The sequence below is a fragment of the Streptomyces sp. CNZ301 genome (assembly GCF_004217425.1).
Window position 1 is genome coordinate 3707501 of the sequence record NZ_SHLG01000001.1, and the last position, 57296, is coordinate 3764796.

48 protein-coding genes (2 of these 48 running past the window's edge) are annotated in these 57296 nt (G+C 71.5%); 16 read left to right on the forward strand and 32 right to left on the reverse strand.

The window, feature by feature from the left end:
* The 3 genes from proC to EV375_RS16030 all read right to left on the reverse strand — a co-directional run.
* Positions 1–261 carry the beginning of a pyrroline-5-carboxylate reductase gene (gene proC, locus EV375_RS16020; protein WP_055488874.1) on the reverse strand. It extends 549 nt beyond the left edge of the window, so 261 of the gene's 810 nt are visible here — the first part of the coding sequence; it begins with the start codon at positions 259–261; its stop codon lies off the left edge, out of view.
* Positions 262–367: 106 nt separating this feature from the next.
* Positions 368–1105 (reverse strand): ABC transporter permease, encoded by a 738-nt coding sequence (locus EV375_RS16025; RefSeq protein ID WP_130300031.1) that lies wholly within the window; start codon positions 1103–1105, stop codon positions 368–370.
* A gap of 74 nt (positions 1106–1179) precedes the next feature.
* Positions 1180–1977: an ABC transporter ATP-binding protein gene (locus EV375_RS16030; protein ID WP_130300032.1), complete on the reverse strand. Its 798-nt coding sequence runs from the start codon at positions 1975–1977 to the stop codon at positions 1180–1182.
* Positions 1978–2194: 217 nt separating this feature from the next.
* Between EV375_RS16030 and EV375_RS16035 the strand changes: the two genes are divergently transcribed.
* Complete coding sequence (locus tag EV375_RS16035; protein WP_130300033.1) at positions 2195–2569, forward strand: hypothetical protein; 375 nt, start codon at positions 2195–2197, stop codon at positions 2567–2569.
* 204 nt (positions 2570–2773) lie between these two features.
* Positions 2774–4294 carry a SulP family inorganic anion transporter gene (locus EV375_RS16040; RefSeq protein ID WP_486588504.1) on the forward strand — a complete coding sequence of 507 codons (1521 nt, stop codon included), beginning with the start codon at positions 2774–2776 and terminating at the stop codon, positions 4292–4294.
* 86 nt (positions 4295–4380) lie between these two features.
* Here EV375_RS16040 and EV375_RS16045 read toward each other — a convergent pair whose 3' ends face one another.
* The 5 genes from EV375_RS16045 to EV375_RS16065 form a co-directional block, all read right to left on the reverse strand.
* The gene (locus EV375_RS16045) at positions 4381–4674 is read right to left on the reverse strand and encodes a hypothetical protein (protein ID WP_055488869.1); all 294 of its coding nucleotides are present in this window, start codon (positions 4672–4674) and stop codon (positions 4381–4383) included.
* Positions 4675–4960: 286 nt separating this feature from the next.
* Complete coding sequence (ilvD, locus tag EV375_RS16050; protein ID WP_130300035.1) at positions 4961–6802, reverse strand: dihydroxy-acid dehydratase; 1842 nt, start codon at positions 6800–6802, stop codon at positions 4961–4963.
* A 244-nt stretch (positions 6803–7046) separates the two neighbouring features.
* Positions 7047–7664, reverse strand: a complete 618-nt coding sequence (locus EV375_RS16055; protein ID WP_130300036.1) for a TetR/AcrR family transcriptional regulator — start codon at positions 7662–7664, stop codon at positions 7047–7049.
* The gene (locus EV375_RS16060) at positions 7661–8497 is read right to left on the reverse strand and encodes a sugar phosphate isomerase/epimerase family protein (protein ID WP_130300037.1); all 837 of its coding nucleotides are present in this window, start codon (positions 8495–8497) and stop codon (positions 7661–7663) included. The genes EV375_RS16055 and EV375_RS16060 overlap by 4 nt, the downstream gene beginning before the upstream one ends.
* Positions 8498–8655: 158 nt before the next feature.
* Positions 8656–9588, reverse strand: a complete 933-nt coding sequence (locus EV375_RS16065) for a Ppx/GppA phosphatase family protein (RefSeq protein ID WP_130300038.1) — start codon at positions 9586–9588, stop codon at positions 8656–8658.
* A 252-nt stretch (positions 9589–9840) separates the two neighbouring features.
* Here EV375_RS16065 and EV375_RS16070 point away from each other — a divergent pair, with 252 nt between their 5' ends.
* Complete coding sequence (locus tag EV375_RS16070; protein ID WP_130301886.1) at positions 9841–10641, forward strand: DUF3109 family protein; 801 nt, start codon at positions 9841–9843, stop codon at positions 10639–10641.
* Positions 10642–10739: 98 nt separating this feature from the next.
* Here the strand turns inward: EV375_RS16070 and EV375_RS29135 are convergent, their stop codons facing one another.
* On the reverse strand, positions 10740–12605 hold the full coding sequence (locus EV375_RS29135; RefSeq protein WP_165434743.1) for a sigma-70 family RNA polymerase sigma factor: 1866 nt from the start codon (positions 12603–12605) through the stop codon (positions 10740–10742).
* Positions 12606–12905: 300 nt separating this feature from the next.
* Between EV375_RS29135 and radA the strand changes: the two genes are divergently transcribed.
* Both radA and disA read left to right on the forward strand, forming a co-directional pair.
* On the forward strand, positions 12906–14327 hold the full coding sequence (radA, locus tag EV375_RS16080; RefSeq protein ID WP_130300040.1) for a DNA repair protein RadA: 1422 nt from the start codon (positions 12906–12908) through the stop codon (positions 14325–14327).
* Between the two features lie 70 nt (positions 14328–14397).
* The gene (disA, locus tag EV375_RS16085) at positions 14398–15525 is read left to right on the forward strand and encodes a DNA integrity scanning diadenylate cyclase DisA (RefSeq protein ID WP_130300041.1); all 1128 of its coding nucleotides are present in this window, start codon (positions 14398–14400) and stop codon (positions 15523–15525) included.
* A gap of 177 nt (positions 15526–15702) precedes the next feature.
* Here disA and EV375_RS16090 read toward each other — a convergent pair whose 3' ends face one another.
* A complete protein-coding gene (locus tag EV375_RS16090) occupies positions 15703–16560 on the reverse strand; it encodes a hypothetical protein (RefSeq protein WP_130300042.1) in 858 nt (285 codons plus the stop codon).
* 555 nt (positions 16561–17115) lie between these two features.
* Between EV375_RS16090 and EV375_RS16095 the strand changes: the two genes are divergently transcribed.
* Positions 17116–18072, forward strand: a complete 957-nt coding sequence (locus tag EV375_RS16095) for an HhH-GPD family protein (protein ID WP_055488860.1) — start codon at positions 17116–17118, stop codon at positions 18070–18072.
* Positions 18073–18171: 99 nt separating this feature from the next.
* Here EV375_RS16095 and EV375_RS16100 read toward each other — a convergent pair whose 3' ends face one another.
* The 3 genes from EV375_RS16100 to EV375_RS16110 all read right to left on the reverse strand — a co-directional run bounded on the left by EV375_RS16100 (position 18172) and on the right by EV375_RS16110 (position 20837).
* Positions 18172–18651, reverse strand: coding sequence for a VOC family protein (locus tag EV375_RS16100; RefSeq protein ID WP_130300043.1), 480 nt, complete (start codon positions 18649–18651; stop codon positions 18172–18174).
* Between the two features lie 77 nt (positions 18652–18728).
* Positions 18729–19229 carry a helix-turn-helix transcriptional regulator gene (locus tag EV375_RS16105; RefSeq protein ID WP_486588505.1) on the reverse strand — a complete coding sequence of 167 codons (501 nt, stop codon included), beginning with the start codon at positions 19227–19229 and terminating at the stop codon, positions 18729–18731.
* A gap of 12 nt (positions 19230–19241) precedes the next feature.
* The gene (locus EV375_RS16110; RefSeq protein ID WP_130300044.1) at positions 19242–20837 is read right to left on the reverse strand and encodes an MDR family MFS transporter; all 1596 of its coding nucleotides are present in this window, start codon (positions 20835–20837) and stop codon (positions 19242–19244) included.
* Between the two features lie 115 nt (positions 20838–20952).
* Here EV375_RS16110 and EV375_RS16115 point away from each other — a divergent pair, with 115 nt between their 5' ends.
* Positions 20953–21513, forward strand: a complete 561-nt coding sequence (locus EV375_RS16115) for a TetR/AcrR family transcriptional regulator (RefSeq protein WP_130300045.1) — start codon at positions 20953–20955, stop codon at positions 21511–21513.
* Between the two features lie 187 nt (positions 21514–21700).
* Here EV375_RS16115 and EV375_RS16120 read toward each other — a convergent pair whose 3' ends face one another.
* The gene (locus EV375_RS16120) at positions 21701–22453 is read right to left on the reverse strand and encodes a peptidoglycan DD-metalloendopeptidase family protein (protein ID WP_130300046.1); all 753 of its coding nucleotides are present in this window, start codon (positions 22451–22453) and stop codon (positions 21701–21703) included.
* Positions 22454–22906: 453 nt separating this feature from the next.
* On the opposite strand from EV375_RS16120, the gene EV375_RS16125 reads away from it, so the two are divergent.
* Positions 22907–25678: an NACHT N-terminal Helical domain 1-containing protein gene (locus tag EV375_RS16125; protein ID WP_130300047.1), complete on the forward strand. Its 2772-nt coding sequence runs from the start codon at positions 22907–22909 to the stop codon at positions 25676–25678.
* A gap of 162 nt (positions 25679–25840) precedes the next feature.
* Positions 25841–28525 carry an NACHT domain-containing protein gene (locus EV375_RS16130; protein ID WP_130300048.1) on the forward strand — a complete coding sequence of 895 codons (2685 nt, stop codon included), beginning with the start codon at positions 25841–25843 and terminating at the stop codon, positions 28523–28525.
* A 61-nt stretch (positions 28526–28586) separates the two neighbouring features.
* Here the strand turns inward: EV375_RS16130 and EV375_RS16135 are convergent, their stop codons facing one another.
* A complete protein-coding gene (locus EV375_RS16135; protein WP_055488853.1) occupies positions 28587–31115 on the reverse strand; it encodes an ATP-dependent Clp protease ATP-binding subunit in 2529 nt (842 codons plus the stop codon).
* A 568-nt stretch (positions 31116–31683) separates the two neighbouring features.
* Here EV375_RS16135 and EV375_RS16140 point away from each other — a divergent pair.
* Positions 31684–32145, forward strand: coding sequence for a hypothetical protein (locus EV375_RS16140; RefSeq protein WP_207228137.1), 462 nt, complete (start codon positions 31684–31686; stop codon positions 32143–32145).
* Here EV375_RS16140 and EV375_RS16145 read toward each other — a convergent pair.
* The 11 genes from EV375_RS16145 to EV375_RS16190 form a co-directional block, all read right to left on the reverse strand.
* Complete coding sequence (locus tag EV375_RS16145) at positions 32124–32456, reverse strand: histone-like nucleoid-structuring protein Lsr2 (protein WP_055488851.1); 333 nt, start codon at positions 32454–32456, stop codon at positions 32124–32126. The two genes, EV375_RS16140 and EV375_RS16145, sit on opposite strands and share 22 nt — an antisense overlap.
* 189 nt (positions 32457–32645) lie before the next feature.
* Positions 32646–33173 (reverse strand): amino-acid N-acetyltransferase, encoded by a 528-nt coding sequence (locus tag EV375_RS16150; RefSeq protein ID WP_074467039.1) that lies wholly within the window; start codon positions 33171–33173, stop codon positions 32646–32648.
* Between the two features lie 335 nt (positions 33174–33508).
* Complete coding sequence (locus EV375_RS16155) at positions 33509–33916, reverse strand: BlaI/MecI/CopY family transcriptional regulator (protein WP_130300049.1); 408 nt, start codon at positions 33914–33916, stop codon at positions 33509–33511.
* A gap of 51 nt (positions 33917–33967) precedes the next feature.
* Complete coding sequence (locus EV375_RS29140; protein WP_165434744.1) at positions 33968–34138, reverse strand: hypothetical protein; 171 nt, start codon at positions 34136–34138, stop codon at positions 33968–33970.
* A gap of 125 nt (positions 34139–34263) precedes the next feature.
* Positions 34264–35061 (reverse strand): type III pantothenate kinase, encoded by a 798-nt coding sequence (locus EV375_RS16160; RefSeq protein WP_055488848.1) that lies wholly within the window; start codon positions 35059–35061, stop codon positions 34264–34266.
* Positions 35061–36194, reverse strand: coding sequence for a carboxylating nicotinate-nucleotide diphosphorylase (gene nadC, locus EV375_RS16165; protein WP_130300050.1), 1134 nt, complete (start codon positions 36192–36194; stop codon positions 35061–35063). Before nadC ends, EV375_RS16160 begins: the two co-directional genes overlap by 1 nt.
* Positions 36191–38272, reverse strand: coding sequence for an L-aspartate oxidase (locus EV375_RS16170; protein ID WP_130300051.1), 2082 nt, complete (start codon positions 38270–38272; stop codon positions 36191–36193). The genes nadC and EV375_RS16170 overlap by 4 nt, the downstream gene beginning before the upstream one ends.
* Positions 38269–39366 carry a pantoate--beta-alanine ligase gene (panC, locus tag EV375_RS16175; protein ID WP_130300052.1) on the reverse strand — a complete coding sequence of 366 codons (1098 nt, stop codon included), beginning with the start codon at positions 39364–39366 and terminating at the stop codon, positions 38269–38271. The genes EV375_RS16170 and panC overlap by 4 nt, the downstream gene beginning before the upstream one ends.
* On the reverse strand, positions 39363–40319 hold the full coding sequence (locus EV375_RS16180; RefSeq protein ID WP_486588506.1) for a Rossmann-like and DUF2520 domain-containing protein: 957 nt from the start codon (positions 40317–40319) through the stop codon (positions 39363–39365). Before EV375_RS16180 ends, panC begins: the two co-directional genes overlap by 4 nt.
* A 379-nt stretch (positions 40320–40698) precedes the next feature.
* On the reverse strand, positions 40699–41376 hold the full coding sequence (locus EV375_RS16185; protein ID WP_130300054.1) for a response regulator transcription factor: 678 nt from the start codon (positions 41374–41376) through the stop codon (positions 40699–40701).
* A gap of 322 nt (positions 41377–41698) precedes the next feature.
* Positions 41699–42964, reverse strand: coding sequence for a sensor histidine kinase (locus EV375_RS16190; RefSeq protein ID WP_130300055.1), 1266 nt, complete (start codon positions 42962–42964; stop codon positions 41699–41701).
* Positions 42965–43387: 423 nt separating this feature from the next.
* On the opposite strand from EV375_RS16190, the gene EV375_RS16195 reads away from it, so the two are divergent.
* Positions 43388–44581 (forward strand): SAM-dependent methyltransferase, encoded by a 1194-nt coding sequence (locus EV375_RS16195; RefSeq protein ID WP_486588743.1) that lies wholly within the window; start codon positions 43388–43390, stop codon positions 44579–44581.
* A gap of 62 nt (positions 44582–44643) precedes the next feature.
* Here EV375_RS16195 and EV375_RS16200 read toward each other — a convergent pair whose 3' ends face one another.
* Together EV375_RS16200 and EV375_RS16205 are read right to left on the reverse strand one after the other, a co-directional pair.
* Positions 44644–46341 (reverse strand): PH domain-containing protein, encoded by a 1698-nt coding sequence (locus tag EV375_RS16200; protein WP_130300056.1) that lies wholly within the window; start codon positions 46339–46341, stop codon positions 44644–44646.
* Between the two features lie 58 nt (positions 46342–46399).
* Positions 46400–46822, reverse strand: a complete 423-nt coding sequence (locus EV375_RS16205; protein WP_130301890.1) for a PH domain-containing protein — start codon at positions 46820–46822, stop codon at positions 46400–46402.
* A gap of 438 nt (positions 46823–47260) precedes the next feature.
* Between EV375_RS16205 and EV375_RS16210 the strand changes: the two genes are divergently transcribed.
* Positions 47261–48454, forward strand: a complete 1194-nt coding sequence (locus EV375_RS16210) for an NADH-quinone oxidoreductase subunit D (RefSeq protein ID WP_486588507.1) — start codon at positions 47261–47263, stop codon at positions 48452–48454.
* Positions 48455–48606: 152 nt separating this feature from the next.
* Here the strand turns inward: EV375_RS16210 and EV375_RS29145 are convergent, their stop codons facing one another.
* From EV375_RS29145 to EV375_RS16235, 4 genes are all read right to left on the reverse strand, one after another.
* A complete protein-coding gene (locus EV375_RS29145; RefSeq protein WP_165434745.1) occupies positions 48607–51066 on the reverse strand; it encodes a hypothetical protein in 2460 nt (819 codons plus the stop codon).
* 351 nt (positions 51067–51417) lie between these two features.
* Complete coding sequence (locus tag EV375_RS16225) at positions 51418–52407, reverse strand: ABC transporter substrate-binding protein (RefSeq protein ID WP_130300059.1); 990 nt, start codon at positions 52405–52407, stop codon at positions 51418–51420.
* Positions 52408–52488: 81 nt separating this feature from the next.
* Complete coding sequence (locus EV375_RS16230) at positions 52489–53313, reverse strand: ABC transporter permease (protein WP_130300060.1); 825 nt, start codon at positions 53311–53313, stop codon at positions 52489–52491.
* Positions 53314–53315: 2 nt separating this feature from the next.
* On the reverse strand, positions 53316–54101 hold the full coding sequence (locus EV375_RS16235) for an ABC transporter permease (protein WP_130301892.1): 786 nt from the start codon (positions 54099–54101) through the stop codon (positions 53316–53318).
* A gap of 499 nt (positions 54102–54600) precedes the next feature.
* On the opposite strand from EV375_RS16235, the gene EV375_RS16240 reads away from it, so the two are divergent.
* From EV375_RS16240 to folP, 4 genes are all read left to right on the forward strand, one after another.
* Positions 54601–55851, forward strand: a complete 1251-nt coding sequence (locus EV375_RS16240) for a betaine/proline/choline family ABC transporter ATP-binding protein (RefSeq protein ID WP_130300061.1) — start codon at positions 54601–54603, stop codon at positions 55849–55851.
* Between the two features lie 276 nt (positions 55852–56127).
* Positions 56128–56685 carry a cupin domain-containing protein gene (locus EV375_RS16245; protein WP_130301893.1) on the forward strand — a complete coding sequence of 186 codons (558 nt, stop codon included), beginning with the start codon at positions 56128–56130 and terminating at the stop codon, positions 56683–56685.
* A gap of 97 nt (positions 56686–56782) precedes the next feature.
* A complete protein-coding gene (locus EV375_RS16250) occupies positions 56783–57259 on the forward strand; it encodes a rhodanese-like domain-containing protein (protein ID WP_130300062.1) in 477 nt (158 codons plus the stop codon).
* On the forward strand, positions 57256–57296 hold the 5' portion of the coding sequence (folP, locus tag EV375_RS16255) for a dihydropteroate synthase (protein WP_130300063.1). Its footprint extends 907 nt past the window's final position; only the first 41 of its 948 coding nucleotides appear in the window; its start codon is at positions 57256–57258; its stop codon lies off the right edge, out of view. Before EV375_RS16250 ends, folP begins: the two co-directional genes overlap by 4 nt.

Genomic DNA, 57296 nt, shown 5'->3' on the forward strand with positions numbered 1-57296 from the left:
GGCGGGGGTGTGCGGTGCCAGTTCGTCCAGCAGCGTGTTCATGTCCTGCGGCTTGACCGTGAGGATGAGGGTGTCCGCGCGCTTGGCGGCCTCGGTGTTGCTGACGGCCTCCACTCCGTGCCGCTCGCGCAGTTCCTGTGCCCGTTCGGGGCGGCGGGCGGTGACCAGGAGGTTGGACGGTGACCAGCCGCCCCTGAGCATCCCGGAGAGCAGGGCCTCACCGATCTTGCCGGTGCCGAGGACTGCGACTTTCTGGGTCATTGGCTGGTTCACCTCGTCCAGTGCGTACGCGTGCTCCTCTCATCCTCGCACCGGCGCGAGGGCCGCGGCGCAACCGTCCGGCTGGTGGATGCGCCGCGGCCGCGGGTCATGGCGTGCGGCGCCGCAGGGTGGCCGCACCCACGCAGAGGACGAGGAGGGCGGAGCCCGCGACGATGACCGCATCGCGTACGAAGTCGCCGGTGGGATCGGGGTGTTGGAGAACCTGGTTCATGCCGTCGACGGCGTACGACATGGGCAGGGCATTCGAGATGTATTCGAGGACCGGCTGCATGCTGTCGCGCGGCGCGAAAAGGCCGCACAGGAGGATCTGCGGGAAGATGATCGCCGGCATGAACTGCACGACCTGGAACTCGGATGCGGCGAAGGCGCTGACGAAGAGGCCGAGGGCGGTGCCCAGGATCGCGTCGAGCAGGGCGATCAGGAGCAGCATGGCCGGTGAGCCGGCGAAGTCGAGGTCGAGGAGCCACACGGCCACTGCCGTGGCGATGGACGCCTGGACGACGGCGAGTATGCCGAACGCGAGCGCGTAGCCGGCGATCAGATCGCCCTTCCCGAGCGGCATCGACAGCAGCCGCTCCAGGGTTCCCGAGGTGCGCTCCCGGAGGGTGGCGATGGACGTCACCAGGAACATCGTCACCAGCGGGAAGATGCCGAGCAGGGATGCGCCGATGGAGTCGAAGGCGCGCCGGTCGGCGTCGAAGACGTAGTACAGGAGTACGAGCAGCAGGACGGGCACGAACAGCAGCAGGCCGATCGTGCGGGGGTCGTGGCCGAGCTGGCGCAGTACGCGCCGAGCTGTGGCGAGGGTCCGGGCCGGCTTCATGGCTGTTCTCCGCGGTTCGGGGCGGGCGGGTTCGGGGCAGCGGCGGGCGCTGCGGTGGTGCGGCGTGCGTGGGGTCAGGAGGCGGTGGTCTCGTCCCTGCGGGCCTCGTCCACCAGGTGCAGGAAGGCGCCTTCGATTGAGTCGGTGTGCGTACGGGCGCGGAGGGCGGCGGGGGAGTCGGCGGCCAGGAGTCGGCCGGCGCGCATGAGCAGCAGGTTCTGGCAGCGGTCCGCCTCATCCATGACGTGGGAGGAGATGAGGAGCGTGGTGCCGCGCTCCGCGGCGAGGCGGTGGAAGAGGTTCCACAGGTCGCGGCGGAGCACGGGGTCGAGGCCGACCGTCGGCTCGTCGAGGACGAGCAGTTCGGGCGTGCCGAGCAGGGCGACGGCGAGCGAGACCCGGGAGTGCTGGCCGCCGGAGAGGTTCGAGGTGAGGGAGTCCGCGTGGGAGGACAGGTCCACGTCGCTCAGTGCGCGGTCGACCGCCCCGGAGCGTTCGCGGCGCGGGATCCCGAGCACCGCCGCGTAGTAGTCGAGGTTCTGGCGTGCGGTCAGGTCTCCGTACACGGAGGGGTCCTGGGTGACGTAGCCGACGCGGGCCCGCAGGGGCGGCGAGCCGGCCGGGCGGCCGAGGACTTCCAGGGTGCCGGTGACCTTGGCCTGGGTGCCGACGAGGGCGCGCATGAGCGTGGACTTGCCGCAGCCGGACGGGCCGAGCAGGCCGGTGACGCTGCCCGCGGGGACGTCGAAGGTGAGGTCGTCGACGACCGTGTGGCCGCCCCGGACGACGCAGAGGCCGGCCGCCTTGATCGCCGGGTGTGCCGTTCCCTGCGAATCGCGTGCAGGGGGCCCCGGAGGACGCTTATTCATCATGTGATGAATTGTGTGGCGCGTTCGTGGCGCGCGTCAAGAGCCGATGACGACGGCTCCCGCACGCACGTATGACTCCGCACGACGCGGCGGCGGGTTACAGCCATCCGCACATCGCTTTTCACGCAGAGTGGCTGTGCCGACTTGCAAACGCGCAGAGGCTGGTTGACACAATGAGGCCCTCTGTCAACGAGCGGCCGGGTGGATCGAGGGAGGCTTGATGGCGGCGAGCAGACGCAGCGGCGTGCGGGCCTTCGTCACCGCCGTGGTTCTGACGCTCGCGGCCCTCCTCGGCGCGGAATGCATGTCCGCGCAGGCCATGGGGCAGGGAATGCGGCCCACCACTGCTGCTGCCGCGCAGGCGGGAATTCCGTACGAGCACTCCGGGACGGCCGAGGACGACTGCAAGCCGAGGCACGGGCCGCGGCGATCCGCCGGATCCCAGGCGCTGACGGGGGCTCCCGGACGCGTGTGCGGCTGCGATGTCGGAGCGGTGCGGAAAGACGGCCGGGCACAATCCATCACTGAGCGTGATCTTGCTGCGCGTGGCCGGTCGGTCGACCGGACCGTGCTCCAACAGACCTTCCGCTGCTGATCGTTCCCGCGTCCCGCATCCCGCGTCCGCGTTCGCGTTCCCGCGCGCGTCCGCGGGTCAGTCCGCGCGGAACGGAGTCGACCGGCGGCCCAGTGCCCGCACGCACGCTCCCTCCGCTCCCCTCTCGTTCAGAGAATCCGTTCAGCGACCCGTCACGCCATGTCCCGCCGCGCATCGCGGCGCGGGCCAGGCTGGAGATGCCCCATGCCTTTGAGAATCAGGGCCCGCTCGACCCTCCGGGCCGATGTCACCGCGTCCCTCGTCGTCTTTCTCGTCGCCCTGCCGTTGTGCGTCGGCATCGCCGTCGCATCCGGCGTGCCCGCCGAACTCGGCCTGGTAACCGGAATCGTGGGCGGCCTCGTCGTCGGAGTGCTGCCGGGCAGCAGCCTCCAGGTGAGCGGGCCCGCGGCGGGCCTCACCGTGCTCGTCTACGAAGCCGTGCAGTCGTACGGCCTCGGTGTGCTCGGCGTGCTGGTGCTGTGCGCCGGACTGCTTCAGCTGCTCATGGGCGCGCTGCGCCTGGGCAGGTGGTTCCGGGCCATCTCCGTCGCCGTCGTGCAGGGCATGCTCGCCGGGATCGGCATGGTGCTCATCGCGGGTCAGGTGTACACGCTGGCCGACGCGAAGGCGCCCGCCGGCGGCCCCGCCAAGATCATGGGCCTGCCGGGACTCTGTGGTGACCTGCTCGGCGGCAGCACGGCACCGACCGCGGCCCTCATCGGAACGGGGACGATCGCGGTGCTGATCCTCTGGCCCCGGTGGAAGCGCGCCGCGAAGGTCCTGCCCGCGCCGCTGGCCGCTGTTGGGCTCGCCACTGCGGCGACCGCCGCCTTCGGGCTGCCGGTCGCGCGCGTACGGGTGCAGGGCGTGCTGGAGGCCGTACAGCCGCCCGGTGCACAGGACTTCGGGGAGCTGCTGTCCCTCGGCGTGGCCGGAACGGTGCTGGCGTTCACGCTCATCGCGTCGGCCGAGTCGCTCTTCAGCGCGGCGGCCGTGGACAGGCTGCACGACGGTCCCCGCACGGACTACGACAAGGAGCTGATGGCGCAGGGCGCCGGCAACACGGTGTGCGGGGCGCTGGGCGCGCTGCCGATGACGGCGGTCATCGTGCGCAGCTCCGCGAACGTCTCCGCCGGCGCGCGGACGAAGCTCTCACGGGTGCTGCACGGGGTGTGGCTGCTGCTTTTCGTGGCCGCGATGCCGGGGGTCCTCGGGATGATTCCGGTGTCCGCGCTGGCGGGAGTGCTGGTGCACGCGGGCTGGAAGCTCATTCCCGTACGGCAGTTCGTGCCGCTGTGGCGGGAGCACCGTGCGGAGGCCGTGGTGCTGGCGGTGACCGCATTGACGATCGTGGGGACCAACCTTTTCGAGGGCGTGGTGGCCGGACTGCTGCTTGCGGTGGTGAAGACGGCCTGGGAGATCTCCCACGTACAGGTCGAGACGGAGGACCCGGGCGCGGACGAGGCTCTGCGCGTACGCGTGCTGGGCAACGCGACCTTTCTGCGGCTGCCCAAGCTGCTGGACCAGTTGGAGGCTCTGCCCCGCGACCGCACCGTCGAACTCAACCTGGCAGGACTGCGGCACGTCGACCACGCGTGCGGCATGGCACTGGCTACGTGGCAGGAGGAGCACAACTCCCGTGCAGGTACCGCGTCTTCGCTCTCGGCTGCCGCTGCGGGCCCTTCGGGCCACGACGGCTCCGCGGGGGCGGGGCGGCACGGGTAGACGGCGGCACGGGGTGACCGCCGCCGCCTCGTCGCCGCGCGCGGCAGGCGGCGCGTGCCCCGTACCGGCAGGACGGCGGCCGGCGGTCATTCGACCTCGCGCATCATCTTCCGCTCCAGCGCGTCGACCGAACGCCTGGCCGCCGTCAGCTCCTCGATGCTGCGACGGTGCAACTCGACGTTGTCCTCGAGCAGTTCCGCGTACTTGCGGGCGAGTTCCTTGTACTGCTCCTCGCGCGCCGCGAGCATCCGGGCACGCCAGGTCGCGGCGATCTGCCACACGAGCACGATCAGCAGGACGAAGACGCCCCCGGTCCCGATGGCGGCTGCCCAGACTCCGGCTGGGTCGGTGGCCGCGAGGCCTGCCGTCTGCTCACTCACGTGGCTGCCCTTCTCCGACTCCTGCGGTTATGTACGCACTTGATGATGCGCACCGCGGACGGGCCGGGAAAGGCGCCACCGCGGAGATCAGGGGCGGTTCAGGGTTCTCCCCGAGGCTGCTCCGGGTGGGCCGGTCCGCAGCACCGCCGTGGCCGTACGGCGGACCCGTAGGGGTCCCGTACGGCCACGGCGAGCGGGCTTGTGGCGCCAGGGCGGGCGGACGGCCGTACGCCACGCGGAGGGGGCCGCCGTACGACCACGCGAGCGGACCGCCGTAACGCGGGTGTCAGCCTCCGAGCTGGGTCAGGTCGCGCACGGCGCCCTTGTCGGCGCTGGTGGCCATGGCCGCGTAGGCGCGCAGGGCCGTGGAGACCTTGCGGTCGCGGTCGCGGGGCGCGTAGCGGCCGTTCAACGCCTCGCGGCGCGCGGCGAGTTCCTCGTCCGGGACGTTCAGCCGGATGGTGCGGTTCGGGATGTCGATGACGATCTCGTCGTCGGTCTCGACGAGCGCGATCGTGCCGCCGCCCGCCGCCTCCGGCGAGACATGGCCGATGGACAGGCCCGAAGTGCCGCCCGAGAAGCGGCCGTCGGTGATGAGCGCGCACGCCTTGCCGAGTCCGCGTCCCTTCAGGAACGACGTCGGGTAGAGCATCTCCTGCATGCCGGGGCCGCCCTTGGGGCCCTCGTAACGGATGACGACGACGTCGCCCTCCTTGACCTGCTTGGCGAGGATGGCCTCGACGGCCTGCTCCTGCGACTCGCACACCACGGCCGGCCCGGTGAAGGTGAGGATCGACTCGTCGACGCCCGCCGTCTTCACGACACAGCCGTTCTCGGCGAGGTTGCCGTGGAGGACGGCGAGGCCGCCCTCCGTGGAGTAGGCGTGCTCGACGTCGCGGATGCAGCCGCCCGCGGCGTCGGTGTCGAGGGAGTCCCAGCGCTCGGACTGCGAGAACGCCGAGGCGGAGCGGACACAGCCGGGCGCGGCGTGGAAGAGCTCCGTCGCCTTCGCCGAGGGCGAGCCTCCGCGGATGTCCCAGCTCTTGAGCCAGCCGGCCAGGGACGGGGAGTGCACGCTGTGCACGTCCTCGTTCAGCAGGCCCGCGCGGTACAGCTCGCCGAGGATGGCCGGGATGCCTCCGGCACGGTGCACGTCCTCCATGTAGTACGTGCCGTTCGGCGCGACCTTGGTCAGGCAGGGCAGCGAGCGGGAGAGCGCGTCGATGTCCGCCATGGTGAAGTCGAGTTCCGCCTCCTGGGCGGCGGCGAGCAGGTGCAGGATCGTGTTGGTGGAGCCGCCCATGGCGATGTCGAGCGCCATCGCGTTCTCGAAGGCGGCGCGGGACCCGATGCTCCGGGGCAGCACGGTCTGGTCGTCCTGCTCGTAGTACCGCCGGGCCAGCTCGACCACCGTGGCACCGGCGTCCTCGTAGAGGGCCTTGCGGGCGGTGTGCGTGGCGAGGACGGAGCCGTTGCCGGGCAGGGAGAGGCCCATGGCCTCGGTGAGGCAGTTCATCGAGTTGGCGGTGAACATGCCGGAGCAGGAGCCGCAGGTGGGGCAGGCGCTGTCCTCGATGCGGCGCATGTCCTCGTCCGAGACGCTCTCGTTGGCGGACTCGGAGATGGCGCTGATCAGGTCGAGCTTGCGGACCGTGCCGTTGACGAGGGTCGCCGTGCCGGACTCCATGGGGCCGCCGGAGACGAAGACGGTCGGGATGTTGAGCCGCATCGCGGCGTTGAGCATCCCGGGTGTGATCTTGTCGCAGTTGGAGATGCAGATGAGGGCGTCGGCGCAGTGCGCCTCCGTCATGTACTCCACCGAGTCGGCGATCAGGTCGCGGGAGGGCAGCGAGTAGAGCATGCCGCCGTGGCCCATGGCGATGCCGTCGTCGACGGCGATCGTGTTGAACTCGCGCGGGATGCCGCCGGCGGCCTTGATCGCGTCGCTCACGATCCGGCCCACGGGCTGGAGGTGGGTGTGCCCGGGCACGAACTCCGTGAAGCTGTTGGAGACCGCGATGATCGGCTTGCCGAAGTCCTCGCGGGCTACGCCCGAGGCCTGCATGAGGGCTCGGGCACCCGCCATGTTGCGGCCGTGTGTGACGGTGCGGGACCTCAGCTCGGGCATCGTGCAACTCCCTCGTACGGCGCGTACGCCTTCCGGTGACGCGCGATGTCTCCGGTGCGCGCCGCCCGGCGCCTGCGTCGCCTCGCCTGCGGGGCGGCAGCTCGCACATTCGGTAGCGCCCGAGGATACGCCCACACGACCGGGATCCGGACCACGGGATCACATGCTGAGACCTTCCGTCCGCGGGGCCGCCCGGCCCGCCGACGCGGCCGCCCGGGGGCGGCACGCACAGCCCCGGCGGGCCTCAGCCGGTGAGATGCCGCTGCACGACGGGCGCGAGCCGGGGGATCAGCTCCTCCGGCGGGACCGACGCGATCGGCTCGACCTTGATCACGTACCGCAGCATGGCGGTGCCCACGAGCTGGGCCAGGGCCAGCTCTACGCGCAGTGCCGCGTCCGGCTTGTCGAGTCCCGAGGCGACGCGCTCCAGCAGGTTGCGGGAGACGAGCCCACGGAAGATGGACGCGGCCGTCTCGTTGTTGACGGCGGAACGCATGATCGCCATCAGGGGATCGCGGGTGACCGCGTCCTCCCAGATCCTGAACACGAATCCGACGAGCCGCTCGCCCCACTCGTCACGGCTGCCCGACAGCAGCAGATCGGGAATGCCCATGGCCGGGGCGAACGCCCCCTGGACGGCCGCCGTGAAGACCTGCTCCTTGGTGCCGAAGTAGTGGTGCACGAGGGCGGAGTCCACGCCCGCGCGGCGTGCGATCGCCCGGATCGACGCCTTGTCGTAGCCGCGCTCCGCGAACTCCGTACGGGCGGAGCCGAGGATTCGGTCCCGGGTCGCCGGCTCTCCGGCGGCCTTCTCCGCGGACGCGGGACGGCCGCGTCTGCGCACCGGCCCCTTCGCGCTCACCGCTGCCCTTGCGGGGACGGGCCCCCTACGGCCGCCGACGCCAGGTGGAGCCGCGTGTACGCGAGCGCCTCGGTCAGATCGCTCTCCCGCTCCTCCGCGGACATCGCGCGCCGTGTGTTGACCTCGACGACGACGTGGCCGTCGAAGCCGCTCGCGCCGAGCCGCTCCAGGAGCTCCGCGCACGGCTGGTTGCCGCGTCCGGGGACCAGGTGCTCGTCCTTGTTGGATCCGGTGCCGTCGGCGATGTGCACGTGACCGAGCCTGTCGCCCATGCGGTCGAGCATGGCGAGGGTCTCGGTGCGGGAGGTCGCCGTGTGTGAGAGGTCGATCGTGAAGTGCCGGTAGTCGTCCTGGGTGGGGTCCCAGTCGGGCGCGTAGGCCAGCATCTCGCGGTCGCGGTAGCGCCACGGGAACATGTTCTCGACGGCGAAGCGCACGTCGGTCTCGCCGGCCATCCGCCACACGCCGCTCACGAAGTCACGCGCGTAATTGCGCTGCCACCGGAAGGGCGGGTGCACGACGACCGTAGACGCGCCGAGCCGCTCCGCCGCGGAGCGCGCACGCTGGAGCTTCACCCAGGGGTCCGTGGACCATACGCGCTGGGTGATCAGCAGACAGGGGGCGTGCACGGCGAGCACAGGCACGCCGTGGAAGTCGGAGAGGCGTCGCAGTGCCTCGATGTCCTGGCTCACCGGGTCCGTCCACACCATGACCTCGACTCCGTCGTAGCCGAGGCGTGCGGCGATCTCGAAAGCCGTCGCCGTCGACTCCGGATAGACGGAGGCCGTTGACAGGGCGACCTTCACATCGGGGACGCGAGCAGGTTGAACCACAGCAGACAGCCTAAGGCTCCGCCCGGGTGATCAGTCCGGCAGCGGGAGGCCGCTCCACGGCGGGCCGTCCATTGATCGTTCCGCTGGTCACGCCGCTGCCGCGAGGCCTTCCGAAGGCCGCGGCAGCGCGCGTACGGCGGCGGATGCCGTGAGGGATCTCACGAGCCGCGCAGGTGGTCGAGGCGGCGCAGGATGACGCCCTCGCGCAGCGCCCAGGGGCAGATCTCGACCTCGTCGACGCGGAAGAGGTCCATAGCGGCCTCCGCGACCATGGCTGCGGCGAGGAGTTGATGAGCCCTGCCCGCCGAGACTCCGGGCAGCTCCGATCGTTCGGCTGCGGTCATGGTGGCGAGGCGCGGCACCCACGCCTCCAGCGCGGCACGGCTCAACCGCCGTTCGACGTACGGGCCTTCGGAGCTACGGGCCGCACCGGCGATGCGGGCGAGCTGCTTGAACGACTTGGAGGTGCCGACCGCGTGATCCGGAGAGCTGAAGCGGGTGAACTCGCCGACGACGCGCGCGATTTCGGTCCGTACGTGACGGCGCAGCGCCCGCTGGCCGTCCGTGTCGGGCGGATCGCCCGGCAGCCATGCGCTGGTGAGCCTGCCGGCGCCCAGCGGCAGCGAGACGGCGGCATCCGGCTCCTCGTCCTGCCCGAAGGCGATCTCCAGGGAACCCCCGCCGATGTCGAGGAGCAGCAACCGGCCCACGGACCAGCCGAACCAGCGGCGCGAGGCGAGGAAAGTGAGCCGGGCCTCGTCCTCACCGGTGAGGACCTCCAGCTTGACGCCGGTCTCCTCGGCGACGCGTGCGAGGACGTGCTCAGCGTTGGCCGCTTCGCGCACCGCGGAGGTGGCGAACGGGAGAAGATCCTCGACGCCCTGGTCCTCCGCGACCTGGAGCGCGTCGGCGACGGTGGCGGCGAGACGGTCGACGCCGTCGGAGTTGATCGCACCCTCCTCGTCGAGGAGTTCGGCGAGTCTGAGCTCTGCCTTGTGGGAATAGGCGGGAAGGGGCCGCGCGCCGGAGTGCGCGTCCACCACGAGCAGGTGGACCGTGTTCGAGCCCACGTCGAGGACACCGAGTCTCATACGGTCACGCTAGCCGTTTCGGGTGCCGCCGCGGCTACGCTGGGGCACGTGGGTAAGACGAAAGCGGCGAAGCGCCGGAAGCAGGGCGGACGGGCGAATCCGGGACAGCCGGGACAACAGGCCCAGGGAACTCAACAGGCGCAGGGCCCCCAGGAGGCACAGATCTCGCAGCAGCGGCACGGTGGCAGCGGCACGGCCGACGAGGAGCAGCAGGGCCACGACGGCGCCGACCCCAGGTCCGAGGAGACCGGCCTGGACTTCCCCCGGGCCTGGGTCGAGTTCCCCGACCCCGCAGACGACGAGCAGGTCTTCCGCTGCGACCTGACGTGGCTCACCTCGCGCTGGCACTGCGTCTTCGGGCAGGGATGCCAGGGCATCAGGCCCGGCCGGGCGGACGACGGCTGCTGCACGCTGGGCGCGCACTTCTCCGACGAGGAGGACGAGGAGCGCGTGGCCGCGCACGTGGAGCGACTGACGCCGGAGACATGGCAGTTCCACGACGTGGGCACCGGCTCCGGCTGGGTGGAGAAGGACGAGAACGACGGGGAGCGGCAGACGCGCCGCTTGGAGGGCGCCTGCATCTTCCACAACCGGCCGGGATTCTCCGGCGGTCAGGGCTGCGCCCTGCACATGCTCGCCCTTCGTGAGGGCCGTGAGCCGCTGGAGACGAAGCCGGATGTGTGCTGGCAGTTGCCCATCCGCAGGACCTTCGAATGGGTCGAGCAGGCCGACGGCGAGCAGGTGCTGGTCGTGTCCATCGGCGAGTACGACAGGCGGGGTTGGGGACCGGGAGGGCACGACCTTCACTGGTGGTGCACCTCGGCGCCCTCCGCGCATGGGGCGGGCGATCCCGTATACGTCTCGTACAAACCGGAGTTGACCGAGCTGATGGGCGAGGCGGGCTACGAAACCCTTGCCGGGCTGTGCGAGCAGCGCCTCGGCGCCCAGGGCGACGGCGGTGCGGCCTCCGGCCCGGGCTCGCGGTTCACGCCGCTGCCGCTGCTGGCTCCGCACCCGGCGGACCCGCAGCCGGCCGACACGTCGCGCAGCTGACGAGGATGCCGGGCGGCCGGCTCTGCCGCGCCGTCCGGCCGCCTGCCGGTGCCGATACCGGTATCGGTGCCGGCACTGGTGCCGGTACCGGTGCCGCGTCAGTCCGGGGACGAGCTCGGGTCCTCGGATGACGGGGGATCCTCCGGCGGCGGCGTCGTCGGGTCCTCGGAGGGCGGCGGCGTCGTGGGCTCCTCGGACGGCGGCGGACTCGGGTGGTTCTGCGGCGGCGTCGGTGAGGTCGACCCGGAGCCCCGTCCCTTGATCGTGACGAGAGCACCGGAGGGTGCGACCCGGATGTGCGCGGCCCAGGCGCCCGCGGGCTCGCGGCTGCGCAGGACGCCGACCCGTACGGTGACGGTCTCACCGGGGCGCAGCACGCCGCTCGTACGGCTGAAGACCAGCCATGACGCGTCACCGGACATCGACCAGCGCACGGGCGAACTCCCGCTCGCCGTCAGCGTGATGAGCGTCGCGCCCCCTGCGGGCCGGGCGTCGACCGACAGCCGTCCCGCACCCGCGGTGGCCGCGGACTTGTCCTTGCCGTGCTTGCCGTGGGCGTGCTTCTTGCCGGAGTCGTCGTCCTTGCCGTCCCGCTCGCGGCCGTCGTGCCCGCGCGCCCTGTCCTCCGCGGCGTTCTCGAACGGCTGCCCGCGCAGGGCCGATTCATCGTCTCGGTCGGAGGCCGAGACGGAGGAGCCGTCGGATTCGCCGGTCAACGGCGCACCCCGGTACGCGGCCCACAGCGCCAGCACCGGAGCGGCGATGACGGTGGCCACGACCGTGGTGGTCACGGCCCTGCTGCGCAGCTTGTCGCGGCGGGCCCCACGGTCCTTGATCTCCACCGGGAAGCCGGTTCTGTCGAAGCGGGGCATGTGCTTGTGACGCGCGCGCCGCACGGTGAGCACGGCAGCCTCCACAGCCGGACGCGGAGCCTCGAGCACGGCGAGCACCGCGGTGCCCGCGGGAGCCGTGCCCGGCCACGCGACGCCGGACATGGCGCGCTCGGCGGCGCGGCGGCAGTGCGGGCACTCGTCGACGTGCTTGACGAGCTCGCGCCGGAAGGCGGGGCCGAGCAGCAGCTGGTCCTCACCTGCGAGGCCCGAGACGGCGGGACAGCCACCGGACTTGACGACGGCGAGCGCGGCGCGGGTGCGCTCCACCTCGCAGGCCGCCTGTGAGAGCAGTGCGCTCGCGGCCTCGGCGCTGAGCGACAGCACGGCGGCGACCTCGTGCGCCGGCAGGCCGTGGCGCACGGCCAGCTCCAGTGCCTCACGCTGCTCGGGCGTGGTGCCGGCGGCCTCCGGCCAGGCGAGTGCCGCGAGGTCCCGGCGGCGCTGCGTGCGGGCGGCCTCGGTGAGATGCGCGGCCGTGGCCGGGGCCGTGTCGCGGCCGCCCTCGCGACTGTTCTGCTCGGCCAGCCGGCGCAGGCAGACCCAGCGGGCGAGCGCGTACAGCCACGGGCGGTGCAGGCTACGGCGGGACGGCGCGCGGTCGCGCTCGTGCTGCCGGTCGGCGATCACGAGCGCTTCGCCGACGGCGCTGATGGCGGCGTCGTGCTCGCACATCACCGACAGGCAGTACGTGAACAGGCCGTCCAGATACGGCTCGTAGCGGACCAGCCCGCGCTCCGCCGGCTCGCCGTCCGGCACGGCGCCGGCCGGGACCGTCGCAACCGACGGCACTGCGGCGCCTGTTGACTGCCCGGCCGACCCCTCGGCCTCGGGCCACGCGACCGTGCCGACGGGAGTGCCCGCCGTGCGCACGGCACCGGGCGGGGGCGCCGGGCCGTCGGCGACAGCCGAAGTGGCCGCACCGGCCGTACCGTTCGCGCCCGCCTTGGCGGACGCGCCGGCTCTGCTGAAGACCTTGGACGGACCGGAGCGCTGGTGCTGCTTCGTCCGCCGCACCGAATGCGCACGGTGTGCGCCGGTGGTGTGCGTGGGGTGGTCGCGCCTGCTGCTCATCACCCGGAGACGGTAGGCGGGCGACGCTTCCGCTGCGGACCCAGTCGTCCAGGTTTAATCCTTACGGGTGACCATCTCCCCCGAAAGGGGACGCGCGGCCTCACGAAGGGCTCAACTCCCCGTCCACGCACGGGTGACAAGTGGCGTCACGGGAAGCGGCCGAAGGCGCACACGCAGAGTGACGGGAGAGCGGAGGAGCCGGAACGCGCGCCGGGACGTCGTGGCACAGGGGCGGGCCGCGGAGCGCGCGTGACCCGGGCGGTTCCCGCGTTGTCAGCGCCCCCGTCTACGGTGACGAACATGGCTGCCCGCAAAACCTCCGCCAAGGACCGTCCCGCGTACCGCTGTTCGGAATGCGGCTGGCAGACGGCCAAGTGGCTCGGCCGCTGCCCCGAGTGTCACGCGTGGGGCACCGTCGACGAAGTGGGCGGCGCCCCCGCTGTGCGTACGACCGCCGCCGGCCGGGTGTCCGCCTCCGCGCTGCCCATCGGCCAGGTCGACAGCACGCAGGTCGCCGCGCGCGGCACCGGCGTCCCGGAGCTGGACCGGGTGCTCGGCGGAGGTCTGGTGCCCGGGGCGGTGGTCCTGGTCGCGGGCGAGCCCGGCGTCGGCAAGTCGACGCTGCTGCTCGACGTGGCGGCCAAGGCGTCCGACGAGACGCATCGCACGCTGTACGTCACGGGCGAGGAGTCGTCGGGCCAGGTGCGGCTGCGGGCCGACCGCATCGGGGCGATCGGCGACCATCTGTACCTCGCGGCGGAGACGGACCTCTCCGCCGTCCTCGCGCACCTGGACGAGGTGAAGCCCAGCCTGCTGATCATGGACTCGGTGCAGACCGTCGCGTCCCCCGAGATCGACGGCGCCGCGGGCGGAGTGGCCCAGGTGCGCGAGGTGGCCGCCGCCCTGATCCGCGCCTCGAAGGACCGCGGCATGTCCACGCTTCTCGTCGGCCACGTCACCAAGGACGGGTCCATCGCGGGGCCGCGCCTCCTTGAGCATCTCGTCGACGTAGTACTGCACTTCGAGGGCGACCGTCACGCGCGGCTGCGCCTGGTGCGCGGCGTGAAGAACCGGTACGGGACGACCGACGAAGTCGGCTGCTTCGAGCTGCACGACGAGGGCATCACCGGCCTCGCCGACCCGTCGGGGCTCTTCCTCACCCGGCGCGCCGAGCCGGTGCCGGGCACCTGCCTGACGGTGACCCTGGAAGGCCGCCGTCCCCTCGTCGCGGAGGTGCAGGCGCTCACGGTGGACAGCCAGATCCCCTCGCCCCGGCGCACGACGTCGGGCCTGGAGACCTCCCGCGTCTCGATGATGCTCGCGGTGCTGGAGCAGCGGGGAAGGATCAGCGCGCTCGGCAAGCGCGACATCTACAGCGCGACGGTCGGCGGCGTGAAGCTCTCCGAACCGGCCGCGGACCTGGCCGTCGCGCTCGCGCTGGCGAGCGCGGCCGGCGACACCCCGCTCCCGAAGAACCTCGTCGCCGTCGGCGAAGTCGGTCTCGCCGGTGAGGTGCGCAGGGTCACGGGCGTGCAGCGCAGGCTGGCCGAGGCCGCCCGTCTGGGCTTCACACACGCCCTCGTCCCGGTCGACCCCGGCAGGGTCCCCGACGGCATGCGGGTGCGCGAGGTCGCGGACATCGGTGAGGCGCTGGCCGTGCTGCCCGCCCGCTCCAGGGCGTCCGGCACGCTCCGGCCGGGTCCGGAGACGCCAGCGCAGTAGGGTGCGGCGCGCGCCGCCGGTAGACTTTGCCCCGGTCCCGCCCGTACGCACGAACGACCGAAGGAGTGCCGTGGCAGCCAATGACCGGGCAGCAGCTCCCGGCAGGACCGGTGGGGGAGGCTCCGGCGCCGAGGGCCTGATGCGCGCCACACTGAGCGCGGTGGCGCCCGGTACAGCCCTGCGCGACGGCCTTGAGCGGGTCCTGCGAGGCAACACCGGCGGACTCATCCTCCTCGGCATGGACAAGAACGTCGAGCCGCTGTGCACCGGCGGGTTCGTCCTCGATGTGGACTTCACCGCGACGCGCCTGCGCGAGCTGTGCAAGCTGGACGGCGCACTGATCATCGACCGGGACGTCACCAAGATCGTGCGGGCCGGCGTGCAGCTCGTGCCGGACGCCTCGATCCCGACGGAGGAGACGGGCACCCGGCACCGCACCGCGCAGCGGATCTCCATCCAGACGGGATACCCGGTGGTCTCGGTCAGCCAGTCGATGCGGCTGATCGCGCTGTACGTGGACGGGCAGCGGCGCGTGCTGGAGGACTCGGCGGCGATCCTCTCCCGCGCCAACCAGGCCCTCGCCACCCTGGAGCGCTACAAGCTGCGGCTCGACGAGGTCGCGGGCACGCTGTCCGCCCTCGAGATCGAGGACCTGGTGACGGTGCGCGACGTCTCCGCCGTCGCCCAGCGGCTGGAGATGGTGCGCCGCATCGCCACGGAAATCGCGGAGTACGTCGTGGAGTTGGGCACCGACGGGCGGCTTCTCTCCCTCCAGCTCGACGAGTTGATCGCGGGAGTCGAGCCGGAGCGCGAGCTTGTGGCCCGCGACTACGTGCCGGAGCCGAGCGGGCGCCGCTCCCGCACGGTCGGCGAGGCCCTCGGCGAACTGGACAGGCTCACACACTCCGAGCTGCTCGAACTGCCCACGGTGGCACGGGCACTGGGCTACAGCGGTGCTCCCGAGACACTGGACTCCGCCGTCTCGCCCCGCGGATTCCGGCTGCTGGCGAAGGTGCCGAGGCTGCCGGGGACGGTCATCGAGCGCCTCGTCGAACACTTCGGCGGTCTGCAGAAGCTGCTCGCGGCGAGCGTCGACGACCTCCAGACCGTCGACGGTGTCGGTGAGGCGCGGGCCCGTTCGGTGCGGGAAGGCCTCTCCAGGCTCGCGGAGTCCAGCATTCTGGAGCGGTACGTCTAAGCGCTGAGGCCGGAGAGGTTCACCGGCCCGCGACGTCCGGCACGGCAATGGGCGGCTGCCGAGGGCTGATTCGTCTGTCCTGCGCCAGGGCCCGTCCGCCCCTGGGAGCCGCGGCGCCCGCGCGCAGCCGCCAGGCGATCTGCCCCTGCCACCGGGCCGCCGTTCACGGGCGGTTCCCTATTTCAGTTCGAAGGAGGCGTCGAGCTCCTTCAGGCCCTTGACGTCGACCTCGATCTCGTAGTCACCGGGCTTCACCGAATCACTCGACGGCGTACCGCAGTTGACGGCGCTGGGCTCCCGGTACCACACGAAGGTGTGGATGGTGGTCCCGCTTCCCGGGACCTGGTAGAGCGCGGGCTCCTCGTCGCGTACGCAGTCGTCGGAGGCCCAGACCTTCTTGCCGCTCGCGCTCTTCACGGTGACGACCGACTCCTCGCGTCCCAGGTCGATCTTGCAGGCGGTGCCCCGCTTGTTCTTCACCGTCAGCTCGAACTCGGGCTTCTCCCCCGGCTCGTACTCCCTGTGCACGCTGCGCAGGGTCACCGTGACGCCGGAACCGCAGGCCGGAAGCTCGGCCCCGGCCGGTACGGCAGTGCCGCCGCCGGAGTCGCCCGAGCCGCCGCCGCTACCTGAACCGGAGCCGGAACCGGAACCGCCGCCTGCGCTGTCGCCGCCGGATGCGGAGGAGCCGCTGCCGCCGGGCCGCCAGCCCGAGCCGTCGTCCGCGCCACCGGATCCGCCGTCACCGTCGCCGCCCGAGGAGCCGCCCTGGGAGCCGGCGCCCTCGTCCGACTCGTCGCGTCCGCCGGGGCGTTCGGTGATCGCGGGACCGGAATCCGTCGGCCCGGGTGTGATGGTGCTGGCGGGCGGTTTGCCGTCGTCGCCCTTGCCCTCGTTGCTGCTGTCACCGCCGCCGAGGCCGAGCGCCCAGACCGTCAGCAGAACGAGCAGCGCGAGAATGGCAAGAGCAACTGCCCTTCTGCGCCAGTAGATGGAGGAAGGGAGGGGGCCGATCGGATTACGCAGTGATCCCACGCGGAAACCTTACGAGACAACGCGAGCCCCGAAGCCCGGTACCCGGCGCACGATGCGGCAACTTTTATGATGAACGCGCGGACCCTCCGTCCCTGAATTGCGAAACCGCTGCGCACACACCGCTCGCAGGACGAACTGACGGGACGTCAGCACAGACGTCTGCACACCCTGTGCAGGTTCCGTTCCGGAAGTCCCACGCCCGGCAGCGGCCCGGTGTCGCAGCCCGGCGTCGCGATCTCACCTGCTGCGCGGCCCACTTCGCGCGCTCCGCCGCCAACTCCCCGTCCTGGCGGGACGACGGCGCACACCAGGGCCCGTCGCCCGCATCTTCGTGACTCGGTTCGCGGCGTCGGATGCGGTGGAGCGCAAGGCGCAAACCCGTCCCCGTACGGGCCCCATGCCGAAGGCCCGGGGATGCCCCATGTAGCTTCGCGCGGGCCCGCCCGCGTAGATCCGAACGTCAGGCTCCGGGGTCTCACGACTCCGATGACCACTCCCGTCGCCTGTGCGTCGCGTTTCCCGGGCGGCTGCCCCCGTGTCAGGATCGGTCCTGCCATGACTGCGACCACCGAGACCGCTCCGCCCGAGCCCGAGCCCGGAGCCGAGTCGGCAGAGACCACCGGCTCCTTCGAGCAGACCGCCCGCGCCCTCCACTCCCCCGTCGTCGACTGGTTCGACGCGAACGCCCGAGACCTGCCCTGGCGCCGCCCCGAAGCGGGTGCGTGGGGGGTCATGGTCAGCGAGTTCATGCTGCAGCAGACTCCCGTGAACCGGGTGCTGCCGGTGTACGAGCAGTGGCTCAGCCGCTGGCCGCGCCCCGCCGACCTCGCCGCCGAACCCCCGGGCGAAGCCGTACGTGCCTGGGGCCGGCTCGGCTACCCGCGGCGCGCACTCCGCCTGCACGGCGCCGCGGCCGCCATAGCTGAACGGCACGGTGGCGACGTACCGCGCGAACACGCGCAGCTCCTGGCGCTGCCCGGCGTCGGTGAGTACACGGCCGCCGCCGTGGCGTCCTTCGCGTACGGGCAGCGGCACGCGGTCCTCGACACCAACGTCCGCCGCGTGTTCGCCCGTTCTGTCAGCGGCCGGCAGTACCCGCCGAACGCCACAACCGCCGCCGAGCGCAAGCTCGCCCGCGCGCTGCTCCCCGAGGACGAGGCGACGGCCGCCCGCTGGGCGGCGGCGACGATGGAACTCGGGGCGCTGGTGTGCACCGCACGCGCCCCCTCCTGCTCGCAGTGCCCGATCAGGCATCTCTGCGCGTGGCAGCTGGCGGGTGCCCCCGAACACGTGGACCCGCCGCGTCGCACGCAGACCTACGCCGGGACGGACCGGCAGGTGCGCGGGAAACTGCTGGCCGTGCTGCGCGAGGCGGTGACGCCCGTTCCGCAGGCCACCCTGGACCGCGTGTGGAACGACTCCGTCCAGCGGGCACGGGCCCTGGACGGGCTGGTGGCCGACGGTCTCGTCGAGCCGCTGCCGGGCGGCGTCTACCGGCTGCCCCTCACCTGACCCCGACGACCTCGACGGCGCCGCCGATGCCCCGGGCTCGGCGGCGCCGTCGGCTGTCTCCTCCGGGTTCCCTCCCAGGGGCTGTCCGGCGGACAGACCCTAACGCTCCTGGGCGTCGCCCTCGGCGTCCTCGACGCAGCCGCTCCAGGGCTTGCTCATGTCGAGCTCGTCCTGCTCCCACTGCTGAGTGAGCGAGTACCAGTTGCCGGAGGGGTCGCGGAAGAGCGCTTCGATGCCGTACGGGCGCTCCTGCGGCTCCTGGACGAACTCGACGCCCTTCGCCTTCAGCTCCGCGTACGTCGCGCGGCAGTCGTCCGTGGCGAAGACGCCCGCCCCCAGCGCTCCCTTGTGCACCAGCGTCTCCACCGCCTTCTGCGACTCCGGGTCCAGGCCGGGCCCGTCCGGACGCATCAGCGTGAGCTGGACGTCGGGCTGGCCGGGCGGGCTGACGGTGACCCAGCGCATGTCGCCCATATGCAGGTCCGTACGTTCGGTGAAGCCGAGGGTCTCGACGAAGAACTTCTTGTCCCGTTCCTGGTCGGTGGTCCAGACGGTGACGATGGCCAGGCTCTTGATCACGGCGTGCTCCGGATTGTTCGCGGTGGACGGGAAACCAGCCGCGGGAGCGCGCTGCTCCCGGCTGCCCATTCACCGTCTCAGAGCGGCCTGTCCAGCGCTTCTTCGTTGTTGCGCTCCTCGGGCCCGTGCTCCTCGGGCCCGCCCTGGCCGGGCTCCCGCGCGGGGCGCGGGCGCTCCTTGAAGCCGCCGGTGAAGAGCATCGCGTAGCAGCCCGGGATCATCGCCGCCGCCCGGCGTCCGTGCTGCCTGCGGTAGTCGCTCGGGCAGGTGCCGGTCTGCTGCTTGAAGCGCGCGGAGAAGGTGCCGAGGCTGGTGAAGCCCACCGCCATGCAGATCTCCGTCACGGACAGGTTCGCCGAGCGCAGCAGCTCCTCCGCCCGCTCGATGCGGCGGCGGCTGAGGTACTGGCCCGGCGACTCCCCGTACGTGGCCTTGAAGGCCCGGACGAAGTGATAGCGCGAGTAACCGGCACGGGCCGCGACGGCGTCCAGGTCGAGACCGGGATCGGACCACTCGCGGTCCATTGCGTCCTTGGCGATGCGCATGGCGCGCAGGCGCGCCATGCCCGGCGTGTTCATGCGTTCAGGCTGTCACACGGGACTGACAGTGCCCTCCGGCTCCGGGGACGCTTCCGCCGCGTCCTTCTCCGGCGGCTCGCCGCCCTTGAGCGGGACCTCCTTGATGAACCAGGTGGCGACGAAGATGAGCAGCGCCATCACGGCGGCCATCAGGAAAACGGTGTGTGTTCCGTCGGCGACCGCGTGCTCGTACGCCTCCCGCACCGGCGCCGGCAGTTTCTCCAGCGACGCCGCGTCCAGCTGCGCCGGTGAACCGCTTCCGCCGCCGGGTCCGCCTCCGGCGGCGCCCGCCCGTTCGGTCATGCTCTCCCGGACGCGGTCGGCGAAGAGGGTGCCCATCAGGGCGACGCCGAAGGAGCCGCCGATCGTGCGGAAGAGCGTGGTCGTCGACGAGGCGACGCCCATGTCCTTCAGCTCGACGCTGTTCTGCGCGATGAGCATCGTCAGCTGCATCAGGAAGCCCATGCCTGCGCCGAGGACCATCATGTAGAGCGCGGAGGTGGTCCGGCTCGTACCGACGTCCAGCTGCGCGAGCAGGAAGAGCCCGACGGGGATGAGCGCGCCGCCGATCACCGGATACGCACGGTACTTGCCGGTGCGCGTGGTGGCGCGGCCCGTGGTGACGGAGACGACCATCATCGGCAGCAGCACGGGCAGGAGCAGCAGCCCGGAGTTCGTCGCCGAGGCGCCCTGGACGCTCTGCTGGTAGAGCGGCAGGAACGTCATGGCTCCGAACATCACGAAGCCCAGCAGGAATCCGACCAGCGACATCAGCGAGAAGTTGCGGCTGCGGAAGATGCCGAGCGGAAGGACGGGCTCCGTGGCCCGCCGCTCCACGAGAAGGAAGGAGACGACCGCGGCGACGGCCAGTACGGAGAGACCGATGATCATGGGCGAGGACCAGTCGTACTCCGTGCCGCCCCAGCTCGTGACCAGGACCGCGGAGGTGATCCCCGTGGTGAGCAGTACCGCCCCGGTGTAGTCGATGCTGCCCTCCGCACGCCTTCTGGGCAGGTGCAGCAGGGAGACGACCATGGCGAGCGCGATGCCGCCCAGGGGGACGTTGATGTAGAAGGCCCAGCGCCAGCCGAGGTGATCGGTGAGGGAGCCGCCGACGAGCGGCCCGCCGATCATGGCGAGCGACATCACTCCGGCCATCATGCCCATGTACTTGCCGCGTTCGCGGGGCGGCACCAGCTCGCCCATGATGGCCATCGCGCCGACCATGAGACCGCCGGCGCCGAGGCCCTGGAGCGCGCGGAAGCCGATGAGCTGGGCCATCGTCTGCGCGGCGCCCGAGGCGACGGAACCGGCCAGGAAGACCACGATCGAGGTCAGGAAGACGCCCTTGCGGCCGTACATGTCGCCGATCTTTCCCCAGAGCGGCGTCGAGGCGGCTGTGGTGAGGGTGTAGGCGGTGACGACCCAGGAGAGGTGTTCCAGCCCGCCGAGTTCGCCGACGATCGTGGGCATCGCGGTGCCGACGATCATGTTGTCGAGCATGGCCAGCATCACGGCGATCATCAGCGCGAACACGGACATCCGTACGCTGCGGCCGGGCCCGCCGCCGGCCTTCTCGGCCGGGTATCTCGCTGTTTCCGTGCTCATCCCGCTCCCCCACTCCACTTACTTGACGCCCGGCTAGTTCAGTACCATGAGCAAGTTAGGACGGCAGCTAGCCGGGCGTCAAGCAAGTTTGTCCGGAGACGAAGGACCGAGGCTCATGACCAGGGGCAACACGCGGCAGCGCATTCAGGACGTCGCCCTGGAGCTCTTCGCGGAACAGGGATACGAGAAGACTTCACTCCGGGAGATCGCCGAGCACCTCGGCGTCACCAAGGCCGCGCTCTACTACCACTTCAGAACCAAGGAAGACATCGTCATCAGCCTCTTCGAGGACCTGGTCCGGCCCTGCGACGAGCTGATCGCCTGGGCCGGCGAGCAGCCCCCCGTCCTGGAGACGAAGCTCGAGGTGCTGCGGCGTTACAGCGAAGTCCTGGACCAGGCCGCCCCTCTCTTCCGCTTCATGCACGAGAACCAGGCGACGATGCGGGAGCTGAGCATCGGCGAGTCCTTCAAGGACCGTGTACTGAAGCTGATCGCCCTCCTCCGGTTGCCGGAGGCGGGGCTGCGCGACCAAGTGCGCTGTTCCGCCGCGCTGTTCACGATGCACGCCGGGATGTTCACGCTGCAGAGCATCGAGGGCGACGCCGAGGAGAAGCGTCAAGCCGTCCTCGAAGTCGCCCAGGAGATGCTGACCACGGCGCACGAGGGGCGTGGCTGAACGTACCGGCGCGTCCACCGGCGCCTTGCCGGCGGTGCGGCCGGACGGAGGGACCCGCCCGTGCCTCACACGGACCGCCCGGCGCGGTCCCCGTCCCATGGGTGAACCGCGCCGGGCGGAGCGGCGCCGGCCGGGACGGTCCGGAGCGCATCGGGCTGCCGGACCATGACCCGTTACCGGCAGGTCATCAGAGCTTGACGCCGTGCGAGCTCAGGACCTTGACCGGCTCCTTGCCGGATCCGTAGTCGGGCGTGCTGCGGATCTCGAAGTGCAGATGCGGACCGGACGAGTTGCCGGTCGAGCCCGAAAGGCCGATCTTCTGGCCGGTCTTCACCTGCTGACCGGGCTTCACGCTCACCTTCGAGAGGTGGGCGTACTGGGAGTAGGTGCCGTTCTTGTGCTTGATGACGATGGCGTTGCCGTACGAGGAGCCGTCACCGGCGCCGCCCGGGCCCGCCTTGACGACGGTGCCGCTGTGTACGGCCTTGACCGGGGTGCCGGTCGGCACCGCGAAGTCCTGGCCGGAGTGCTTGCTGGCCCATCGGCCGCCGCTGTTGCCGAAGCCGGCACTCAGCTCGTAGTCGCCGGAAACGGGCTTGGTCCAGGAGTTCGCCTTCTTCTTCGCGGGGCTCTTGCGGTCGGCGGACCGTGAACTCCGGTCGTCCTTCCGGTCCTTCTCGCGCTCCTTGGCCCTCTCTTCGGCCCTCTCCTTGGCCTTCTCCTTGGCCACGGCCTCCTTGTGCTGCTGATCGGCCTGTGCACGCGCGGAGTCGGCCAGCTGCGACGCGGTTTTCGACGCGAAGACGTCGCTCAGCCCGTCCGGGTGGGCGGCGACAGCCGAGCCCGCACCCAGGACCACCGATGCGCCGAGTCCCGCCGCTATCACGGCGACACGCTTGCGGCCACGGGGGTTGTGCGCGTTCTTGGGCGTCTTCGACATACGGGTACTACCTCCGGAATGGCTTGGGGAGCCCCGAGGCGTGGGTTCTCGGGGGACAAATCATTGGTAACCCGCCCGATCTGGGATACCAAAGAGCGTTATTACTAATAAGGCCGGTAAGGACAGAGAGGACAGCAAGGCACTCTTAAGGAGTATTCGGACAGCGGCCATGCGGCCGTCCCCCGTCGAACCGCTCTGTGCGGCACCGCAGCGGGGGCACGCGGAAGAGCGGAACTCGGCTCCGCGGCGCTCCTAACGCCGCTCGTACACGCCGGTGCAGCTGTGCGTCACCTCACGCCGAGCCCCCCTGCGCGGCCGGATCACAGGGCCCGCGAGTGACCCACGTCGCACAACCGTGTGTGCACAGGGGAACGGGATGCGTGCACCCCGCCGCCTCCCGGCGACTCCTCAACTCCCGCGCCGCAGGCCCTTTCCGTCCCATACGATCCGCACATGGAGCCCGTCACGATCGCCACGCGCATCGCGTCCTCCGCGGTAGCACCGATCGTCAAGAAGCTGTTCGTGCAGGAAGGCCCGGGAGCGGGACTGACCGACCGGCCTGTCCGTGTCTCCTCGCTCGTCTCCTTCAGAGGCGAGAAACGCACCCTCGAGGAAGGTGACCTGCGCAAGCTGGCGGCCGAGTTGACTGAGCGTGCCTCTCACGCGTCCGGCCCGTACGAGGGCCCCGGCGAAGAGACCCGGCGCGAACTGGCCGACGCGCTTGCGGCCGCTCTGCACAGCCTCGGCGACCTGGACATGGACGATGTGCAGGCGGTTCGTCTCGGACCGCAGGGCCTGGCACGGCGGCTCACCGCTCCGCCGTCGCTCTCGGCCGACGCCGACGCGTACTTCGGACCGCTGCTGCACACGGCCTGCCTGCACATCCTGGACTTCTTCACCCGGCGCTCGACGTTCATCCCGCGCACGCTCGCCGAGCAGACTCAGCAGCTCGACCGCCTCATCGACACGGCCGACCTCCTCCTCGAACGCGTCCCGGCACGCTCGGCGGAGGACGCCCGCTTCGAGCAGCGGTACGCGGAGCACATCGCCCGCAGGCACGGCGAACTGACCATCTGCGGGCTCGACTTCGGCCACCACCGCGAGTGGCGCCTCGACGCCGCCTACATACCGCTCGAAGTCACGGAGGACACGCCGGACGAACAGGACGGCACCCAGCAGGCACCGGACACACCGCAGGCACACGGCACATCGCAGGCGCAGCAGGACGCGGCACAGCCGGGCGCGGCACAGCAGGACGCGGCACAGCCGCCCCGGCGCGCGCGGGGTCAGGAGCAGGCCCTGCGTTCGGGGGCTCCGCTGGCGGCCGATCGCATCCTGGCCGGTCATGACCGGGTGCTGCTGCGCGGCGGCGCCGGCTCCGGCAAGACGACGCTGATGCAGTGGCTGGCGGTGACTGCCGCCCGTCAGGCGTACGACGAGCAGACGACGCACCTGCTGGGCCGCGTCCCCTTCGTACTGCCGCTGCGCCGCATCGCGCACGAGGGCCTGCCCGCACCGGACCGCTTCCTGCACGCGGTGCGCAGCAACCTCGCCGGCGCGCAGCCCGACGGATGGGCCCTGCGGGTGCTGACCGCGGGGCGGGCGCTCCTCCTGATCGACGGCGTCGACGAGGTACCGGCGGACCGGAGGGAGGAGACCCGGCGCTGGCTGCGGGAGCTGACCGGCGATTTTCCGGGCAACCTCTGGCTGGTCACCTCGCGTCCGTCCGCCGCACCCGAGAACTGGCTGGCCGGGCAGGGCTTCACGGAGCTGTCGCTCTCGCCGATGTCGCGTCACGACGTCGTCGCGTTCATCAGCCGCTGGCACAGCGCCGCCGAGGCCGAGCCGGGACATGCCGAAGCCCTCGTCTCCGCCGTCCGCACCAACCCCGACCTGGGACGTCTCGCCGTCAACCCGCTGATGTGCGGTCTGTTGTGCGCCCTCAGCCGCGAACGCTGCGGGAACCTCCCCTACGGCCGCAGGGACCTGTACGACGCGGCGCTCTCGATGCTGCTGGAGCACCGCGACCGCGAGCGTTCCGTTCCGGTGCCGGACAGGCTGCACCTGACGAAGGACGCACAGTTGCTGCTGCTGCAGCGGCTGGCGCACTGGATGATCCGCAACGGCCGCACGGAGATGGACGAGGAGGACGCCGTCGCCCAACTCGGCCGCTCCACAAGGCTGGTGGGGCCGGTCGAGGCCACGCCCCGGGAAATCCTCAGGCACCTGCTGGACCGCTCGGGGGTGCTTCGCGAACCGGCCGAGGGACGAGTCGACTTCGTCCACCGCACCTTCCAGGACGCTCTGGGCGCCAAGGCCGCCGTCGAGGAGGGCGACTTCCCGCTGCTGCTCGACAACGCCCACAAGGACGACTGGGAAGACGTGATCCGCATGGCGGTCGCCTACGCGCAGCCCCGGGAGCGGGACCGGCTGCTGCGCGGGCTCGTCGCGCGGGTGCCGGACGAGGACGAGGACGGGACCGCGGGTGCGGGTGGGACCCCGGGTGCGGGCGGGACCCCGGGCGCGGGCGAGGACCCGCAGCAGGGCAGCGTACGGAATCTGCTGCTGGCCGCGGCCTGCCTCGAGCACGCGACCGACCTGCATCCGGCGGTGCGCGAGGAGGTCACCGCGAAGACCTCGCGGCTCTTCCCGCCGAGGAGCATGGCCGCGGCCCGTCATGTCGCCGACATCGGCGGGCCGATGCTGCTGGGGCTGCTCCCCGGGCCGGAGGGCCTCACTGACGCCGAGGCCGCCTGTGCGGTCGTGGCCGCCTCCCGCACGGGTACGGACGCGGCGCTTCCGGTGCTCGCCCGGTTCCGCGACCATCCGTCGCTCGGCCTGAGGCGGCAACTGGTGTGGGCGTGGCACCGGTTCGACACGGACGAGTACGCACGCGAGATCATCGCTCACCTCGACGAGTCGGATCTCTACTTCACCGCGCACCACACCGCCCATCTGGCCGCCCTGCGTGCCATGGGCGGCCGTGCACGCATCCAGATCGCCGGCACGTACCACCCGGACCAGCTGATCGAACACCTCGACCCTGGCCGGCTGACGCACCTCTGGCTGCGCGACGGCTACGCACGTCACGGTGGCCAGGAGTGGCTGTCGGCCTTCCCGCGTCTGCACACGCTCGTCGTCCCCGCAGCGACACCGCGGGAGATGGCAACTCTCCCCGCACGTCTGAGAGTTGTGCAGGAAAGCGACGTGTTCTCCGCCGGCTGACGCCCGGCCGTTCCCGGACCGTGGCCGTTCCCGGCCCGTCCGAATAGGCTGGCCACGCAACGTGATCTGACGCACACCCGCCCGCTTCGCCCGCCGGACAGGCCCTAGCGCATTCCGACCGCCGACAAGAAGCCCTGAGCCCTGCCGGGAGTTCCCGTATCCATGGATCAACCCGTCGTACGCCTCGCGTCCTCCGTCGTCGATCCGCTCATCAGCCCTCTGCTCGTACCGGGTCCGGTCGCCGGGGCCGCTCCGGCGTACGGCTCGGGGCTGCTCATGGCCCGTCTCGTCGCCTTCCGCGGCGAGGAACCCACGTTGGGCTGGAGTGAACTGTCCGAAGTGGCCGCCGAGTTGGTACGGCTGGGGGTGCAGGCCACCGGGCAGGGACCGGCCGCGCACGAGGAATCGGGCGTCGCGGCGCGCCTCGCGGGCTCGCTGTGGGCGATCGGCGACCTGGACACCACCGACGCGGACGCCGTGCGGCTGGGGCCGTACGCATACGCGAGGCGCCTGCACTCCGCCGTACGGCAGCACGATCCCGAACTGTCCGCCGAGGCGGCCTGGTTCTTCGAGGATCTGCTGGCGGCCGTCTGCCTCCACCTCCTCCATCACATCGTCGAGCGTTCCCCCTCGCTCTGCACGTCGCTTCCCGACCAGTGCGACCACGTGCGCGAACTCGTGGAACGCGAGGACAGGGAGGCGCTGGCCGCGCAGGCGGCCCGGCCCGCCGCGGAGGACGCCGAGTTCGAGCAGCGGTATCTGCGGCACATCGCGGAGCAGTACAACCGCGTCACGATCTACGGGATCGACCTTCCCAACCCCGACGCACCCGACCACTGGCCCCTCGACGCCACCTACCTCAACCTCTCCGCGGAGTTCGGCAGCGAGGACGACACCGACGAGGCCACGGCGGACGGACATGGTTCCTCCGCGCAGGGCGCCCAGCGGGACGACGACGAGGACGACGCCACGGGCTCAGGTACCGCTGCCGGAGGCGCCGCCCCCGTCATGACCGCGGACCGCGCCCTGGCCAGGCACAAGCGCGTGCTGCTGCGCGGAGTGGCGGGCTCGGGCAAGACGACCCTCATTCAATGGCTGGCCGTCTCCACGGCACGCGCCGCCCTCCCCGAGGAGCTGCAGACACTGCACGGCCGCATACCTTTCGTGCTCCCCGTGCGCCGCTTCGCCGACGAAGGGTTCCCCGCGCCGGCCGAGTTCCTGTCGTCGGTGCGCCATCCGCTCGCCGCGAAGGCACCGGAGGGCTGGGTCGAACGCGTACTGGCCGCGGAGCGGGGCCTGCTTCTCGTCGACGGCATCGACGAGGCACCGGAGCCCCAACGCGAGGCGGTCCACGCTCAGTTGCGTCCCCTGCTGCAGAGGTACTCCGGCAACCTCTGCCTCGTCACCTCGCGTCCGCCGGCCGTGGACACGGACTGGCTGGCCGAGGACGGCTTCACGGAAATCACTCTCGCCCCCATGAACCGCGACCAGGTCGCGGCCTTCATCACCGCCTGGCACACCGCGGCCGGTACGGACGAGGGCAGGGACCACGCCCGTCTGAACGACTACAAGGACATGCTGCTGCGGTCCATCCCGCTCTTCCGCGAACTGCGCGTGCTCGCCACCAACCCGCTGATGTGCGGCCTGATCTGCGCCTTGAACCGCGACAGGTCGGGCTCCCTGCCGAAGGGCCGCCGCGAGCTGTACGACGCGGCGATGAGAATGCTGCTGGAGCGCCGCGACCCCGAACGGCGCGTGAAGGCGGACACGATCGACCTGCCACGAGCGCCCCGCGAGGCCCTGCTGCGCAAGCTCGCCTTCCGCATGCTGACCGGCAAACGCACCGTGCTCGACCACGCGGACGCGCTGCGGGAAATCGCGCACCACCTCCCGGCCATTCCCAAGGTCTCAGGCGAGGGAAGCCCCGAGCAGATCTTCGACCACCTGCTGGAGCGCACCGGACTGCTTCGTGAACAGGCCGACAGATCCGTGGAGTTCGTGCACCGCACGGTCCAGGACCACCTCGCTGCGAAGGAAGCGGTGGAACAGGGCAAGCTCGACCTGCTGCTGGAGCACGCACACGAACCGGAGTGGGAGGAAGTGTTCCGCATGGCGGTCGCCCACGCCCGCCCCGGCGAGTGCGCGACGCTGCTGCAGGGGCTGCTCGCCCCCGGAGCGCTCGGGATGAAGCGGAAGCGGCGGCGGCTCATGGCGGCCGCATGCCTGGAGTACGTCACCGAGCTGGACCCGGAGACCCATGCCCGCGTGCGCCGCGAAACGCAGAACATGGTCTCGCCCCCCGACGACCGCGCGGCCCGCGGACTCGGCTGGGTGGGACCGATCGTGCTGGAGATGATCCCCGATCCCGCGTCGGTCACCGACGAGAAGGCATACCGGCTCGCCCTCACCGTGACACGGATCGAGGACGACGCCGCCGTCGACTACCTGGCCCGGATGCGGCACCGCAAGTCGCTGAAGGTACGCACCGAACTCGCCCGCGGCTGGCGGAACTTCGAGACCGAGCGGTACGCGGCGGAAGTCATCCGGCACCTCGACCCGGAAGGGCTCTTCTTCCCCGTCGCGGACCGGGCCGAGCTGCGGGAGTTACGGAAGCTGGGCGGCAGGGAGCGGGTGAAGATCGTCGGCCGTTTCAGCCCCGGTGAACTGCTGGACGGCCTCGTGGCCGACCGGCTCACACACCTGTGGATCGCCTACGACCTGGGCGCAGGCATGAAGACGGAGTGGCTGAGCTCATTCCCGTCGCTGACGACGCTGCGCGTGGACCCGCGCCTTCCGCCGGTGACGGGGGTGCCCGAGGGCATACGCGTCATCGAGCACCCCGCCTGAACGACCGAGAAGTCCCCCGCCACTCGGTGACGGGGGACTTCTCGGTCGCTACGGCCTGGCCTCAGGCCTCCTTGGAGAGGTTGGGGCCACCGCCCGCCGCCGACTCCACCGGAGGTGCGTCGGGCAGGGCGGCCTTCTCCTCGCCGCGGAAGGTGAACTTCTTGTCCTCGTCGGTCTCACCCTCGGTGTCCACGACCACGATGTGACCCGGACGCAGCTCACCGAAGAGGATCTTCTCGGACAGCTGGTCCTCGATCTCGCGCTGGATCGTCCGGCGCAGCGGCCGGGCGCCCATCACCGGGTCGTAGCCCCGCTTCGCGAGCAGCTCCTTGGCGTCCGTGCTCAGCTCCAGACCCATGTCACGGTCCTTGAGCCGCTCGTCCACCATCGCGAGCATCAGGTCGACGATGCGGATGATGTCGTCCTGGGTGAGCTGGTGGAAGACCACCGTGTCGTCGACACGGTTGAGGAACTCCGGGCGGAAGTGCTGCTTCAGCTCGTCGTTGACCTTGGCCTTCATCCGGTCGTAGCCGGCACTGACGTCACCCTGGCCGGCGAAGCCCAGGTTGAACCCCTTGGAGATGTCCCGGGTGCCGAGGTTGGTCGTCATGATGATGACCGTGTTCTTGAAGTCGACGACCCGGCCCTGGGAGTCGGTCAGGCGGCCGTCCTCCAGGATCTGCAGCAGGGAGTTGAAGATGTCCGCGTGCGCCTTCTCGACCTCGTCGAAGAGGACCACGGAGAACGGCTTGCGGCGGACCTTCTCGGTCAGCTGACCGCCCTCTTCGTACCCCACGTATCCGGGAGGCGAGCCGAACAGCCGGGAGACGGTGTGCTTCTCGCTGAACTCCGACATGTCGAGGGAGATCAGCGCCTCCTCGTCGCCGAAGAGGAACTCGGCGAGCGTCTTGGACAGCTCCGTCTTACCGACGCCGGACGGGCCCGCGAAGATGAACGAACCACCGGGGCGCTTCGGGTCCTTCAGGCCGGCGCGCGTACGCCGGATCGCCTGGGAGAGCGCCTTGATGGCGTCCTCCTGCCCGATGACGCGCTTGTGCAGCTCGTCCTCCATGCGCAGCAGACGCGAGGACTCCTCCTCGGTGAGCTTGAAGACCGGGATGCCCGTGGCCGTGGCCAGGACCTCCGCGATCAGCTCCTCGTCCACCTCGGCGACGACGTCCATGTCGCCGGCCTTCCACTCCTTCTCCCGCTTGGCCTTCTGGGCCAGCAGCTGCTTCTCCGTGTCACGGAGAGAGGCCGCCTTCTCGAAGTCCTGCGAGTCGATCGCGGACTCCTTGTCACGGCGCACGTTCGCGATCTTCTCGTCGAACTCGCGCAGGTCCGGCGGCGCCGTCATCCGGCGGATCCGCATGCGGGAGCCGGCCTCGTCGATCAGGTCGATCGCCTTGTCCGGCAGGAACCGGTCGGAGATGTAGCGGTCGGCGAGCGTGGCGGCGCCGACCAGGGCGGCATCCGTGATGGAGACGCGGTGGTGCGCCTCGTACCGGTCGCGCAGGCCCTTGAGGATCTCGATGGTGTGCGGCAGCGACGGTTCGGCGACCTGGATCGGCTGGAAGCGGCGCTCCAGGGCCGCGTCCTTCTCCAGGTGCTTGCGGTACTCGTCGAGAGTCGTGGCACCGATCGTCTGCAGCTCACCGCGGGCCAGCATCGGCTTGAGGATGCTGGCGGCGTCGATCGCGCCCTCGGCGGCACCCGCACCGACCAGCGTGTGCAGCTCGTCGATGAACAGGATGATGTCGCCGCGGGTGCGGATCTCCTTGAGCACCTTCTTCAGGCGCTCCTCGAAGTCACCGCGGTAGCGGGAGCCGGCGACCAGGGCGCCCAGGTCGAGGGTGTAGAGGTGCTTGTCCTTGAGGGTCTCGGGCACCTCGCCCTTGACGATGGCCTGCGCCAGGCCCTCGACGACGGCGGTCTTGCCGACGCCGGGCTCGCCGATGAGCACCGGGTTGTTCTTCGTACGGCGCGAGAGCACCTGCATGACCCGCTCGATCTCCTTCTCGCGCCCGATGACCGGGTCGAGCTTGGATTCGCGGGCGGCCTGCGTGAGGTTGCGGCCGAACTGGTCCAGGACGAGGGAGGTCGAGGGCGTGCCCTCGGCGGGGCCGCCTGCGGTGGCCGCCTCCTTGCCGCCGGAGTAGCCGGAGAGCAGCTGGATGACCTGCTGCCGCACCCGGTTCAGATCGGCGCCCAGCTTCACGAGGACCTGGGCGGCGACACCCTCGCCCTCGCGGATCAGGCCGAGCAGGATGTGCTCCGTGCCGATGTAGTTGTGGCCGAGCTGAAGGGCTTCGCGGAGCGACAGCTCCAGCACCTTCTTCGCACGGGGCGTGAAGGGGATGTGGCCCGAGGGCGCCTGCTGGCCCTGGCCGATGATCTCCTCCACCTGCTGACGGACCGCCTCGAGCGAAATCCCGAGGCTCTCCAGTGCCTTAGCGGCGACACCCTCACCCTCGTGGATCAGGCCCAGGAGGATGTGCTCGGTGCCGATGTAGTTGTGGTTGAGCATCCGGGCTTCTTCCTGAGCCAGGACGACAACCCGCCGCGCGCGGTCGGTGAACCTCTCGAACATCGTTAATCGCTCCTCAGAGCGGTCAGGCAGTAAGGGGACGCTCCCCTCTCTGTCCTTCCGCAGCTTAGTCCCGCAAGCGGGGACCGCTCATTCCATCTGCCGACTCCGGCCCGGCTGCGCCGACGGCCGGCCACGCTCCCGAGGGAAGCACAGTCGGGCCTCCTTCCCCGAACAGTCGACACCAGTACCAACCCGATGGTGCGAGACGATGTTCCCGCAGGCCAGGCGTATCCACCCTGATTCACTACGCCCATGGCGAACGGCTCTTGGCCGAATGGCTCCCGGCTCACCGTCATCGCTCTCCGCACCCCCGTGTCACCAGGTCTTTGTGCTGCTGTCCGGCCTGCAGCAGGCGGGACCGACCTCAGAGCCTTCTTACCCGCTCGTACTGACAGTCCATGCCGGGGTTGTCCGAGTCGGACGGGGGCATCCGCTGAGGGCGAACAGCCTTGCACCTGGCGGTTCTCGCACTCGTCACCTTTCGTGCATGCGTGAACACGGAGAGCGTCGAGTGTAGCCGCGGTACAACGCCGCGTAACCCGGAGGGGGTTCGTCAGTTGCTCCGGTCGTGAGCTTCGCGATTCCCGGCCCGCACACGGCTGCCGGCGTCCCGTCCCGGGAGCGCCGGCGCACTGAGGGCGTCGCGGAAGGCACGGGCGGATACGACGCGCTGGTGCTCTCCGCGGACGCCGGACTGGCGCTGCTGCGGCGCCCGGGTGTGCGCACCGGGCCCGTCGCGTTCGACGGGAAAAGCGGATGCGTTCAACTGCTCGTCCCGGAGGGCAGCGCGGAGGAATTGCCGGGACTGCTGGAGTGGCTCGAATGGGGCGGCATCGAACTGGGGCTGACGGGCCGCGCCGCTTACGACCCTCGGGAGGCCGCCGTATGGCTGCGGCCTCCCGGACCGGGGCGTGAGGCGGACCGCGTCGATCTCGTACGGCTGGTCAGCGCTGCGGCGACGGAATGCCACCGGGCGAGGCTTCGAAGCACCGCACGTAAGTCGCGGGATCAGCCGTTGGCCTTCTCGTAAGCCTCTCGGATATTGGCCGGAACGCGGCCGCGGTCGTTGACCTCGTAACCCTGTTCCTTCGCCCAGGCGCGGATCTTCGCGGTGTCCTGGCTGCTGCCGCCGCCCGACGCCCGGCCCTTTCCACGGGCCGAACGGCCACCGGTGCGCCGGCCGCCCTTCACATACGGCTCGAGCACCGTACGGAGCTTGTCCGCATTAGAGGTGGACAGGTCGATCTCGTAGGTCTTCCCGTCCAGAGCGAACGTCACCGTCTCGTCGGCCTCGCCGCCCTCGAGGTCGTCGACCAGAAGAACCTGAACCTTCTGCGCCACCGCATACTCCCATTCGTCATCGATAACTCGATTACTGATACTGACGAAGAAAGCAAACCCCTTTTCGGGGAGAAACACAAACCCTCTGTTGAGTTTGTCCGGTCCACCGACGGGATTGGCGGGATCTTTCGGACAAAGCGCCGCGCTCATCGCTCGGTCGAGTGGCAGGCGCGGTCACGGCGCCGTCACTCAGAGATGCAGAAGCATGCGGCTGTTGCCCAAGGTGTTCGGCTTCACTCGTTCGAGACCGAGGAACTCTGCCACTCCCTCGTCAAAGGAACGCAGCAGTTCGCTGTAGACATCGCCGTCGACCGGGGTGTCCCCGATCTCCGTGAAGCCGTGCCGGATGAAGAAGTCCACTTCGAAGGTGAGACAGAAAATGCGCCGCACACCCAGCCATCGTGCGGTGTTCACGAGCTTCTCCAGCAAGAGATGACCCACACCTGAACCCTTGAGTGCGGGATCGACGGCGAGCGTCCTGACCTCGGCCAAGTCCTCCCACATCACATGGAGCGCACCGCATGCGACCACCTCGGCGTCGTGATCGCGTTCCGCGACCCAGAACTCCTGAATGTCCTCGTAAAGGGTGACCGTGGCTTTGTCGAGCAGGATGCGGTCGCGTGAGTAGACGTCGATGAGGCGGCGCACTGCGCGCACATCTGCCGTGCGTGCGCGGCGGACGGTGACTTCTGACACGGAAGGGGATGCGGACGCCATGAACGGGACGCTATCGCCCTTGCCGAAGGGGGTGCTCTCCGGGTCCGAGACGTTGCCCGCCCGCCTTCCCGGCGCGTTCCCATGACCGTTCCCGGCGGCGTTCCGTGTGCGTTCCGCCGCCGGTTCACGAACTGCTTCCAGTGGGGTTCCACATACGCGGTGCCGCTCCCCGGCTTCAGAAGTTCCGCGAGTTCAGCACCGCTCTACGGCGTTCTACGGAGTATCCCGCGTACAGGGACCCACGGCTTCGGCACCTTCCCACGGCGGGCGTTCTCCGCCGTTCCCGGCAGCCGCTCCAAGCCGCGCCCCGTCCCGCTCCTCCCGGCCGGTCCCGGTCAGCGGGGCTCGCGCGGCGTTCTCTCCGGAGCCTCGACATGCACGTCGTTCAGCTGAACGACGCGCAACGCGTCCCGTACGGCGTCGAGCTGTTCCGGGGTCATACGGCCGAAGAACTCCACGAGAGCGGCGGCCGCGTTGTCACTCGACGCCCAGGCCTCGTTCATGAGTGCGGCGGAGTAGGCGGCACGCGTCGAGACCGGTTCATATCGATAGGCCCGGCCATCCTGGCGTCTGCGGAGCCAGCCCTTCTGGTGGAGGTTGTCCATTACGGTCATGACCGTCGTGTACGCGATGGACCGGTCGTCCCGCAGATCCTCGAGGACTTCCCGCACAGTGACGGGACGGTTCCACCGCCATACCCGCGTCATGACGGCGTCTTCCAACTCTCCCAATGGCCGAGGCACGCCGTGAATAATAGTCGGAGATGTCCCGAATACCGCGGGGAAGATCGCGGATCAGTCCGCTTTCTTCCGCCCGACGCTCTCCGCACGCGCGATGGCGGCGTCCACGGCGGCGTCCTCCTTGGCCTTGTTCGCGCCACCCTGGCTCTTCACGATCGTCACGATGAGAGCGGTGAATGCCACCGCCATCACGACGGGCGGGGTCAGTGCCGCGATGTAGTCCATGGCTGTCGTGCCTCCTTCAGAACAGGCCTTCAGACTACGGCAGCCCCCGAGGGCGCCCCGGGGCCGGCCACGGGCGCCTGGAGGAGCGTGAGGGCGCGTGAGGGCGCGCGGGCCTGCGACTGACGTCAGGTACGGCTGACGTTGCGCTCGTAGACGAGGCGGAGGCCGATGAGCGTCAGCCAGGGCTCGTGCTCGTCGATGGCCGACGCCTCGCCGAGCACCATCGGCGCGAGTCCGCCGGTGGCGATGACCGTCACGTCGTCCGGGTCGTCGGTCAGCTCACGGGCGATGCGGTCGACGACGCCGTCGACCTGGCCGGCGAAGCCGTAGAGGATGCCCGACTGCATGGCCTCGACGGTGTTCTTGCCGATGACGCTGCGCGGACGGGCCAGCTCGATCTTGCGCAGCTGCGCGCCGCGCACGCCGAGGGCGTCCACGGAGATCTCGATGCCGGGGGCGATGACGCCGCCGACGTACTCGCCACGCGCGGAGACGGCGTCGAAGGTGGTGGCCGTGCCGAAGTCGACGACGACGCAGGGCCCGCCGTACAGCTCGACCGCGGCGAGCGCGTTGATGATGCGGTCGGCGCCGACCTCCTTGGGGTTGTCCATGAGGATCGGCACGCCCGTCTTCACGCCCGGCTCGACGAGGACGGCGGGGATGTCGCCGTAGTAGCGGCGGGTCACCTCGCGCAGCTCGTGCAGCACCGACGGGACCGTCGAGCAGATGGCGATGCCCTCGACGTTGTCGCCGAGCTCCTCGCCGAGGAGGGGGTGCATGCCCATCAGGCCCTGGAGGAGCACGGCGAGTTCGTCGGCCGTGCGGCGGGCGTCGGTGGAGATCCGCCAGTGCTCGATGATCTCTTCGCCGTCGAAGAGGCCGAGGACGGTGTGGGTGTTACCGACGTCGATGGTCAGGAGCATCAGTCATCAACCTCTTCGCGGGTCTCGCCGGCGCCTCCCGTGTCGCGGAGGTCCAGGCCGATGTCGAGGATCGGGGCGGAGTGGGTGAGGGCGCCGACGGCGAGGAAGTCCACGCCGGTGGCGGCGTATTCCCCGGCGTTCTCCAGCGTGAGACGGCCCGAGGACTCCAGCTGGGCACGTCCCGCGACGAGGGCGACGGCCGCGGCGGTCTCGTCCGGCGTGAAGTTGTCGAGAAGGATCAGATCGGCGCCCTCGGCGAGGACGGGCTCGATCTGGTCGAGGCGGTCGACCTCGACCTCGATGGGGACGTCGGGGAACTCGGCGCGCACGAGTCTGAACGCCTCGGCGACGCCGCCCGCCGCCACCACGTGGTTGTCCTTGATGAGCGCCGCGTCGGAGAGGGAGAAGCGGTGGTTCGTGCCGCCGCCGCAGCGGACCGCGTACTTCTCAAGGGCGCGCAGGCCCGGCGTCGTCTTGCGGGTGTCGCGCACGCGCGTCTCCGCGTGGGTTCCCGCGTCGGCGGCGGTCGCGGCGCGGGAGAGCTCGTCCGCCCAGCTGCGGGTGACGGTGGCGATGCCGGAGAGGCGGCAGAGCAGGTTGAGGGCGCTGCGCTCGGCGGTGAGCAGGTCGCGGGTGCGCGTGCGCACGGTCAGCAGGCGCTGCCCGGCCGTGACCCGGTCGCCGTCCTCGACGTGGCGCTCGACCTCGAACTCGTCCGTGCACACGACGGAGAGGACGGCCTCGGCGACGTGCAGCCCGGCGACGGTCCCCTCCTCACGGGCCGTGAAGTCACCTGTGGAGACCGCCGGTTCGGGGATGGTGGCGACGGTGGTGACATCGACGCCGTGGTCCAGGTCCTCCTCGATCGCGAGATGCGCGATGTCCTCGACCTGTACGGGGTCCAGTCCCGCGTCTGCCAGAAGCCGTGCGAGGTCTGGGTCGAGACCGCAGTCCAGCGGGTCCAGGTCCCACGCGTCGTCGGCGCCGTCCGGACCGGCACCGCAGCCGCAGGCATCGCCGCAGCCGCCCGGCTGCGGAGTCAGGGCCGAGGCGGGACCGCCGATCTGGAGCAGGGGAACGTCGACGGGCTGAGGGCGTCGCTCCTCCGGGGAGTCCGGAAAGGGGCTGGTCACGGCTTCTCCGTAGGGGTGTGTGGTGGCGGGGCCTCTGGAACCCCGGAGCGGTCCGGGTCGCTGCGAAGCTCCGGGCGGGCCTCCGTGGTCGGCGCGGCCGGCTCGCCTGCGGTCGGCGGGAACGCGGTCGTCGGGGTCGTACGGACGTCGAGACTACGGCCCGCCCCGTGCACGCCGATGACGAGGTGACGGCGCCAGGCGGCATCGTCCCTGCCGGGGTGGTCCTCGCGCCAGTGGCAGCCGCGGGTCTCCTCGCGGCGCAGCGCGGCCGCGACGAGGACGCGGGCCACGAGGTGGAGATTCGCCGTCTCCCAGGTCTCGACGCCGGGGTCGGCCGGCTTGTGCGCCGTGTCCCCGGGCAGTGCGTCGAGGCGGGCGGCGGCTTCGGCCAGGCTCGTCGCGGAGCGGAGGACCCCGGCGCCGCCGGTCATGATGCGCTGGATGACGGGCCGCGCCTCCGCGGGAAGCAGGGAAGTCACCTCGGGTGCGTGCGCGGCCACGGCAGGCGGCCGGCGGACGGACGCGGGCGCCGGGGCGGGGGCGGGGGCGGGCGCCGAGGCGGAGGCGGGGGCGCGGTTCGAGGCGTCATCGGCGCTCCCGCCGGTCCGGGCGCTGCCCTCCCCGGCCGCCAGGGCGACGGCCTCAGCGATGCGTTCGGCGAAGACCAGTCCCTCCAGCAGGCTGTTGGACGCGAGCCGGTTCGCCCCGTGCACGCCGGTGCAGGCGACCTCGCCGCACGCGTAGAGGCCGGGGACGGTCGTACGGCCGTGCAGATCCGTGCGCACGCCGCCGCTGGCGTAGTGCGCGGCCGGTGCCACGGGAATCACCTCGGTCACCGGATCGATGCCGTGGCTGCGGCAGGCCTCGAGGATCGTGGGGAAGCGGGACTCCCACATCTCGGCGCCGAAGTGGCGGGCGTCGAGATACATGTGCTCGCTGCCGGGTTCCGCGCCCGCCTCGGCGGCCCGCCGCATGATCGCCTTGGCGACGATGTCGCGCGGCGCCAGCTCGGCCAGCTCGTGCTGCCCTGCCATGAACCGCACGCCGTCGGCGTCCACGAGGTGGGCGCCCTCGCCGCGCACCGCCTCCGAGATCAGCGGCTGCTGGCCCTCGGCACCGGCGCCCAGGTAGAGCACCGTCGGATGGAACTGCACGAACTCCAGGTCGCTGACCTCGGCGCCCGCGCGCAGGGCCAGGGCGACGCCGTCCCCGGTGGAGACGGACGGGTTGGTGGTCGCGGAGAACACCTGGCCCATGCCGCCCGTCGCGAGCACGACAGCGGGGGCGTGCACCGCTCCGACACCGTCGTGCTGGCCCTCTCCCATCACATGCAGAGTGACGCCCGCGGTCGCGCCGTCCGCCGTCCTGAGCAGGTCGAGTACGAGGGCGTTCTCGACGGTGCGGAGGCCGCCGTGCCCGCCGTGCTCCTCCCGTACGGCGTCGACCAGCGCCCGGGAGATCTCGGCGCCGGTCGCGTCGCCGCCCGCGTGCGCGATGCGGCGCCGGTGGTGGCCGCCCTCGCGGGTCAGCTGTATCCGGCCGGTGAGGGGGTCGGCGTCGAAGCGGGCTCCGGTGCGGATGAGGCGACGTACGGCCGCGGGGCCCTCGGTCACGAGCGTGCGTACGGCCTGCTCGTCGCAGAGCCCCGCTCCGGCGACGAGGGTGTCGTCGAGGTGCTGTGCCGGGCTGTCGCCGTCGCCGAGTGCGGCCGCGATGCCGCCCTGCGCCCAGCGTGTGGAGCCGTCGTCGAGGCGCGCCTTGGTGACCACGACCGTACGGAGCCCTGCCGCGTCGCAGCGCAGCGCCGCCGTCAGCCCGGCGACGCCGGAGCCGACGACCACGACGTCCGCGTCGATGCGCCAGCCGGGGGCCGGGGCAAGGAGCGGACCCGTGCAGCCGACGGGTACGGAGGCGCCGAGGTGGTGGCCGTGGCCGTGGCTCGTACGGGCCGTGGTCCCGGCCGCTTCGGCGGGCTCGCTCGCTCCACCCGCCTCGACGGGCTCCTCCGGGGCGGGCTCCTCCGGGGCGGGATGCCGCGTACTGCCCGTGGATGCTGTGTGCAGCGTGGGCCCCGTCATCGCAGCGGTCCGAGGGGGATGTTGTCGATCAGCCGGGTGCCGCCGACGCGGGCGGCGACCGCGAGCACCCCTTCCGGACCGTCCGCGCCCGTGCGCGGCGGGCTGCCGGACTGCCCCGCGCGCTCGGTGAGTTCGGTGAAGTCGGCGGGATCGATGAGCGCCAGGTAGTCGACGTGCAGCGGTGGTTCGCGGCGTGCCGCCTCGTCAAGTACCGTCCGCGCGGCGGCCAGAGCGGCGTCCGCACCGTCCGTCAGTGCGTCCCGTGCCGCGAACAGGGCCCGGGAGAGGGCGAGTGCGCTGGCACGCTCCTCGGGCGAGAGGTAACGGTTCCGGCTGGAGAGGGCCATGCCGTCGGACTCGCGCACGGTCGGCACTCCGATGATCTCCACGGGGAAGTTGAGGTCCGTCACCATTCGCCGTATCAGGGCGAGTTGCTGTGCGTCCTTCTGCCCGAACAGCGAGACGTCGGGCGCCGTCAGATGCAGCAGCTTCGCGACGACGGTGAGCACGCCGTCGAAGTGCCCGGGCCGGTACGCCCCTTCGAAGCGGTCGCCCATCGGACCGGCGGAGACGCGGACCTGCGGCCCGTCCTCCCCCTGGCTTCTCCCGGCCGTCCGCGACCTGCCGGAGGCGCCGTACTCGGGATAGACCTCCTCGACCGACGGCGCGAACACCACGTCCGCGCCTGCCTCTTCGGCCACGGCCAGATCGGCGTCGAGCGTGCGCGGATACCGGTCGAGGTCCTCGGAGGGGCCGAACTGAAGCGGGTTGACGAACACCGTGACGACGACCTGCCCCTGCCGTCCCACGCGCTCACGGGCGGTGCGGATGAGCGAGGCGTGCCCCGCGTGCAGTGCGCCCATCGTCATGACGACGGCTCGCTCACCGGGGGCTCCGGCGTCGAAACCAGCGGCGGAGGCGCGCAGTTCGGCGGCGGTGTGGACAAGTCGTATGTGCCGCGGAAGAGTTCCTCCGACCGCGCCGCCCTCCGTCTCTGCCTTGGCGGTCCCGGCCTCCGCGGTCCGTGCCTCCGCGGTCTCCGGCGCGGCGGGCGCCGGCGTGTTCTGTGCCGTGCTGTTGCCGTTCCCGTTCATCGGCCCCGGCCCCCTTCGGACAGGACGTCGAGCAGTTCCTCGGCGAGTTCGGGCTTGAGGAGGCCGTGGTCGATGGCGCGGTCCGCGGTGGCTCGTGCCATCGCGAGGTAGGCGGCGACCATGCGCGGTGCGTGCTCGCCGAGTTCGGCGAGGTGCGCGGAGACGGTGCCCGCGTCGCCGCGTGCGACCGGCCCCGTCAGTGCCGCGTCGCCGGAGCGCAGGCTGTTGTCGAGCGCGGCACCGAGCAGCGGTCCGAGCATCTTCTCGGGAGCTTCGACCCCGGAGGCGCGCAGCAGGTCGACGGACTGCCCGACGAGGGTGACGAGATGGTTCGCGCCCATCGCGAGCGCCGCGTGGTAGAGGGGGCGGGCCTCCTCCGCGATCCACTCCGGTTCCCCGCCCATCTCGATGACGAGGGCCTGGGCGGCGAGGCGCAGCTCCTCGGGCGCGGTGACGCCGAACGAGCAGCCCGCCAGGCGCTGTACGTCGACGGGCGTCCCCGTGAACGTCATGACCGGATGCAGCGCTATCGGCAACGCGCCCGCGCGCAGGGCCGGTTCGAGCACACTCGCGCCGTACCGGCCGGAGGTGTGGGCGATGAGCTGGCCCTGCCGTACCGCGCCCGTCCCGGCGAGCCCGGTGATCAGCTCGGGCAGCGCGTCGTCAGGCACGGTGAGCAGCACCAGATCGGCCTGGGCCAGAACCTGGGGCGGGTCGACGAGCGGCACTCCTGGGAGGAGTTCCGCCGCCCGGCGGCGCGAGCGCTCCGAGACTCCGGAGGCTGCGACCGGACGGTGCCCGGCCTGACGGAGAGCGGCTCCGAGGGCGGCGCCGACGCGGCCCGTGCCGACGACGCCGACGGTGAGGCGTGCGGGCCGGTCCTCCGCCCTGATGTGGGCGTCCCGGCCTGGGCCGGGGGCGTCCGGAGGTTGGGCTGGGTGCTGATCGTTCACGGCTTGGCGGCCTTCCGTGTTCCGTTCCGGTCCTCGCCGGGTACCGGACGTCCTGCGGGCCATGCTATTCCTTCGCGGCGGGCGTGAGCGCCGAAGGGGCGTACGAGCACCTGCGGGCGGCCACTCGCCCTGCGCCCCATCGTCCGCGAGTGCGGAGCGTGGAGGCTCCGGGCCCCTCCATGGACAAGGTGACGGTCGTCGCGGACGGACCCGAGTGGTCCGGGGAGCACGCGCGGGGCCGTCGCGGACTTCCTCGGCCTCCTGCGGACGACCGCGCGGGGTGCGCGTCCGGGCCGGGGCTCGCGGGCCGGGCGTCGCCTGCGGGCCGGCGTTCGCGGGTGCGCGCGGCGTGGCGTGCCGGACGTCGCGTGCAGGGCCGTTACGGGGCGCCGCCGCCCGCCCTGACGAGCTTCGTCTCGTATGCGAGGACGACCGCCTGGACACGGTCGCGCAGTTCGAGCTTCGCCAGGATGCGGCCCACATGGGTCTTCACGGTCGCCTCGGAGAGCACGAGGCGGGCGGCGATCTCCCCGTTCGAGAGCCCCTGGGCGATGAGCATCAGCACCTCCCGCTCCCGGTCGGTCAGCCGCTCCAGGCCGTTCGAGAGGGGCTCGGGTGCGGTGGCGGGCAGCACGGTCGAGAAGCGGTCGATGAGCCGGCGCGTGGTGCTCGGCGCGACGACCGCGTCCCCGCTGTGCACGGCGCGGATCGCGGCGAGCAGATCGGCGGGCGGCACGTCCTTGAGCATGAAGCCGCTCGCACCGGCCTTGAGCGCGGAGAAGGCGTACTCGTCGAGGTCGAAGGTCGTCAGGATCAGTACCTTCGGGGAACCGGAACTCCCGGAGCAGATGCGGCGCGTGGCCTCGACCCCGTCGACGTTCGGCATCCGCACGTCCATCAGCACGACGTCTACCGCCGTCGAACGCAGCCTCTCCAGTGCCTCGGCGCCGTCCCCGGCCTCGGCGACGACCTCCATGTCCTGCTGCGCGGCCAGCACCATCCGGAAGCCGGTGCGCAGCAGCATCTGATCGTCGACGAGCATCACGCGAATCGTCATCGGGGCCCCTTGGAGGTGGTCGTGGCGGGAGGTACGGACGTGGGACGTGCGGGTGCCGGATGTTCGGACCCGGGGTCACCGGCCGGAGGACGTGCGGACGCGAGGTCACTGACGGGAGGACGTGCGGACGCGGGCGGCTCGTTCGCGAGCCGGTCGTACAAAGCCGGGCCGTACGGAAGTGGGCCGTACGGAGCTGGGCCGTACGCGGGGAGGACGCACACGGTCAGGCCGTACGCGGGCAGGCCGCTCGCGGGCGGCTCGTTCGCGGGCGGGCTCTGCGGGGACGCCTCGTGCACGGGCAACGGCTTCGCTCCTCGTCTGCTCAGTGGGCGGCCTTCAACGGCAGCACCGCGCTGATACGGAACCCGCCGCCGGGCCTCGGGCCGGTCTCCAGACTCCCTCCGACCATGCTGACGCGTTCGCGCATCCCGATGAGGCCGTGCCCGAGCCCGTCGGTGCCGCCGTCCTCGTACAGCTCGCGCTCCGCGCCGCGTCCGTCGTCCTCGGCGAGCAGCGAGAGCTCGTCACGGCCGTAGCGGAGCCGGACGGTCGCTCCGACCTCCGGGCCTCCGTGCTTGCGCGTGTTGGTCAGCGCCTCCTGCACCACGCGGTACGCGGTCAGTTCGACGCTGCTGGGCAGCGGGCGCGGAGTCCCCTCTATCGAGAAGCTGACGGTGAGTCCCGCGCCTCTGACCTGGTCGATCAGCTCCGAGAGCTGCTCGACGCCGGGCTGCGGCAGATAGTCGCCGATCCCGTTGCCGCTCTCGCGGGCCCGGCCGGCGGAGCCGCCCGCGGCGCTCCCTACCTCGCCGGTACGGAGCACGCCGAGTAGGCGGCGCATCTCCGCGAGCGCCTGCCGGCCCGTTCCGGAGATCGTCTCCAGGGCCTGCTTGGCCTGTTCGGGCGCGGAGTCCAGCACGTATGCGGCACCGTCGGCCTGAACGACCATGACCGAGACGTTGTGTGCGACGACGTCGTGCAACTCACGGGCGATGCGGGCCCGTTCGGCGGCGGCCGCGATCTTCGTCTGCGCCTCGCGCTCCTTCTCCAGGCGGGTGGCGCGCTCTTCGAGCTGCGCGTAGTAGGCCCGGCGGGTGCGCAGCGAGTCGCCGAGCACCCAGGCGAGGAGGAACGTCACCGTCATGAAGATGTCGCCGAGGATCGCGCTGGTGAGCGTCTGCCTCTCGTCGGGCCAGCGGAGCGCGGCGATGGTGGGGGCCAGGAGTGCGCCGAACAGGGCGAAGCGCGATGCCCAGCGGGTGTTCCGGGACGCCACCGTGAAGACGATCACCAGCATGGCGAAATTGCTGGGCCCGACGTCGACGTGCGTGACGACCTGGGCCACACCGGTTCCCGTCGCGAGGACGAGCATCTTCTCCGGTACGCGGCGGCGCAGTGCGACCACCGTGCACATCGCGAGGGTTATGGGGACCGCGGCTATCCGCTCCTGGGGCCCGCGCGGCAGACCTGCCCCGTCGGTCCCCACGTTCGCGACGATCCACACCGCCGAAATCACCAGCAGCAGGACCGCCCACCAACTGTCCACCCAGGTGGGGTGCCTGCGGATGAAATCGTAGATGCGATTCACATAACCCAGCGTATTCAGGCCGAGTACGTGCAGGGGTCAGCCCGGGGGCCGATCCCGCAGCGCCTGCCTACTCCGCAAGGTGGAGGAAGATCGTCCGCACCGCTCGCCTAACGTGGCCGTGTGGACACACCCCAGACGGGCCCGACGCGGCCCGGCGGCGCGGACGGACCGGACGGCCCAGGTGGGCCGGACCGACCCGGCGGACCGGACGGCATGGACGGCGTCTGGCTGCCGTGGAGGGCCGCCGCGGAGCGCGCGCTCTACGCAACCGGGGACGCGAACGCCGGTGCGAGGACAGGTGGGGGCGCGGGACGGACGGACGGGACGGCGGGTGCGGGCGGCGCGGGGTCGGACGACCCGGGTTCGGACGACCCGGGTTCGGACGGCGCAGGGTCGGGCGGCGCAGGGTCGGGCGGCTTCTTCGTGCGCGAAGCACCGTCGGCCCACTTCCGTACGTCGGTTCACGCGTCGCCGCTCTTCGCGGTCGCGGTCGCCCGGCTGCTGCGGCACGTCGACGACGCTCTCGGGCGCCCCGGGGAGCTGACCATTGTGGATGTCGGGGCCGGGCGCGGCGAACTGCTCACCGGCGTGCTCGGGGCGCTGCCCGCGGACGTCGCCGCACGTGTGCGCCCCTACGCGGTGGAGCGCGCTCCGCGTCCCCATGGGCTGGACGAGCGCATCGTGTGGTCCCGGCAGTTGCCGGCTCCCCGGGGGTCCGTCGGCCTGCTCTTCGCGAACGAATGGCTCGACAACGTGCCAGTCGAGGTGGCCGAGACCGATTCCGACGGGGTCCCCCGCACCGTGCTCGTGCGGACGTCGGACGGCGCCGAGCGGCTCGGCGACCCCCTGCACGGGCCCGAGGCCGAGTGGCTGGAACGGTGGTGGCCACTGGGGCCGGGCGGCTCCGGCGAACCCCGCGGAGCCGAATCCCTCGGAGCCGAATCCGGCGCCGCCGGCCGGGGCGGGGGCGGTCGCAACGGGGCCGATCGCGACGGGGCCGACCGCGACTGGGCTGACCGCGGAGTTGGACGCGAACCTGACCGCGAGCCCCACGGCGGACCGGGCAGCGGAGTCGAGAGCGGCCCCGGCCGCACCGGCGGCGCGGAGCCCGGACTGCGCGCCGAGATCGGGCTTCCTCGCGACGAGGCGTGGGCGGCGGCCGTGCGCACGCTCACGCAGGGCCTCGCCGTGGCCGTCGACTTCGCGCACTTCCGCGAGGACCGACCGCCCTTCGGCACGCTCACCGGCTACCTCGACGGCCGCGAGGTGCGCCCCGTACCGGACGGCAGCCGGGATCTCACGGCCCACGTCGCGATGGACGCCTGCGCGGCAGCGGGTGCGCGGGCCGCCGCCGGCCACGGCACGGGAGCGGCCTCCGGTGCGGCTGCGACCACCGGGGTGGTGCCTCCGGCCGTCCGCTCCCAGCGCGACGCCCTCCACACCCTGGGGATCGACGGCGCCCGTCCGCCGCTTTCGCTGGCGTCCAGCGATCCCGCGGCGTACGTACGGCAACTGGCCTCGGCAGGCGAGGCCGCGGAGCTGACCGAGACGGGCGGCCTGGGTTCGTTCAGCTGGCTGATCCAGCCCCTCGGCGGTGTCCCGTCACCCTTCGGCTGACCCGGCCTTGGCCCGGCTCATCGGGCCGGCGCGGCTCATCGGGCCGGCCGGGCTCGTCGGGCTCATCCGGCTGGTTCCGCCGCCCCGGCCGACCCGGCCGAGCCAGCCGACCCGGCTGGGCGGCCCCCGTCCGCCTCGGTGGCGGGCCCATCGGACGCCTCGCCCGCAGGGGCAGCAGCCGGCGGCCCCTGCACTTGCGCCTGCCCCTGCACTTGCCCCTGTTCCTGCCTCGGGGCGCCGGTCATCCAGCGGTCCGGACGGGCCTCGCGCCGCCCCGTACGGGAGCGCTCCGCCTGGGCGTGCACAAGAGCCCGTGCCTCCTCCGCGTCGCGCAGCCGGGCCGCCGTCCAGCCGTTGGCGCCGTGGTCGACGGCCACGTCCGCCAGCCGCATCCGGCGCTCCCACGGCCCCTGCACGAAGCGCACGCTCTGCACCTTGGCGTGCGGGACGAGCGTGACCCGGCGCCTGATCAGCCCGCTGCGGGTGACGAACACGGCGTCCGTCGCTCCGTGCCCGTATCCGCGCCACGCCAGAGGCACGCACCAGCGTGCCCGGCGGGGGACGGGAGCGGCGGTCCCGGCCGCGGCCACGAGGTCGACTCCGGGCAGTACGCGCGCGAGAACGGCGGCCGCATCGCCCCGAGGGGCGACGGGGATGAGCACTCCGCCCTTGTCCTTGCCCGCCCCCGCGATCTCCAGCTCGACGCGCACCCAGCCACGGCGCCGCCACAGCAGCGGCTCGGTGATCCGCACGGACTGCACGCGTCCCGGCGGCACGGTGGCGTGCTCGCGGTCCAGCAGGCCGTGGTCGAGGCGCAGTCCGTCCGGCGACTCGGCCACCGTCCAGTCGTACTCCTTGAGGAAGCGGCCGCCCGTACTCGCCCAGACACCGCCGAGGGCGGGGAGCAGAGCGGCCACGGCACCCAGAACGCTGCCGCTGGCGAAGTACACGAGAACCGGTACGCCCAGCATCATCAGCAGCGCGCCCCAGCCGGTGCCCATGAGCAGCAGGCCCGTGACCAGCGTGCGGGTGCCGACACGCAGCAGCTGACGGGCAGGGGCCTCGCCCGCCTCCGGTGCGGCCTCCGGGGCGATCCCGGCGGCGCGGGCGAGGAGTTCGGCGCGGAGGTCGACGGCCTCGCGCTCGCCGAGGAAGGCGAGTTCGTCCTTCGCCTCTGTGCCCACGACGTCCAGCTTGAGCTTGGCCACCCCGGCGACGCGGGCCAGCAGGGGCCTGCCCACGTCGACGGCCTGTACGCGGTCGAGCCGGATGTGCGCGGTGCGCCGGAAGACCAGGCCCGTACGGATGCGCAGTTCGGTGTCGGTGACGAGGTAGCTGGTGAACCACCAGGAGAAGAAGCCGTAGGCCGCAGCCGCCGGGAGCAGCACGGCGAACGCCGCCGCGAGCCAGCCCGGCGTCAGATGCGTGAACCACTCGCGGGTGCGTTCGAAATCGTGGACCGAGAAGGCGACCAGTCCCGCGACGGGAGCCCAGGCGCGACGCCAGGGCGTGACGGGGTGCAGCCGCTTCCCCTCCGGACGGCGCGGCGGGCGGCCCGACGGCGGCGGCGCGCTGCCGGTGCCGGTGCCGGTGCCGGTGCCGGAGTCCTTGGCGGTGCCGCGGGCAGGGGCAGCGCCGGATTCGTTGCCGGTGCCGGTGGGTTCCCCGGCCGCCGGTTCCGCTCCGTTCACCGCGTCCGCCCTGTCCGTCCCGTCCGCCCTGTCCGTCCCGTCCACCCCGCCCTCCGCTTTTCCGCTCATGGATGCGCGTCCGCCACCAGGGCCGCCGCCAGGGCCGCCGGCCGGCTCACCACGGCGCTCACAGTCCTGCCGACCTGGCGCCGCCGAGCTCCGTGAGCCTGTCGCGCAGGCGTTCCGCCTCGTCCGGCACGAGACCCGGAATCGCGGCGTCGGTCGTGGCGGCGGCGGTGTGCAGCTGAACGCGTGCGAGGCCGTAGCGCCGCTCGAGCGGTCCGGACGTCACCTCCACGAGCTGCATGCGCCCGTACGGCACCACCGTCAGCTCCCGCCAGAGCACGCCTCGGCTGATGAGCAGGTCGTCGGCGCGCTCCGCGTACCGCCAGGAGCGCCAGTTGCGCTCCAGCGCGCCCCAGCCCCACGCGGCGGCGGCGGACGGCAGCAGCGCGAGGGCGGCCCACGCCGGGCCGGCTGTCGGCCAGAGGACTCCGGTCGTGACGGCTGCGAGCGGAAGCAGCGTGCACAGCAGCACGACCCGGCGCATCCGCAGCAGTGCTCGCTCGACACCGCTCCAGCGCTCGGGTTCACGCTCTGGTTCGTGCTCTGGTTCACGCTCGGGTTCGCGCTCGGGTTCACGCTCGGGTTCACGCTCGGGTTCGCGCTCGGGTTCGTGCTCTGGTTCGTGTTCGCGCACCGGCTCGGACGGCCCGGGCCCGGTGCCGTGCATGTCCTTCCCCGGTCCGTGACCCGAGTCGTGACCCGGTCCGTCACCCGAGTCGTGACCCGGTCCGTCACCCGAGTCGTAACCCGCGACGTGACCCGAGTCGTCCCGCGAGACGCTCTTCGGGTCCTTCCCCGCGTCGGACATCCCCGTCCCCGTCGTCATGCCGCCACCTTACGGCCGGGTCAGCGGCGAAGGGCAGGCTCCGGAAGATGCACCGCCGCCGGGAAGCCTCGGACAAGCGGGTGGGACACTGAGCCCATGAGTCAGCGGACGATGACGGACGGCACCGCGGCGGCACCGGACGGCCCGGGCAAGCAGACCACGGTCGGCATCGGCGGCGCCGCGGAGAGCTCCGACATGGTGCTCAACATCGGCCCCCAGCACCCCTCGACGCACGGCGTCCTGCGGTTGCGGCTCGTCCTCGACGGCGAGTTGATCAGTGAGGTCGAACCCGTCGTCGGCTACATGCACCGCGGCGCGGAGAAGCTGTTCGAGGCCCGCGACTACCGGCAGATCATCGTCCTCGCCAATCGCCACGACTGGCTGTCCGCCTTCTCGAACGAACTCGGCGTGGTACTCGCCGTCGAGCGCATGCTCGGCATGGAGGTTCCCGAGCGTGCCGTGTGGACGCGCACGCTGCTGGCCGAACTCAACCGCGTCCTCAACCACTTGATGTTCCTCGGCTCGTATCCGCTGGAACTGGGCGGTATCACGCCCGTCTTCCACGCGTTCCGCGAGCGCGAGGAGCTTCAGCACGTGATGGAGGAGATCTCCGGCGGCCGGATGCACTACATGTTCAACCGGGTCGGCGGCCTGAAGGAGGACCTTCCGGCCGGCTGGCAGGGCCGGGCCCGGCAGGCCGTCGCCGACGTACGGTCCCGGATGGGAGTCTTCGACAGCCTGGTGACGGGCAACGAGATCTTCCGCGGGCGCACTCGCGGCGTGGGGGTCCTCGACCGGGCGACCGCGCACGCCTACGGGGTGAGCGGCCCCATCGCCCGCGCCTCCGGCGTCGACTTCGACCTCCGCCGCGACGAGCCGTATCTGGAGTACGGAGAGCTGCGGGACACCCTCAAGGTCGTCACGCGGACCGAGGGCGACTGCCTCGCCCGCTTCGAAGTGCTGCTGGAACAGGCGCACAACTCGCTCGACCTCGCGGACGCGTGCCTCGACCGTCTCTCGCAGCTGCCGCCCGGTCCCGTCAACCAGCGGCTCCCGAAGGTGCTGAAGGCGCCGGAGGGAGCCACGTACGCCTGGACGGAGAACCCGCTCGGGCTCAACGGCTACTACCTGGTCTCCAAGGGAGAGAAGACGCCGTACCGGCTCAAGCTGCGTTCGGCCTCGTTCAACAACATCCAGGCGCTGACGGAGCTGCTGCCGGGGACGCTGGTCGCCGACATGGTGGCGATCCTGGGGTCGTTCTTCTTCGTGGTGGGCGACATCGACAAGTAGCCCACGCCGACCGCCGCGGCGGGCCGTGCGCCGTCGCGGACGGGGCTGGGGGCGGACAGGGGTGAGGGCGGCGTCACGGGCAGCGCCGGCCGCCGGCGCGAGAGTGTCGTGACGCGGACGTCGCCGCGCGAGCGGAACGGCCGGCGGCTCCGTCAGCCGACGTTGCGCACACCGGTGTCCGACTTGGGCTTGGAGCCCGCCGGCTTGCGGGGATTCGGCGCGGAGTGCCCCGACTTCGTTCCGGATTCCGCCTCGGCTGCCTGGTCCGCCTTCGACTCGGCCTCGGCCTCGGACTCGGATCCGGGCCCGGACTCGGACCCGGACCCGGACTCAGGTTCGTCCGCGGACTCAGGCTCGGACGCGGCCTCTGCTTCCGGCTCGTTCCCGGACTCCGGCTCCGCCTTGGCCCTCGGTCCCTTATCGGGCTCCGGTTCTTTTTCGGTCTCCGGTTCTTTTTCGGACTTCGATCCCTTGTCGGGCTTCGATCCCTTGTCGGTCTCCGGTTCCTTGTCGGTCTCCGGTTCCTTTTCAGACTTCGGCTTCGGCTTGGACTCCGGCTTGGACCTCCCGGAACCGGAATCCGCCGCCGGGGAACCGGACTTCGCCGAGGGACCGGACTTCGCGGCAGGGCCGAACTCGGCCCCCGACTCCGCGGGAGACCCCTTTTCCGTAGAGAAGTCCTTCCCCCTCGAAGAGGAGTCCTTCTCCCTCGTAGAGGAGTCCTTGTCCCTCGCGGAGGACTGCTTCTCAGTCCCCCTCTCCGGCTGCGAGTTGGCCTCGGGCTCGCCTAATCCGCTGCCTTCCGCCCCGGACTTGCTCTCGTCCGGCCCCTTCCCGGACTTTGCGGCGGTTCCAGGGGCGGCGTTCGTACCACTCGGCGCGTCCGCCGCCTTCGCAGACGAACTGCCGGACACGGAGCCGGACGCGGAACGGGAAGCCGCTCCTCGCCTGGGGGACTTGGGGGCCGGCCGCGGCTCCGCCCGTCCGGAGCCCGCCGCAGCGGGTCCCGACAGATCCGACGAGGCCGACGACTTCGAGGTCTCCGCCCGCTCCGACGTCCCGGACAGTTCGGACGGCTCCGACAACTCGGACGACTCCGAGGACTCGTCACGCGTGATGTCGTCCCGCTTGGCGTGCTTACCGGGCGAACGGTCCGGCACGGCGGACGACGAGCCCGAACCGGCTTCCGGTTGCTTCCTCCCGGAACGTGCGCCCGGAGCAGAGACACCCGAACCCGCCTTTCCGGCGGCCCCGTTGGCGTCCGTGCCGGGCTCCGTGGACGCCTCGGCCTTGCCGGGCTTCCCGGGCCGCTTCGCCTCCGGCGCGTCCGTGCCCTCCGTGCCTGCGCCGCCCGGCTCTCCTGACGACGCGGGCGGCTTCCCCGGGACGTACCGGGTGCCCCGCCCCTTCACTGTGCTCGGGCCGTTCGTACCGTTCGTGCCGGCGCTCGTGCTCGTGCGTCCCGGTTCCGGCTGCGCCGCCCGGCCGTTGACCGCGGACGGGGGAACCTCCTCCGTACCGGCCGCCTCGGAGGTCTCCGGCGCCTCGGACTTCTCGACGCCGCGGGGCTGCTCAGGCACATCGCGCGGCTCACGCCGCTCACCGGGCTCATGTGGCTCACGTGACTCACGTGGCTCACGTGGCTCACGTGGCTCACGTGGCTCACGTGGCTCACGTGGCTCACGGAGTTCGAACAGCTCGGAAGCCTCGCGGGGTTCTCGTGCCGCCCTGGACGGTGCGGACGAGGCGCCCTGTGCTCCCTGTGTGGCGGACAGTCTCTTCGCGCGCCGCTTCGGCTTGGCCGTGCCCGCGGTGCCGAAGAAGTCGAACTTCGCGCCCTCCGGTTCGGCCGGCCGGCGCTCCTCGGCCGCGGCCCCCGGCTTGTGCAGCGCAGCCTGCCGCACGGCCTCGCGCTCCTGCTCACGCAGTTCGCGCTCCCTGCGGAGCCTCTCCTGGCGTTCCAGTTCCTCCTGTTGCCGCTCCTCGCGTTCCTGCTCCTCGCGCTCCTGCCGCCGCGCGAGGTTGCGGCTGAGGTTGCGCAGTGCCTCGTTCGCCTGGAGGTAGGTCAGCGGAGTCGGGGCGCCCGACGGATGGCGGTGGTCCGTGGCCGATGCCGCCAGCGCCTTGGTCGGCTCGCCGGACTCCAGTTGCAGCTGCCGCCGCCCTTCCAGCGCGCTCGCACGCTCCGTCTCGGCGTTCGCGTAGCGGCGCAACAGATCCGCGTGTTCGTTGCGCAGCTGGGCCAGTTCGGCACGCTTGTCGCGAAGCCTGCCGCGCGTCTTCTCGCGTGCCTGGCGGGCCTCCTCGAGTTGGCCCTCCAGTTCCGCCTGCCGCTCCTCGGCGCGCCACTCCGTGCTCGCCTGCTTGGCCTTGAGCTCACCGACCCGCTTGCCCGCCGCCCGGTCCCAGGCCCGCAGCAACACTGCACCGGTCACGGCCGCGACGGCGGCACCGGCCGCACACGACCTGAGCAGCACCGTTTCCACGTCGCCGACGCCGGCTTCGCCGAACAGCCAGGCGGCGCCCGCGCAGAGCAGAGCCGCCACCGTGACAGTTGCCGGGGCGAGGACCCGGTGCAGTGGCTGCGAATGGCGATGACGTCCACGAGGCATGGCCTGGAATGTACCTTGCAGGACTCCGATCAGGCACCGGACATGGGGCATTGTTACCCCGCCACAACCCGTCGCTGTCCTCTTTCGCCTCCGCTGTCCCCTTCTGGAATTCCTCGCTCCGGCAACCCCGCGCCCTTGGCCGGAAAACCGTCCGAGAACGCCTCACGGAACTCCGCGAAAAGCCCCTCGGACATCCCGCACGCGCCGGACATCCCGTACGCCCGCGGACTCGCCGTACGCGCCCCTTACTTCTCGTGCCCCCGGACCCGCCGTACGCGCCGCGGCGCTCCGGGGACCGGACTCGCCGTGGACTTCCCGTACGCGATCGCCGGACGCTATCCGGCCCGGCTCTCAGAGGAGGTTCTTCGCCTTGAGGTACTCCTCGGCGACGTCCTTCGGCTTCTGCCGCTCCGCGTCCACCTTCCTGTTGAGGTCGGTGAGGTCCTTGGTTGTCAGGACCTGCGTCAGCTTCTCCAGCGCCGCGGAGACCTTCTCGCCGCCCGCCTTCTTTGCGTTGACGACCGGCAGGACGTTGTCGGCGTTCTGCAGGCCCTTGTCGTCCTTCAGGAGAACGAGCCCGAAGTCCTTGAGCGTGGCGTCGGTCGTGGTCGTCAGCACCATCTGGTCGGTGCCGTCCTTGACGGCCTCCTTCGCCTGCGTCGTCCCGACGCCCTTGGGGTCGATGCCGGTGATGTCGATGTCGTACGTCTTCTCCAGGCCGGGGCGGCAGAAGGGCCGCTCCTCGCACTCGTCGCTCGCCGCGAGCTTGACCTTCTCGCCGGACCTGCCGAGGTCCGAGAGGGTCTTGAGCTTGTGCTTCTTCGCGAACTCCTCGGTGACCGCGAAGGCGTTCTGGTCCACCGCGTCACCGGCGGGCAGCACCTTCAGCCCGCGCGGCTTCGCGAGCTTCTCCAGCGCGGCGGTCGTCTTCCCGACGTCACTGGATGCGACGGGCTTCGCATTGGGCCCGTTCTCCTTGGCGTTCAGGAATTCGGCGAGCGTCGCCGCGTACTCCGGCACGACGTCGATCTCGCCCTTCTCCAGGGCCGGTTCGTACAGCTCGCGGTTCTTCAGCTTGCTGATCGACGTGCTGTAGCCGGCCTTCGTGAGCAGCTGCGAGTACAGCTCCGCCATGATCTGCGACTCGGTGAATCCGGCCGAGCCGACGACCAGTTCGCCCTTGGAGCCGCCGTCGGCGGAGCCGCCGCCCTCCTTCTCCAGGCTGTTTCCGCCGCACGCGGTCAGGGCCGTGGCCAGAACGGCCACGGCGCCGCCCGTGGCGAGCAGTGTGCGCGCCCTGCGGGGCTTCCGGTCCGGCTTCGGAGTTGCTGCCTCATTCATCATGTCCACCGTTCGTCAGGGGTACAGGTGTCACCCCAGGCATCGGAACCCCAGGGCCAGGGAGTTGTCGCTCGTCATCGGTCAGGACGTCGGCCGGGCGGGAATCACCTTTTCATCGAAGCCCGAGGGCGACGAAGGGGAGTGCGACGAGGAAGACGAAAAAGACGAGGAAGGGGAGGGGGGACGGGAGGCGGAGCCAGGTTCCCCGGACCTGCCGCGGCCCCGTTTCTTCCCGCTCGTGCGACGGCCGCGCATCGGGTCCAGCAGCCGCTCGGCCACCACCAGCACGCCCTCCACCAGCAGGGCGAGCGCCGCGACGAGCGCCGCGCCGGCCACCACCTGCGGGGTGTCGTACGTCCCGAAGCCGGCCGTGATGATCCGGCCGAGCCCGCCGCCGCCGGGCAGCGCGGCCAGCGTCGCCGTCGCCACGACCTGTACGGCGGCCGACCTCACGCCCGTCATGATCAGCGGGAAGGCCAGCGGCACTTCGACACGTCCCAGCAGCTGCCATCCGGACATGCCCATTCCGCGGGCCGCCTCCACCACGTCACGGTCGGCCTCGCGCATCCCGACGTAGGCGTTCGTGAGCAGCGGCGGAATCGCGAAGAGCACCAGCGCGATGATCGTCGGCACGTCGCCGTGCTTGCCGAGGGGGCTCAGCGTCAGCAGGACGAGCACCGCGAACGTGGGCACCGCACGGCCCACGTTGGAGATGTTGACGGCGAGCGCGCCGCCCCGCCCCACGTGCCCGAGCCACAGGGCGACGGGCAGGGCGACGGCGCAGGCGATGCCGAGGCAGACGACGGTGAGGAAGAGATGCTCGGCGAGCCGGTGCGTCGCGCCGTCGCCGCCGGTCCAGTTGGCGCCCGTGATCAGCCACGTCCACGCGTCCAGGAAGAAACTCACCGTCACGCCCCCTTGCCGGCCGGCTCCGGTGCGCCGCTGGCGCCGTCGTCCACGGCGTCCGCACCGCCGGTGCCGGCCGCGTCCGGTGCGTGCGTGCCGCCCGCCTCGTCACGTGTGCCCGCGCCCGCGCGGCGCCGCCCGCGCCCGCCGGTGCGGGCCCAGGGCGTCAGCAGCCGCTGCACCCCGAGCAGCAGCACGTCGGCGAGCGACGCCAGGAGTACGCAGATCACCGACGCGGTCAGCACCTGCGCCCTGAAGAAGCTGTCCATGCCGTCGTAGATGAGGTTGCCGAGGCCGCCGAAGCCGACGATCGCGCCGACCGTTGTCAGCGCCACGGCGGAGACCGTCGCGATCCGCACGCCGGCCATCAGGGCGGGCAGCGCGAGCGGCAACTCCACGCCGAACAGCAGCCGGTACGGGCCGTAGCCCATGCCGCGCGCGGCCTCCCGGGCCTCTTCGGGCACGGATTCGAGGCCGGCGAGGATGTTCCGTACGAGCACGGTGAGCGAATAGAGCACCAGCCCTGTCACGACGACTGCCGCTCCGACGCCGAAGAGCGGGAGCAGCAGCGCGTACATGGCCAGCGACGGCACCGTGTAGAGCACCGTGGTCAGCCCCAGCACGGGCCCGTACGCGCGCTGCCAGCGCCGGGCGGCGAGCGCGAGGGGGAAGGCGACCAGCAGCGCCAGCAGCACCGAGGCGACCGTGATCCAGATGTGCTCCACGGTGGCGTCCGTCAGCTCCTGGCCGCGCGTGCGCACGTACTCGGCGCAGATCCAGTCGTTCATCTTGAGGCAGCCGCCACCCGGCTGTTCGACGGCCCCGGCCAGGACCGCCGCCTGCTCTCCGCCGCTCGGCGCACTCGGCCCGTTCAACCCCGCTCACCCCCTCGACCCGCTCGCTCTGGCTGCTGCCCGTACGGCGCACGCCGTACTGCTCACGTCGTACTGCTCACGTCCGGCGCCTACGTCACCGCCGGGTCGCGTCACGTGCGTCGGTAAGCATGCCGGGAGACCTTACAGTCCGCTACCGACAACAGGTCCGAACTGCCACACTCCTGCAACACAGAGTCCATCCGGCCCCGGGAAGAATGCGGCCCGGACCGGGGACACGGCAGCCGACGAGAGTCCGAGGCGAAGCCCCGCCACGAAACCCCAGTACGAGCCCCGGACGAGAGTCCGGCACGAGACTCCGGGCCGAGACAGGCAGATCCGGCCCCGGGGCAGAGAAGAAGCAGAGCAGGACCGGCCCCGTCCCGAACCCGAGCCGAGCGACGAGAATGAGACGATGATCCGCTTCGAGAACGTCACAAAGCGCTACCCGGACGGCACCACCGCCGTGCACGAGCTGTCGCTGGAGGTGGCGCGGGGCGAACTCGTCACCCTCGTCGGGCCGTCCGGCTGCGGCAAGACGACCACGATGAAGATGGTCAACAGGCTCATCGAGCCGACGTCCGGGCGCGTCCTGCTCGACGGCGAGGACATCTCCGCCGTCGACCCGGTCGAACTGCGCCGGCGCATCGGGTACGTCATCCAGCAGGTGGGCCTCTTCCCCCACAAGACGGTGCTCGACAACACGGCCACCGTCCCGTTCCTGCTCGGCTGGTCCAGGACCGAGCGCCGCAAGCGCGCCGCCGAGCTGCTGGAGATGGTCGGCCTCGACCCGGCGCGGTACGGCGACCGCTACCCGGACCAGCTCAGCGGCGGTCAGCGGCAGCGCGTCGGCGTCGCACGGGCGCTCGCCGCCGACCCGCCGGTGCTGCTCATGGACGAGCCGTTCGGCGCCGTCGACCCGGTGGTGCGCGAGCACCTCCAGAACGAGTTCCTGAAGCTCCAGTCCACGCTGCACAAGACGGTCCTCTTCGTCACGCACGACATCGAGGAGGCAGTGCGGCTCGGCGACCGCATAGCCGTCTACGGGGACGGCCGCATCGAGCAGTTCGACCCTCCGGCGAAGGTGCTGGGCGCACCCGCCACCCCGTACGTCGCGGACTTCGTCGGCGCCGACCGCGGCCTCAAGAGGCTCTCGGTCACCCCGATCGAGCTCGGCGACCTGGAGCAGCCGCCGGTCGTGCACCTCGACGACCCTCTCGACAAGGCCCGCGCCCGCATGCGCGGCGAGGGCGCGCGCTGGGCCGTGGTGCTCGACGACGCGGACGAACTGCACGGCTGGCTCGCCGCCGACGCACTGGGCGAGGAGGCCGAGCGCGGCGCGGACGCCGGTGCGGACCCGGACCACGGCGCGAAGGCCGACACGACAGCCGCAGCGAGGGCGGCGGGCAAGGACGCGCCGCCCACGGTCGCGGACCACGCCCGCCGCATGGAGGCGTGGCTGCCGCTCGGTTCGCCGCTGAAGCAGGCGTTCAGCAGCATGCTCCAGCACGACGCGGGCTGGATCGCCGTGCTGGACGACGCCGACCGCTTCGTCGGCGTGCTGACGCCGGGCCGGCTGCACGAGGCGCTGCGCCGCTCCATCGACGCGGACGAACGCGACGTACGCCGCGACGAGGTGAAGCTGAGGACGGTGGCGGACACATGAGGAACCGCCTCACGCCGGGCATGTGAGCGGTCCGCCGGTCCATCCCGGAACGTGCGGAGGCGAGTTGACCACCCCGGGGTCTCGTGCTTCACTCCACCGCATGAACGGCACCGAGTTGCACCCCTGGCGGAGGGTCCACCTGGACCTGCTCCGCTACGTGGGCTGCCTGTGTCGTCCGTCCTGCTGATCAAGTCAGGCCATTCCGCGCGCTCTTGGTGAGCGCATGCCCTCGATCACACTTCAGGACGGTTCTCCGTGTCATCCGCATCCTCCGCCATGCCTGTGTCCGGTTCCGAATCCGCGCCCGGAGGGGACCCCGCCGGGGTGACCGGCGGCGCACCCGCTCCCACCGAGGCCGAGCTACTCGAATTCGTCCGGGAGACGGCCGCCGACGCCGGACTCGTCGCCTCGCTCCCCCTCGACCCCGAGGGCCGCACCTGGCTGCGGCTGAACGGGCCCGGCGGCAGCGAGGCCTGGATCATCAGCTGGCCGCCCGGAACCGGCACCGGCTGGCACGACCACGGCGGCTCCCACGGAGCCTTCGCCACCGCCCGCGGCCGTCTCACCGAGCAGTCGCTCGCCACCCGGCTCCCCACCGAGGGGTGGAAGACGCTGGAACTGGCGGACGGCGTGGACCGGGAGCGCGAGCTGACTTCCGGCCGCGGACGCGCCTTCGGTCCGCACCACGTGCACCAGGTACTCAACGAGACCGGGTCCGAGCACGCGGTCTCCGTGCACGCCTACTACCCGCCGCTGCCGCTCATGCGGCGGTACAGCCGCACGGGCGCACTGCTGCGCCTGGAGCAGGTCGAGCGCCCGGGAGAGTGGGAATGACGCACCGCCACGGAAGCACCGGCCCGCGGCTGCGCCTGCCGCACGCCGAGCGTCCCGGGGCCTCACCCGGCCCCGACGGCCGACGGGAGGAGCGGGAATGACCAGCGTTCAACAGCCCGCCGGCGACGGTACGGCCCCGGGGCCCCGGACCCCGAGCCGCGTGGACTACCTGCTGGACTCGGCGCGCTCAGGGCTTGAACGGCTCAGCGCCGAGTCGGCCGCACGCGCCCAGCGCGATCAGGGCGCGCTGCTGGTGGACATCCGCTACGCGGCACTGCGGGAGCGGGACGGCACCATTCCCGGTGCGCTGATCGTCGAGCGCAACGAGCTGGAGTGGCGTCTCGACCCGACCTGTCCGCACCGCTCACCCGAGGCCACCGGTTCGGGCCTGCCCGTCGTCGTGGTGTGCAACGAGGGTTACGCCTCCAGCCTCGCCGCCCGTTCCCTTCGCGACCTGGGGCTTCACCGGGCAACGGACCTCGAGGGAGGCTTCCAGGCCTGGCGTGCCGCCGGACTCCCCGTCACGCCACCCGACCCCCCTCGAGAGGACGCGCGGCCTACGCTGGAGACATGAATCCATCGCGTGGCCGCGTCACCGGACTCCCGGACTG

What these genes read in the sequence shown, in the direction of transcription:
- EV375_RS16025 (WP_130300031.1), bottom strand. Translation starts at nt 1,105, where the DNA reads ATGAAGCCGGCCCGGACCCTCGCCACAGCTCGGCGCGTACTGCGCCAG.
- EV375_RS16030 (WP_130300032.1), bottom strand. Translation starts at nt 1,977, where the DNA reads ATGATGAATAAGCGTCCTCCGGGGCCCCCTGCACGCGATTCGCAGGGA.
- EV375_RS16035 (WP_130300033.1), top strand. Translation starts at nt 2,195, where the DNA reads ATGGCGGCGAGCAGACGCAGCGGCGTGCGGGCCTTCGTCACCGCCGTG.
- EV375_RS16040 (WP_486588504.1), top strand. Translation starts at nt 2,774, where the DNA reads ATGCCTTTGAGAATCAGGGCCCGCTCGACCCTCCGGGCCGATGTCACC.
- ilvD (WP_130300035.1), bottom strand. Translation starts at nt 6,802, where the DNA reads ATGCCCGAGCTGAGGTCCCGCACCGTCACACACGGCCGCAACATGGCG.
- EV375_RS16065 (WP_130300038.1), bottom strand. Translation starts at nt 9,588, where the DNA reads ATGAGACTCGGTGTCCTCGACGTGGGCTCGAACACGGTCCACCTGCTC.
- EV375_RS29135 (WP_165434743.1), bottom strand. Translation starts at nt 12,605, where the DNA reads ATGAGCAGCAGGCGCGACCACCCCACGCACACCACCGGCGCACACCGT.
- radA (WP_130300040.1), top strand. Translation starts at nt 12,906, where the DNA reads ATGGCTGCCCGCAAAACCTCCGCCAAGGACCGTCCCGCGTACCGCTGT.
- EV375_RS16095 (WP_055488860.1), top strand. Translation starts at nt 17,116, where the DNA reads ATGACTGCGACCACCGAGACCGCTCCGCCCGAGCCCGAGCCCGGAGCC.
- EV375_RS16105 (WP_486588505.1), bottom strand. Translation starts at nt 19,229, where the DNA reads ATGAACACGCCGGGCATGGCGCGCCTGCGCGCCATGCGCATCGCCAAG.
- EV375_RS16110 (WP_130300044.1), bottom strand. Translation starts at nt 20,837, where the DNA reads ATGAGCACGGAAACAGCGAGATACCCGGCCGAGAAGGCCGGCGGCGGG.
- EV375_RS16115 (WP_130300045.1), top strand. Translation starts at nt 20,953, where the DNA reads ATGACCAGGGGCAACACGCGGCAGCGCATTCAGGACGTCGCCCTGGAG.
- EV375_RS16120 (WP_130300046.1), bottom strand. Translation starts at nt 22,453, where the DNA reads ATGTCGAAGACGCCCAAGAACGCGCACAACCCCCGTGGCCGCAAGCGT.
- EV375_RS16125 (WP_130300047.1), top strand. Translation starts at nt 22,907, where the DNA reads ATGGAGCCCGTCACGATCGCCACGCGCATCGCGTCCTCCGCGGTAGCA.
- EV375_RS16130 (WP_130300048.1), top strand. Translation starts at nt 25,841, where the DNA reads ATGGATCAACCCGTCGTACGCCTCGCGTCCTCCGTCGTCGATCCGCTC.
- EV375_RS16135 (WP_055488853.1), bottom strand. Translation starts at nt 31,115, where the DNA reads ATGTTCGAGAGGTTCACCGACCGCGCGCGGCGGGTTGTCGTCCTGGCT.
- EV375_RS16150 (WP_074467039.1), bottom strand. Translation starts at nt 33,173, where the DNA reads ATGGCGTCCGCATCCCCTTCCGTGTCAGAAGTCACCGTCCGCCGCGCA.
- EV375_RS29140 (WP_165434744.1), bottom strand. Translation starts at nt 34,138, where the DNA reads ATGGACTACATCGCGGCACTGACCCCGCCCGTCGTGATGGCGGTGGCA.
- EV375_RS16160 (WP_055488848.1), bottom strand. Translation starts at nt 35,061, where the DNA reads ATGCTCCTGACCATCGACGTCGGTAACACCCACACCGTCCTCGGCCTC.
- EV375_RS16170 (WP_130300051.1), bottom strand. Translation starts at nt 38,272, where the DNA reads ATGACGGGGCCCACGCTGCACACAGCATCCACGGGCAGTACGCGGCAT.
- panC (WP_130300052.1), bottom strand. Translation starts at nt 39,366, where the DNA reads ATGAACGGGAACGGCAACAGCACGGCACAGAACACGCCGGCGCCCGCC.
- EV375_RS16185 (WP_130300054.1), bottom strand. Translation starts at nt 41,376, where the DNA reads ATGACGATTCGCGTGATGCTCGTCGACGATCAGATGCTGCTGCGCACC.
- EV375_RS16200 (WP_130300056.1), bottom strand. Translation starts at nt 46,341, where the DNA reads ATGAGCGGAAAAGCGGAGGGCGGGGTGGACGGGACGGACAGGGCGGAC.
- EV375_RS16205 (WP_130301890.1), bottom strand. Translation starts at nt 46,822, where the DNA reads ATGCGCCGGGTCGTGCTGCTGTGCACGCTGCTTCCGCTCGCAGCCGTC.
- EV375_RS16210 (WP_486588507.1), top strand. Translation starts at nt 47,261, where the DNA reads ATGAGTCAGCGGACGATGACGGACGGCACCGCGGCGGCACCGGACGGC.
- EV375_RS29145 (WP_165434745.1), bottom strand. Translation starts at nt 51,066, where the DNA reads ATGCCTCGTGGACGTCATCGCCATTCGCAGCCACTGCACCGGGTCCTC.
- EV375_RS16225 (WP_130300059.1), bottom strand. Translation starts at nt 52,407, where the DNA reads ATGAATGAGGCAGCAACTCCGAAGCCGGACCGGAAGCCCCGCAGGGCG.
- EV375_RS16235 (WP_130301892.1), bottom strand. Translation starts at nt 54,101, where the DNA reads ATGAACGACTGGATCTGCGCCGAGTACGTGCGCACGCGCGGCCAGGAG.
- EV375_RS16240 (WP_130300061.1), top strand. Translation starts at nt 54,601, where the DNA reads ATGATCCGCTTCGAGAACGTCACAAAGCGCTACCCGGACGGCACCACC.
- EV375_RS16245 (WP_130301893.1), top strand. Translation starts at nt 56,128, where the DNA reads ATGCCTGTGTCCGGTTCCGAATCCGCGCCCGGAGGGGACCCCGCCGGG.
- EV375_RS16250 (WP_130300062.1), top strand. Translation starts at nt 56,783, where the DNA reads ATGACCAGCGTTCAACAGCCCGCCGGCGACGGTACGGCCCCGGGGCCC.